Raw genomic sequence first — 56,032 nt, 5'->3', positions numbered from 1 at the left:
ATCCCCGCGCTGCGGGAGAGATCAGCGGCATCGCAGTTCCCGTATGGAGCATGCAAGATCTTCGCAGCGGTTGATCTTCCATGGGTCGTCATCGTTGCGGTGATGCGACGGGAGTGGGCGGCGAAGATGGAGCAGCAGCAGGGTGCTGGCCCGCCTCGCCACCTGATGCCTAATCAACTTCAGGTGACCCGAACTTGGATGGCGCTGTGGCGGTCTCGAGCTGTTCGTGCAGCGGTTCGACCCGCTGTAGCGTCTGAAGACCATTGTTCAGCGGTGAAGAGCGGAGCGGTCCCATGGACAGCGCAGGCGATCGGATAGACACCTCGACCGCACATTCAGCGCGGGTGTACGACTACATCCTGGGAGGCAAGGACCACTACCCTGTCGACGCCGAGGCAGGCGACGTCATGTGCCAGCACTGGCCAGCTCTGCCTGTGCACATGGTGGAGAACCGGCGGTTCATGCACCGTGCCGGGCGATTCCTCGCCCAGAAGCAGGGTGTCCGGCAGTTCCTCGACATCGGCACCGGCCTGCCCACAGCCCCCAACCTGCACGAGGTGGTGCAGGAGGTGGCACCGGAGTCCCGAGTGGTCTACGTCGACAACGACCCCATCGTCCTGGCTCACGCCCGCGCCCTCCTGCAGAGCTCGTCCGAGGGGGCGACCGCCTACATTGACGCTGACATGCACGCCCCGGACGCCATTCTGGACAGTCCCGAATTCCGTGCGCTGATCGACGTGAACGAGCCGGTCGGCCTGATGATCATAGGGATACTGCACTTCATCTTGCCCCCGGACGACCGGCGGTTGGTGCAGCGACTGCTCGATCCGCTGCCGTCGGGCAGCTTCCTGGCGATGACCATCGGAACCGCCGACTTCGCGCCCGAGGAAGTCGGCCGGGTGGCTGAGGAGTACGCCCAGCAGGGCATGCCCATGGCGCTGCGCGACCTGCCGACCGCCACCTCCCTCTTCGACGGGCTGGACCTGGTCGGCCCCGGAATCACCCAGGTACACAAGTGGCGGCCGGGCCCTGAGCAGGACGGCATCGACGACCGGGCCATCGCCATGTACGGAGCGGTGGCACGTAAGCCCTGACAAGTTGCCTCACCCGGGGCAGTCTCACCACCGGGCGACCCGACTCCTGAGTTGAGCGCTCCTCACAGCGATTCGGCTTCTTTCCGCGTATCCACAGAATGCCGCTCGCCCAAAGTGTTCCCTGCGCGGTCCTGAATCACCTGCCAGACCTGCGGCACACTCAACCCTCGTGGAGCGGCATGCGCGAATCGCCCTGTATTTATGGGGCGAAGGGGTTCAGGATGGTAGGTGAGATTCGCTAGAGCAATGAGTTTTGGTCCCGTGTTGACGTGTCGACACGGGGCCCGGATCGAGGTGGATGGAGCGGGGGACGCAGGGGGGTGGAAACGGGGTCCAATGTCCGATCCCCCAGCGTTTTCGCAGGTGAGACGGGTCACTTGAATGGGTTCGAGTCCCACCCGCCCCACCGAAGCGCTGGGCGCAGGAACGATTCCACCTGCGTCAACAGCGCAGACCTCCCGGCCCTTCTCTTTGCGGGGACATGCGGGCCCAGGGAGACAGCGGTGGCCCCGGCCGGATCGGCGCGGGGTGCCACCGCCTTCCACGTTCCGGCGGGCCGGACCTCAGACGCGCTCCAGAACCACGATCGGGATCGCCCGGTCCGTCTTCTGCTGGTACTCGTCGTACGCGGGCCACGTCGCGGCCATCGTCCGCCACATCCCCGGCTTCTCCTCCGCGGTCGCGGTACGCGCACGGGCGCTGAAGCGGTCGCCCTTCACCTGTACCTGGACCTCGGGGTCCGCCTCCAGGTTGCGGAACCAGAGGGGCGGCGTGTCGGCGCCGCCGTTCGAGGCCACCACGAGCACCGCGTCGCCGTGCGGCCGGTAGATCAGCGGAGTGCTGCGCTGCTCACCGCTCTTGCGGCCGGTCGTGGTGAGGATCAACACCGTGGTGCCCTGCCAGTCGTGGCCCTCCTCGCCGTCGGTCTCCACGTAACGCTTGACATGCTCCTTGCCGAACAGCATCTGCCGTCTCTCCTTCGTCTCCTCGCGCGTTCGCGCGCCGTGCCGACCCGATGTCATGGCCACCCTGCGTCTTCCCACCTGCCCGGCGTCGAATCGACGCGCTCGATCGTGGAGTCAGCTTCAGTCCCGGGATCCTGGGCAGCAGGACTCCATGAAGATATTGATCGTCCTGGTGGTCATCGGCCTTGCCGCAGCCTGGTACCTGCAATCGCGGAAGCGCCCGTGAGCGCGCACCACGGAGACATGGCCACCGCGCCGGTGGTCGTGCATCCGCCGCTCGGCACGGGCGGCCGGCGGGTGACGGTCCGCGGGGAGATCCTCGGCCTCGCGCATTCGGACGCCGACGTCGTCGAGTTCCTGCGTCAGGCCGGTCTTTCGGACGCGGAGGGGCTGCTCGACGACATGGCCTGGGTGAAGTGGCGCGGCGGGAGCGCACACCACTACGAAGCGGCGTGAGTCAGGCGCTGCTCAGAGCGGCGCTGCTCACAGAGGCGCTGCTCAGAGCGGTGCCTGCCATGTGATCGTCGTGCCCGGGCCCATCTCGTCCGTCGTGCCGTCGTCGTACACCGTCAGGCGCACCCCCGTCCGCCCGTCCGCCAGCGTCGCCCGCGCGTCCACCGCCACCTCGATGCGCGTCACGTCGGGGCGGCGCGACGCCGTGGCCAGGGCGCGGCGCAGGGCGGCCAGGAGGTGGCCCGCAGCGGGGTCCGTGATGCGGGTGTCGACGGCTCCGGTGAAGTGCACGGACGGCTGTACGCCGACGACGGCGGCCGCGCCCGCCGTCTCGCGGAGCACCTTGCCGCGGAACGTGGTCGGGGCGTCGGCGGGCGGCTGCTGGAGCGCGAAGATCGCCGTACGGACCTCCTGGATCGTGGACTCCAGCTCGTCCACGGCCTGGTCAAGGGTGGACTCGACCTGGGGCGAGCGGTCCCTGCGCCGGGTCGACTCCAGCATCATGCCGGTGGCGAAGAGCCGCTGGACGACGAGGTCGTGCAGGTCGCGGGCGATGCGGTCGCGGTCCTCGAACACCGCGAGGCGCTGCCGCCGCTGCTGGGCGTCCGCCAGGACGAGGGCAAGGGCGGCCTGCGAGGCGAACTGGGTGGCGAGGAGCCGCTCCACGGAGGTGTAGGCCCGCTCGCCCCTGCGGCGGGGCAGCGCGAGCGTCCCGATGAGCCGGCCGCCCGCCTGGAGCGGCAGCATCAGGCTCGGCCCGAAGTTGGACCGCACGTGGGTGGTCATCCGGGGGTCGGTCGCGGAGTCCTCGATGAACACCGGCTCGCCCCCGAGCAGTTGCTCAAGGACTGCGCTGCCGGGCTCGATGGTGGTGCCGATGAGGTCGTTCTGGAGGTCGTGGGGGTGGGCTCGGGCCTCATCCGGGGGCTCGGCGGCGTCCTGTGCCGCCGTCGCCGTCGCCGCCGCGACGATCCGCATGCCGCCCTGGTCCGTGGGCTGCAGGATCACCCCCGCGGAGGCGTTCGCGAGGATCCTGGCCCGCTCGGCGACCGTCATCAGCGCGTCGGCCGCCGGTTCGCCGGTGAGCAGCGCCGTGGTGACCGCGGCCGCCCCGTCGATCCACCGCTCGCGCTGCCTGGCCGCCTCGTACAGACGTGCGTTGCCGATCGCGATGCCCGCCTGGCTCGCGAGGACGCGGAGCAGTTGCAGGTCATCGTCGGTGAAGCGGCCCCCGTGCTTCTCGTGCTTCTCGGTGAGGTAGAGATTGCCGAACGCCTCGTCGTGGACGTGCACGGGAACGCCGAGGAAGCTGTGCATCTCCGGGTGCCCCGGCGGCACGCCGCACGAGCGCGGATCGGCCGTCAGGTCGTCGAGGAGGAGCGGCCGTGGCTCGCGGAGAAGGGTGCCGATGAGGCCCGAGTGGCCGTCGGGCAGGCGGCCGATGCGGTCCCGCTCGGCCGCGGTCAGGCCCGCCGTGAACAGGTCGGTCAGCCTGCCGTGCCCGGGGTCGATGACGCCGAGCGCGCCGTACCGGGCGCCGGTCAGCTCGGCCGCGCTCTCCACGATGTGCTGGAGCGTGGTGTGCAGTTCCAGGTCCGAGCCGACGCCGAGCACCGCGTCCAGGAGGGGCACGAGGGGCAGGGGCAGGTCGTGGCCGCTCATCGCGCGGCGCCTGCTGGGCCTCCGCCGGTCCCGCCGCCCCGCGCCTTCTTGACCAGGCTCAGCAACGAGACCACCATCCACGCCCCCTCCAGAAGCAGAAAACCCCACTGCCGTTCATAGAGAGCATCGCCCGCCGTGAGCCCCGACCCGGCGAAGTTGAGCCAGAGGTAGGACCAGGTGCCCGTGCCGAGCCTGCCCGCCTGGGCCAGGACGAAGGCGAGCAGGATCAGCGCGGAGCCGATCAGCTGCACGGTCATCGAAATCGACATACGGGCACTCTTCCGCGGGGAGCCGAGATCAGCGGGGAGCGCCGCGATCAGCCGGAGAGCGGGTTGAGGACCAGCGGCTGGATCTTGCCCTCCAGCATCGCCCCGAGCCCCATCACGGCGCACACGTCGGGCCGCTCGGCGATCGCCACCGGCATCCCCGTCGCGTCCCGCAGCATCTGGTCCAGCCCCGGGAGCAGCGCGCTGCCGCCGACCATCATGATCCCGCGATCGGCCAGGTCGGCCACCAGGTCCGGCGGGCAGTCCCGCAGCACCTTGCCGATGCCGTCGAGCACGGCGGTGAGCGGGGTGTGGATCGCGTTGCGGACGGCGGCGGTGTCGACGTGCACCGAGCGGGCGAGTCCCGTGGCGACGTCGCGGCCGTGGATCTCCGTCGACTCGGGCCCCTGCGAGGTGAGGCCGTTGCCGCTCAGGGCGAGCTGAAGGGGACGTACGGACTGACTGGGCAGCATCAACTCGTGATGGTGGCGCAGGTGCTGGACGATCGCCTCGTCGATCACCTCACCACCGACCGGGATCCGCTGAGCGGTGACGATCGACCCCATCGACAACACCGCGACCTGCGTGGTCGCGGCCCCGCAGACCAGGATCATGGTCGCTTCGGGCCGCTCGACGGGCAGCCCGCAGCCGACCGCGGCGGCGATGAGCGTGTCCACGAGCTCGACCCTGCGCGCCCCGAGCCCGACCATCGTCTCCACGGCGGCGCGCCGCGCCAGCGGGTCCGCGTCGTGCGGCGTGCAGGCGGCGGCGCGCAGGCGGGGCTTGCGGCGCAGGGTGCGCCTGAGCTTCTCGCCGATGAGGTGCCGCAACATGCGCTGGGCCATCTCGATGTCGACGACGGTGCCGCCGGAGACCGGCCGTACGACCCGGATGTACCCCGGCGTACGTCCCGTCATCTGCTCGGCGAACCGGCCGACCGCGATGAGCGCGCCCGTCCGTGTGTTCACGGCGGCGGCGCTCGGTTCGTCCACGACGAGACCCGCGCCCTTCACGAACACCCGGGTCCTCGCGGCACCCATGTCGACGGCGATGTGGCAGCGGCGCAACTGCTCCAGACTGACGGTCATGGCAGATCCTCCCGAGAGCGCAGACCGTACGGACCGTCGGACGACGGTCCTGTCTCGCATCGTGCGATGGCCGCGGGCGGCGCGCGCGTTGGGCTGAGCCGGGCGGGGTGCCGCCGCACGGGTGGTCTTGATCGCGTCGCTGGCGGCGCAGTTAGCATCCCGTGTGACGCATACGCCCCCGGAAGAAGACGAAGCCGACGGCTCCCCCATATCCGGAGCCGACAACAACCCCCCGCTGTCCCCGCTACCAGTGGAGCCCCACGGGCCCGTCACGAAAAGGCGGATACTCGCCGATCTGACGCCTTTGCGTACGTCCGTCGACTACCGCCGTCTCTGGGCCGGCAACACGATCTCCTGGATCGGCCAGGCGATGACCGCCCTCGCGGTCTCCCTCCAGGTCTACGACATCACGCACTCCAGCTTCTCGGTCGGCCTCGTGGGGCTCTTCGCGCTCGTCCCCCTCGTGGTGTTCGGCCTGTACGGGGGCGCGATCGCGGACACGGTGGACCGGCGGAAGCTGGGCCTCTACTCGTCGCTCGGCTCGTGCGGCCTCTCGGTCGCCCTCGCGGCGGGCGCCTTCGCGGACTTCCACCACGTGTGGTTCCTGTACTCCGTGGTCGCGCTGCAGGCCGTCTGCGGGGCGCTGAACTCTCCGGCACGCGCGTCGATGATTCCGCGTCTCCTGCCGCCCGAGCAGCTGCCCGCGGCCAACGCCCTGTCGTCGATGACGGTGACGTCGGGCACGATGCTCGGCCCCATGCTGGGCGGACTCATCGTCGGCCTGTGGGGCTATCAGGCGGCGTACGCGATCGACGCGGTGGCGTTCAGCGCGGCGCTGTACGCGATGTGGCGGCTGCCTGCGATGCGGCCCCCAGGGGCTGAGGAGGGCGCCCGAGAGGGGGTCCGCAGGAAGCGGGCCTCGGTACTCGACGGGCTGCGGTTCCTGGCCACGCGGCCGAACCTGCGGATGACCTTCTTCACGGACATGTGCGCGATGGTGCTCGCGCATCCGCGGGCGCTGTTCCCCGCGGTGGCGGTGGTGTGGTTCGGGGGCGACGCGAAGACGGTGGGCCTGCTGATCGCGGCGCCCGCGGTGGGAGCGCTGCTCGGCGGGGTGTTCTCCGGGTGGCTCGGGCGGATCCGGCGGCACGGTCTCGTGGTTCTGCTCGCGGTGGCCGGGTGGGGCACGGCGATCGCCGTCTTCGGCCTTACGCGCAACCTGTGGCTCGGGCTGTTCTTCCTCGCGGTGGCGGGCTGCACGGACACCATCTCGATGGTGCTGAGGAACACGATGCTCCAGGCGGCCGTGCCGGACGAGATGCGGGGTCGGTTGCAGGGGGTCTTCATCGTGGTGGTGGCGGGCGGGCCCCGCCTCGGGGACTTCGTCGCGGGGTCGGTGGGGGATGTGGCCTCGCCCGGCGTTGCGCTGGTGGGGGGTGGGGTCGCGTGTGTCGTCGCCGTGGGGCTGCTGGGTCTCAAGTGGCGGGGGTTCGCCCGGTACGACGCGCGGGCGCCGGAGGCGTAGGGCGCGGGAGGCGTAGGGCGCGGGAGTTCACCGGTCGTGGAGCAGGTCGACGAGGCGCGACAGATCACTCACCGTCGTACGCACTCCGGCGGCGGCGAGGCGTTCGCGGGCCGTGCGGCCCGTCGCGTACCCGATGAAGGCGATGCGCAGGCTCTCGGCGGCGGCCGCCTCCGCCGGTGAGGAACCGACCATGACGCAGCGGTCCGCCGGGGTGCCCAGCTGCTCCAGCGCTCGGCGTGGGCAGTCGGGGTCGGGCATGAGGAGGGTGAGATCCGGGGTGCGGCCGTGGATCCCGGCACCGGGGAGGTAAAGCCCCTTGGCGCCCAGGTAGGCCGTCACGGCGCGCGGCGACGTGTCGGTGACGATGGCCAGGCGGAGGGTCTCAGCGGGCCGGGCCAGGGTGTGCAGGAGGCTCGCGACGTGGGGCGACGGCCTCGCGGTGAGCGCGGCCTGCAGCTCGATCTCCTCCAGGCGCGTGTGCAGCTCCTGGGCGAGCGTGCGGCGCCGGGCGAAGGCACGGAGCACGTCCATGGGGTGGATCCGGTCTGCCGTGCCGCCGACCGGGCGGGGCTCGGACAGGAGGGGAGTGCCGGCCAGGGCGGCCTCGGGATCGCGCCGCTCGGCGATCAGTGAGGTGAGGGCGCTGGCGGCATGGCGGGCGGACTGTGCCGAGTAGAGCTGGGCGAGAGTTCCGTCGAAGCAGAGGATGACGGATTCGATGGCGCCGGGCACCGGGGCGGGGGACGGCTCGGTGGTGACCTCGCAGTACCAGTCGTCGGACTGTGGCACCGCCCGGAACCGCTGTTGCAGGCGGCCCGAGCGGTTGAGACGCTCGTGCAGGTCGCTGGAGACGATCACGACGGCACGCCTGCTCTCGCGCCCGAGCAGATGACGCAGCCCGGAGGGGAACGTGGGCGCCGAGACCGTAGGGTCCGGCTCGTGGGTGAGGGTGACCCCGAGCCCGAGTACGGGGAAGACGTCCAGTGCGGCCGGGAGTTCGTTGACCGTCGCGGTCAAAGCCTGCAGGACGTGAACCTCCGGGGCCACGATCACCTCCCAGCCACGCGGCCTTGCCCGCATCTCGAACCGGTCGGGGCCGATGCCGCCCCGGACGAGGAGGCGGGAGATCTCCCGGCCCAGGTTCTCCCGGACGCTCTCCTGCCGTCCTGCCGGGCGGGCCAGGTACTCGAAGGTGAGGGTGGTCACGGGGGGCGTGGGCTGGTCGTCCGGCAGCTCACGGCTGACGCCGAGGTCGTCGAGCTGGACACTGGGGAGCTCCTCGTGGGGGGCGAGTACCTCGTCCTCGGTGTGAGGGAACTCCTGGAGCAGTTCGTCGAGTTCGGCCTGCTCCTGCTCCTGCTCCTGCTGCTGCTCTTGCTCCTGCTCGGTTGCGCCCAGTTCGCGGTTCAGCTCCAGTCGCGTCTGGAGGAGGGACTGCCGCAGGCGGCTGATCTCGGCGCGGGTGGCGTGGGCCGCCGGGCCGGGGACGCCGTCGAGGGGGGTGCCGCGCCACAGGTCCAGGGCGGTGCGGACCAGGTCCTGGGCGCGGGTGAAGTCTCCTGCGAAACGGGCGTCCCTGGCGTCGTCGTGGAGCCGCTGGAAGCGGAACAGGTCGACGGCGTCGGGGCCCGTCGGGAGGGCCAGCGCATAGGTGCCGTTCCCGGTCACCACAGAGTCGGGGCCGAGCGCGTTGCGCAGCCGGGACGCGTAAGTGCCCAGGAGACGCGCGGCGTCGGCGGGCACGGCACCCGAACCCCACATGCCGTCGATCATGTCGTCGAGGGGTACGTCCCGGCCGCGCCGGAGCAGCAGCATGCAGAGCATGGCCTGCTCCCTGGCGGTTCCGGTGGCGAGCGGGTGGCCGTTGCGGGTGACACGAAGAGGGCCCAGCAGGAAGTACGTGCGCTCGCGCGACGCGGGCGTGGAGAGCTGCGTGAGCTGGTGGAGGCCTTGGCGCTGACGGCTCGCGTCGGGGGAGTCGAGGTCCCGGACGGCCGATCGCAGCGCGCCCGGGACGCCGGCGAACTCAGATGCCAGGTCAAAGACCGACGGGTCTGCTTCCGCGGCAACTTCACTTCCCGCGTACATCTCGCACACGAGGCGGCCGAGCGAGCGGAGGTCGGCCGCCTCGCTCTGCTCGTCGTGGGGGACGAGGGCGAAGCCGCACAGCGCAGGGCCCCCTCGCGGAGGCATCCTCACATAGGCAGGGGAGAGGGCGCCGTGGGCCAGGCCTTCGGCGTGCAGGGCCGTGACCGCGTGGCCGAGAGGCGGGACCAGGTCCATGAGCTGGTCGGCAGGCAGCCCTTCCGGGTGGTCCGCCAGTAGCTCCGCGAGATTGGGGCCCTCGATGAATTCCATGACGATGTACGGGACTTCACCGTTGGCGTACTCCTGTACGGCGGCCACGTGCGCGTGTCGGAACCGTGAGAGCTGCCGAGCGGTCCCCGTGAAGCCGAGACGGAGCCACTGCGGTGCCAGTGGGTAGCGCTGCACCACCACGGGCCTTCCGCCCTGGCGCAGGTCCTCCGCGAGCCACACCTTGCCGCTCTGCCCGATCTGCCGCACCATCCGGTAGCGATCGCCGAGAAGCTCCGTGTTCCTGTTACGCCCCACGCCCAGCTGCCGCGCACTCTCCGGAGTGACCGTCGCGAACGGCTCGCCCACCGGAGTCTCCGGTCCGGTGCCCCCGCCGGAGGCGGCCACCGCCCGCAGCACCCCCGGCGCCGTCCCCGCCCGCTCGTCGATCAGCCCGCCCACTCGGGCGAGCAGCTCCCGCGTACGCCCCCGCGCGGTACGTGGCAACGTGCGCAGGAGCAACTCCCTCACACCGTCACGGAACTCGTAGACCCCGGCGGCCCCGTTCGACCCGCCGGTCATCATCCCGCTCAGGATCACCTCCGCCAGATGCTGCGGGCGCGGACGCTCCTCCACCGCGGCCTGCACGAGCCGCATGACCGGCAACTGAGGCTCGCCCACCGCCAGATGGCCCGCCAGACGGAAGGCCTCGGGGGAGGCCGTGGAGCGGAAACGGAGTACGAGGTCCTCGGGGGTGGGATCCGCGATGTCCGACCTTGCGGCGTCGGCGTCGGCATCGGGGGCCGGTGACGGTGGGCTGCGGTCCAGCCACCCCACCGCCCCCGGGAGCTGCGCCCCGCCCGCGTCCGCCACCAGTGCCGCCCAGTGCGACAGCCACGTCCCGGCGGGTTCGATGACCGGGATCGGCATCGCCCCGGCCGGTGACGGCACATCGACGGCATACGGCGTGAAGGCGAGAGCCGCGGAGGGCGCCCCCGGATGCGGCGATGAGAGGGTTCCCGGGGTCGTGGGCAGAGCCGTGGTGCGCCAGAGGCGTTCCGGGAGTGGCTGAATCACGGCCGTCGGCATCTGGGCCGCCCAGCGGCGCAGCGTGCGGTACCAGCGGGTGCCCGCCTCGCCGTGGCGCCACTGCGGGCCCATGCAGTCGCTGATCACGAGGGTGACCGTGCGGCCGGTGGCGGGTGCGTGGGCGGCCTGCGGCGGGACGGTGCCGTCCGCCTCCGCCCGATGCAGTTCCACCGTGCGGAAGATGCCGGACTGGGCGAGCGCCGTGTGGAGTTCGTGGACCAGGGGGCGCCAGATCGGCATGGTCGGTCCCGCGTCGTACACCAGACACAGGCGCAGCCAGCGTTCGTCGGCGGGGCGCAGGACCGGCAGCCAACCGCGCGGGTGGCCGCCCAGGCGGGCGATGCGGTCGGCCGTGGCCTCCTCGTCGATGACCTGGCCCACCGGGGAAGGGACGCGGCGCTTGAGGGGGCGCAGGGCGCGTTGCAGGGTGAGGGGGTGCGTCACCATCGGGGGGACGGGGACTCGGACCGGGGTGCCGGGAGCCTGGCCGGTCGTGGCCCCCGGATCAGACGCCCTCGATGCGCCTCCCGATCCGGCGGGCGCCGCCGCAGCAGAACCGCCCGCCGGAACAGGCAGTCGCAGCGGCACCCGGTCGTCCGGCGAAGGAGGAGGAACGGGGGTGGCGGGCTCCGGCGGCGACGAGCTCACCGGCGGTGACGGTGTGGACGGCGTCAACGGTACGTCGGTGGAGGCGTCCTGCGATGCAGGTGCGCCACCGTCCATCTGCCCCGCGAGCCACAGCAGTTCGGCCAGCTCGGTCGACGTGGGCCGGGAGCCGTCCGCCGCCTCCGCGAGAAGATCGGCGAGGCGCGCTACGGGCCCCCGGGGCAGCGGCGCGTCAGAGTGCATCGGGGCCCGGATCCGCCGCCTGCGTCAGGTACGGCATCAACTGCCGCGCCAGTTCGTCGCGCGAGCCCGCGTCGACCCCTGCCGCCCCCGTCAGATAGATGGCGTTCAGGAGCTGGTCGGTGGCGAGTTCGCCGCCCGTGCCGCGTTCCAGGAAGCGGGCGATGAGGGTGCGTGCGTAGGCGTCGGGCTCGCCGAGGTGGGCCCTGACGATCTCCTCCAGGTGCTCGTCACGCGGCTGGCGGAGGCGCAGCGTGACGCAGCGGCGCAGGAACGCGGGCGGGAACTCGCGCTCGCCGTTGCTGGTGAGGACGACGAAGGGGAAGGCCCGGCAGCGCACGCGGCCGCGCTCGACCGTCACCGGGTCGTCGGAGCCGTCGGTCAGGAGGCCCGCCCGCGGGGTGTGCTTGGCGATCCGTACCAGCTCGGGGATCTCGTACTGGCCCTCCTCCAGGATGTTCAGGAGGTCGTTGGGCAGGTCGAGGTCGCTCTTGTCGATCTCGTCGATGAGGAGGGCGCGGGGGCGGGCGTAGGGGAGGAGCGCGGTGCCGAGCGGGCCGAGGCGGAGATGGTCCTCGACGCCCGCGCCGTGCCGCGGTGCCCGCGCCCTCGGGGCGCGTCCGGCCGCGTAGAGCCGTGACAGCGGGTCGTACTGGTAGAGGCCGTCGTGCAGGGCGCTGCGGCTTGTGATGTTCCAGCGCAGGACCGGGCCGAGACCCAACTCCCGTGCCACCGCGTACGCGAGGCTCGACTTGCCGCTACCCGGAGGGCCCGTCACCAGGAGCGGGCGCCGCAGGTACAGGGCGGCGTTGACCAGTTGGACGCAGGTCTCCGTCGCCCGGTATGTGTGCGCCCGGTGCACACGGTCGGGGGAGGACGCCGAGCCGTCGTCCGTGGGCGTTTCGAGGACCGGGCCGCCGTCGAAGGCGCGCCAGGGCGGGGGCGGCGGCAGCTGGGTGATCCCGTCGTGGGGCTCGTTCGTGCCGGTGTAGACGGGCCACAGAGACATGATCGGGGTTCTCCGTATTCGTACGGCGGTCAGGATTCGTACGGTGGGTCAGGCGACTGGCGAGTGTCGGTGGGCGGCGGGTGCGTCGGGGAAACAGCGCGGGTCGTCCCAGAGGAGCTGCACGTCCCTCGCCCAGTGCTTCTCCGGCTCGTCCGACGCCTCCGCGCTCTCGCGCAACGTCAGGATGGTGCGCGGGAGTTCGGCGGGCGGATGGCCGTCGACATGGGCCGCGATGCGGTCGAGGAAGTCGGATCCCGTGCAGCCCATGTCGCTCCCGTGGTCGGTGTCCTCGCAGCCCGTGCGCGACCACAGGAGCACCGGCACCGGCGCGGTGAGCGAGACGTCGAAGTGCGTCACGTCGGCGTCGGGCCCGGCGCGCTCGGCGCTCGGCGGCGACGCGAACCCCGCGAGATCCGCGCCGTCGTGCCGCAGCCGGAACCGCAGCTTGTTCGGCTTCTCCTGGGTGCCGCACTCGATGCGGTGCAGGGTGGTCGTGGGGCGGTCGCGGTCGTCCAAGTGCTCCCACTTCCGCGTAAGACGGTGGCGCAGGCCGCCCTTGTGGCGGGACCGGTCCGTCACGACCAGGGGGTACGAGCAGCCGAGCGGCGTCGGGTCGTCGGCGCCGCACTCCCACTGGGCCACCGGCCAGTTGAGCAGCGCGCGAGGCAGTACGAAGGCAAGCAACTCGTCCGTACCGGGGGTGAGATGGGAGAAGGCGTCGTCGACGCGCTCCTGGACGTAACGGCGTACGTGTCCGGCGGCGAGGGTGTGCGAGCCGACGGGGTGGCGCAGGCCCTCGCGGTACGCGGACACCTCGACCAGGAGCTGGTCGTCGCCCGCGCCGCTGTGGTCGATCTCGATGAGGATGGGGGACCAGGCCGGTGAAGCGCCGGGCGTCGGCGGTGCGGGGTCCGGGGGGTCCGGGGCTTCGAGCAGGCCCGAGAGGCGGTCGGCGAGGCGCGTCACCGCGTCGGGATCGTCCACCTCCGAGAGGACGTACCAAGCCGCCGACCACAGTGAGCCGAAACCCCCGCGCGGCACGGGCGGGTCGAACGGGCCCACCGCGTCGCGGTAGAGACGCTCCGGGTCGCGGGCGACGCCGGTGACCGCCGCCCGTTCCACCAGGGCGCGCAGCCGTTCCTTGGCCGCCCGCTGATGGCCGGGGGTGGGGACCAGGTCGCCGAGCGGGGGCCAGTAGCGGGCCATGACGGAGGTGGGCAGCATCCGTCCGTTGCGTACGCCGCTCGATGCGCGGGTGGCGGCCGACACCATGCCCACGACGCGGTTGCTGTCCGCGAGGGTCACCGCCGCGCCGCTGAACCCCGGCGCGAGGGGCTGACCGTGCGCGCTCCACGCCTCGAGTTGGACCCACTCGTCGGCGATCCGCTGGGCGGCGGTGGCGCGGTACTCGGCGATGGTGCCCTCCCGGTAGCCCTTGGGGAACCCGTACACGAGGAGCCGGGGGCGGGGTTCGGCGTAAGCGTCCTCGGGCGCCGCGAACTCGGCGGGCCGCACCGGCACCGCGTGCTCGAGCTCCAGGACGGCGAGGTCACCGAGGTCGTCACTCCGCCCGTCCCAGCCGCCGTGCGCGCCGACGGCGGCGGTCACCTCACCGAGGTCGTCGCGGTGCGGGAAGGAGACGGTGACGGGGGCGTCGCCGCTGCCCCGGACGACGTGCGCACAGGTCAGCACGTGCCGCTCGGACACGAGAAAGCCGGCCCCGGTCTCGCTCCCGCACACGATGCGGGCATGCCACGATGCGCTGCTCATGGGGTGGCAGTGGCCTCCGGCGGGTTGGCGGGCCGGGGCGGCGCGGTCGGCGCGGCGGGGGGCCCGCCCTGCGCTGCGGCGGCTACTTCCGGAGCCACTGTGCCGACTGCTTCCGGGGTGACCGCGGTGGTTGTTCCCGGAGTCACAGTGCCGGCCGCTTCCGGAGCCACCGCGGTGGCTGTTCCGGGAGCCACGGTGACTGCTGCTTCCGGAGCCACCGCGGCGGCTGCGTCCCGCCTCGCCCCTCCCCGTGTCCCGGCGGGCCCGTCCGGTGCCCACACGAGGCGGACCACCAAGTGGCCCTCCGCGGTGCCCTTCACGATCACCGCGCCGGCCTCCGCCGACATCCGCACACCGAACTCGATCTCCACCGAGTCCGGGCGCAAGGTGCCGTCACGGAACACCCGCAGCGCGGACTCCGCGGCCGCGCGTGCCCCGGCGAGCGACTGCTCGAAGGTGTGGACCGCACGGGAGGGGCCGTCGCCGCCGCGGGAGACGAGGTGCGAGCCGTGCGTGTCGTCCACGTCGGCCATGACGACGGGCGTGCCGTCGTCGGTCGCGAACTCCACCAGATCGTCCATCAACGCCCCCGTCGAACCCTCGCCGCACACTTGCCAACCGCATTGTTGCGGAAGGTCCGTGCGGCTGTCATCCAGGTCACAAGCAACGGCACGGGCAACGCGGGCGCACGGGCGAGGCTGACCGATGCGGACGGGTGCGACTGGCGGGAAGGTGCCCTGGCGGCTTCCCGCCAGCACCGGTCAACACCCCTGCAACACAGGCCCCCTGACACTCTTCGCAGCACCCGGGGACCACCCCCGCCCGGGTCCGACGAAGAGAGGGCACCCATGACCCGATCACCCGCCCGGCGAAGAACGAGGCTGCTGCCGGCCGTCGGCCTCGCGTTCGCGCTGCTCCCGGCAGGGCAGAGCGCCACCGCCGCCCCCGTGGACGCACCGCAGGGGCGGGCCACCCCCGCCGCCCGCGCCGCCCACACGGTCACCCTGGTGACCGGCGACAAGGTCACCGTCACGGAGCTCGGCGGCGGCAAGAAGACCGTCACCGTCGACCGGCCCGCCGGGGCCACCGGAGCCGTCCGGAGCGAGATAGCTGGCGACCGCATCACCGTCGTACCGGACGAGGCTCGGCCCTATCTGCGCGCGGGCACCCTCGACGAGCGGCTCTTCGACGTGACGGAGCTGATACGCCAGGGGCTCGGGGACGAGAAGGGCGGCGCGCTTCCGCTCATCGTCACGTACGACGCGTACGAGAAGAGCGCGCGACGTGACGCGGGCCCGGCGACACCGCGTGGAGCCGACAAGGTGCGCGCGCTGCCGAGCGTGGGCGGCGTGGCGGTGAAGGCGGACAGGCCCGGCACGTTCTGGCGGGATGTCGCGCCCAGTTCCCCCAAGACCAAGACCAAGACCAAGTCCAAGCGCAATACGGCCGGTTCAGATGGCGGATTCGCCGACGGCATCGACAAGATCTGGCTCGACGGCCGTGTCGAGGCCGACATGGCGCAGAGCAACGAGCAGATCGGCACCCCCAAGGCCTGGGAGGCCGGGCTCACCGGCAAGGGCGTGAAGGTCGCCGTCCTCGACACGGGTGTCGACATCGGACATCCCGGTCTCAAGGACCGTGTGGACGCCACCAAGAGCTTCATCCCGGGCGAGGAGGTCGCCGACCGCAACGGCCACGGCACCCATGTGACCTCGACGGTCGGAGGCAGCGGCGCCGAGTCCGACGGCAACAAGGAGAAGGGTGTGGCGCCCGGCGCCGCCCTCTCCGTCGGCAAGGTGCTCAGCGACGAGGGCTCGGGCAGCGAATCGCAGATCATCGCCGGAATGGAGTGGGCGGCCAAGGACGTCGGCGCCAAGGTCGTCTCGATGAGTCTGGGTTCGCAGGAGGCGAGTGACGGCACCGACCCGATGGCCGCCGCCGTGAACACCCTCTCCAAGGACACCGGAGCCCTCTTCGTCATCGCCGCGGGCAACACCGGCGCCCCTTCCTCGATCGGCTCTCCCGGCGCCGCCGACTCCGCGCTGACCATCGGCGCGGTCGACTCCGCCGACAAGGCCGCGTACTTCACCAGCCAGGGCCCCCGCCACGGCGACAACGCCCTCAAGCCCGACCTGTCGGCGCCGGGCGTCGACATCCTCGCCGCCCGCTCCCAACTCGTCGACGGTGAGGGCTACTACACCGAGATGAGCGGTACGTCGATGGCGACCCCGCACATCGCGGGCGTCGCCGCCCTCCTCGCCGAGAAGCACCCGGACTGGAGCGGCGCGCGCCTCAAGGACGCGCTGATGTCGACGTCCGAGCAACTGGACGCCTCGGCCTATGAGTTGGGTGCGGGGCGCGTCAGTGTGCCCCATGCCGTCGACGCGCAGATCACCGCGAGCGGGAGCGCCGACCTCGGCTTCTACTCCTGGCCGTACGGGGACAACAAGCCCGTCACGAAGACGGTGACGTACACCAATTCGTCCGACGCGCCTGTGGAGTTGGCTCTCGCCGCCGAAGGTGCGGCACAGGGCGTGGCGACCCTCGCCGACAAGACGCTCACCGTTCCCGCGCACGGCACCGCGTCGACCACGGTGACGGGGGACGGCGCGAAGGCGCCCGTCGGCAACACCAGCGGACGTATCGTCGCCAGCGCCGCCGGGAAGCCGGTCGCACACACCGCGTTCGGCCTGGTCAAGGAGGAGGAGCGGTACACGCTCACCGTCCACGTCAAGGGCCGTGACGGCGCCGCGACAGGCGCCGGTCTGGTGCTCCAGCGGCTCGCAGAGCAGGTCGACCCCGTCCAGGCGGAGGTCGGCGACTCCGGCACTCTTGAGCTGCGCCTGAAGCCAGGAACGTACGCCCTCTCCTCGTTCCTCGACGTACGCGGCGGCAAGGGCAAGGACTCCCTCGGCCTCGGCTTCCTCGCCGCGCCCGAGATCGTCCTCGACCAAGACCGTGAAGTTACCCTGGACGGGCGGAAGTTGCGCGAGATCGGCGTGGACGTCGGCAAGCGGACCGAGACCCGCCAGCTCCTGATGGAGTACGACCGGAAGGCGAACGGCGCCGATCTGATGGGCGCGGTGCAGGTGCCGGTCAAGTACGACAGCATCTTCGCGGCGCCCACCGCCGAGGTCGCCGACGGAAGCTTCGAGTACCGCACCGTCTGGCGCCTCGGGAAGCCCACCCTGGACGTCAAGGGCCTCGGCCAGGTGGTCGCGCAGCCCGGCGGCACGGTGACCGACGGCCGGAGCAAGCTGCGGATCGTGGATGTGGGCGGCGGTACGGCAGCCGAGTACGCGGGCAAGGACGTGAAGGGCAAGGCCGTCGTCGTGCGGCGCTCCTCAGGCTCGGATGTGACGCCTGCTCAGATCGCGCAGACGGCCCAGGACGCGGGCGTGAAGGCGCTGTACGTGACGGACGATGTGCCGGGGCGGCTCAACGCGTGGTTCGGTACGGACGACAACGCGGACCGGCCGTTGCAGATCGGCACGGTCGACGCGGCGGACGGAGCGCGGCTGCTCGCGGCGGCGAAGGCGGGCCGGACCGTGGAGACGACGGCGACATCCCGCACCCCCTATGTCTACGACGTGTCGGAGGGCCACAAGGGAGCTGTGCCCCGGGATCTGACGTACGAGCCCTCGAAGCGCGACCTTGCCGTCCTGGACACGAAGTTCCATGCGGTGAAGCCGGTGGCGGGCGGAGAGTTCCGCTACTCCCTCACGGACACCTTCGCCGTCGGGATCGGCTTCCAGGAGAAGATCGACTATCCGGTCGAGCGGACGGACTACGCGTCCACGGGCGCAGGGCAGCTGTGGCACGAGTCGGTGTCGGTCGGGCCCGGCGCCCTGGAGGAGCGCAGCGGTCTGGTGAGCTACCGGGGCGGCAAGCACGGCGAGCTGAACTGGTTCAAGCCCGTGTGGCACCCGTGGCTGGGCACTGGTCTCGGCTGGGGGCAGCAGCGGTACGGGAACACGCTGGAATTCAATGTGCCCGGGTGGGGTGATTCCGGTCCCGATCACACGGGATTCGGTGATGTGTGGAACGACGACTCGATGACGCAGACCAGCGAGGTGTACGCGGACGGGGAGCTGGTCGACCGGCGCAAGAGTTCGGGCGTGTACGTGTGGGACGCGAATCCGGCGCTGACGACGTACAAGGTCGTGACGGACACGACGCTGGATCCCGAGAAGTGGCGGCTTTCCACGAAGGGCCACTCGGAGTGGACCTTCAAGTCGAAGGAGACGCCGGGTGACCGGAAGGCTTTCCTGCCCCTGCTGAACCTCGGCTTCGACGTGGACACGGATCTCGCGGGGAATGTCCGGGGCAGGCGTTCCGTGGACGTCGGGATCTTCTCCGAGTACGTGAAGGGAGCTGTGGACACCGGCGCCATCGGAGGCGGAAAGCTGGAGGTCTCCTATGACGAGGGGAAGAGCTGGAAGGGCGTCGACCTGGACCGGGACGGCAGCAAGGCCGCGTGGGACGGCAAGCTGAAGGTGTCTGGTTCCGCCGAGTTCATTTCGCTGCGGGCTTCGGCCAAGGACGACCGGGGCGGCTCCGTCACGCAGGAGATCGTGCGGGCGGTGGGGGTGAAGTAGGGACGGCCCTGCGGGGCGTCCCTACTCCGGGCAACGTGACCAGCAGCCCCGCCAAGCTCCCGACTCGGGGGTGCGGCGGGGCTGTCTTGAACGCTGCTCTACTCGACTTGTCAGACGGCCCCGAACTCTCCAGCTTTGACGCTCGCCACGAAGGAAGCGAACGATCCGGCGGGGAAGCCCAGAATCGGACCGGACGGATTCTTGGAGTCACGGACGGGGACCACGCCGCAGGAAGCGACGAGGTTTCCGGCGACCGCTATGCAGTCGCCGCCGTTGCTGCTGTACGAGGACGTGAACCACTGCGGGTCTTCGGTCGTCACGGGGCGCCCTTTCGAAGCTGTTCGACCATGGCCACGGAAGCCGCCTGGGGCATCGCTTCGGCCTGTAGCTGATGGTAGGCCGTCAGCATGGGCAGAACGAGCCCGGTATTCCGGTCTAGGTGACCCCGCACTGCGGACTCTGCGTACGCGACCATTGAACGGTCGGCGAGAGTGGAGTTCATGAAGGCGCGAGCTCAACGTCTCTCGCCCGTCGTGCACTCCGACTACGTGAGCGGCAGCGTGGCCGGCCGTGACAAGTCGTCCACCACCATCACGGAGGGCGAATTCATGGGAGAGCAGTTCAGTCCCCAGCGGTTCGCCGTGGGGCTTCGGCTCCGTGACTGCGTTCACGTCATGGCGGAGTAGGGCGAGGGGGCACGGCCCGTGTGGTTATACGGTCTCACTGACCACTCATGGGCGTGCGTGATGTTCCGCGACGGCGAACCAGCGCAGGTGTGGCAATCCGGCGCCCGCCAACTATGGGATGAAGCCGAATCGGCTTACCGGTGGTGGGTGGACAAAGGAAAACCCGGATACGACCGCTTCGGGCTCACCGTTACGGCGGAAGGGCAAAGCGTGTGGGTGGACGACCCGGCTGATTCCTGGACGGTCTGAGACCACGACCATACGGCCCCGTCCGTGTGCTGCCTCTGTGGCACATGGGCGGGGCTCTCTCAGCTTGAGTTTTAACCTCACGTGAGCCACTACTGAGCTTGAATGGGTATTCTCGGGGGCAAAGTGAGCGTGGTGGTACCCCGACCCGCTCCGTGTATGGCTGGCCCTTCAGGATGACGGCGTGACCGAGAGTGAAGCGGATCTGCTGGCGTTGCTGCGCGAGCTCGATGATCCGGAGTGGCTGGAATGGCCGCAGCGTTACAACCGCATTGAGACCGCAGCCCTGTTCGGGGGGCTGGTGACCCGGCTCGAAGATGACTTCGCAGCTCGCTGCGCGGCTGAGCGTGACACTCAAGACTCCAGCGAATACGGACGCATCGTCGTCCCTGGGGATGCGACCGTATGCGGAACCCGGATCGTCGTCTCTGTCAGCAAGTTCGGCTCACTGGCTCTGGTCTGCGCGGACAACCCCGGCGCCTTCCTCGGGACGGGGGACGCCCAGGATGAGGGCGAGCTGGATGACGCTGACCTTGCCAAGGTCAATCGAGCATTGGTCGAGCTCGGATATGTAGTGGTTGCTGAGGAACTCCTGGAACTCAACTACGACGGGCCGAGCCAGCTACCCTGGCACGTTGAGAGGCCTAGCTGGTGGCATCGCTTTTTCGGCACGTTCTGACGATCAAGCCGACAGGGGCAGACTGGTGCCCACCAGACAGTTGTTGATTGCCTCCGGCCGATACACCAGCATCAAGGTCAGAGCCTGTCTTTGAACCTCTGATCAGATCACCCGGCCGACCGTCCAGCCCAACGCAGCTAACCCTCGATCATCTGGGACCGTCCAAGCTGCTTGAAGTGTCACGGAGGCGGCGGGCACAACGTCGTGATGAATGTTCTGATGTCGCGCTATCGCCGATGTGGCTGATCGCGGGCGGGTTCTGATCACGGCAGGTCGAACCAGGACTGCGGACGAAGGGGTGGCGCACTGTCATCGGCCGTGACGACTCCGGCGGCAGCGGCATCGAAACCAGCAGGCCAGACCGTTGTGGCGTCGCCGACAGCCCCTGCGAGGCTGACGCGAGAGGCTTCGGTGCCGGTCAGGTCGGCGCCGCGCAGGTCAGCCTGATCGAGTCGAGTGCCGTTAAGGATCGCACCGGTCAAGTCGGCACCGGTCAAGTCTGTTGCCCTCAGGTCGGCGCCTTGAAGCCGGGTGTGCCACAAAATCGCGGACCGCAGGTCGGCCTGGTGCAGTCGGGCGCCACCCAGGAAGGCCCCAGCCAGCCAGGTGCCGGTGAGATCCGCACCTCGCAGGTCTGCGCTCTCCAGATTCGCACCCGAGAGGTCGCTGTAGTGCAGATCGGCATCTGCGAGGTCAGCGAAGGCCAGCTTCGCACCTCGCAGATCAGTTCGGTCCAGTTCCAGCACGTGTCGGTACCGTGCCCTCGTCCGACGGCCGAGGACTGTCATGGCCGCCTGACGATCAGCGAAGCGGGCGGGCAGAGGGTCTTCACGGCCGGGAAGAGAGGCCAGTTCACGCTTGTGAGCCGCGTCCCGCGGCTCCGGCCGCGCAGCGATCGGATCGGCCGGTCCGCTGCGCTTGACGAAGGCGCACAACACCTCCGCAATGGTCACGCGGTCATATTGCGAGTCGTCGGAAATGCGTTCCAGGGCGAAGATCGCGCCTAGCCGTACTTCTGGGCTGGGGCTGCCGAGTTGGTCCACAGCTGCAGTGAAGCGCTGGGTGATCTGGCTTTGGCTGCTGACCTGCAACTGCCGCCAGGCGAAGAACGCACCAATCAGCAAGGCAAGACCGGCCAGGCCCTGCAGCAACGTGGCTCGGATGTCATTGATCGCCTTCGCCCGGTCTGAAACAGGTATGGCCGGGGCGTCCCACCTCAGCAGATAACGGGGGGCCACCACGGTGACGAAGACGACCAGGAGCAGGCTGCCGCACACCACAACCACGCTGACAGCCCACGACCGGACGGTGAGACGCGTACCTTGGCGTTCCTGCTGGCGCTTGGGGTGGCCGGGCAGGGCGCGCCGCTGTCTCGTGGGCCTGGCCATCCCCTCACCGCCTCCACGTCGACCGCTGGCGATGCACGCAGGATACGCCGCGGCATGCTGCCTCAAACGGGTGCGCCAACAGACCGCATCGGTCCCCATCCGCTGGCACCCGCGAGGATTAGAGACGGGTTCTCACGCCGATGTGCCGTCCGGCGTTTGAGGACGAACTCGGCGGAGCCGGTGATGGCAGTGCGCAAGGCTCCGGGGCCTGCTCACTCCCTGCACGCAGACGTAATGCAGGCGTTACGCCCCTGAAGGTGCGGTGTCACAGTGATCGTTGAGGCTGATGGGGCCGATTGGCCCGCGTTTCAGGGCTAGTTGGCGGCTCAACGAAATCCATATCTGCATCAAAATCAGAATCCAAGCGGTCCTCCCCCCCACAATCCGAACAGGATGGGACCCCATAGATGTCTCTTTCACCGCCCGCCGGGCGTGTTCGCGCGCGCCCCAAAAGTCATTCACCCCTGCCCACGCCCGCGCCTGCTCGCGCCCCCGGAGGCCACGTCCTGGCCGTCGGCGCACCGGGCCCCAGCCGTGAACTGCTCACCCGGACCCTGAGGCTCACCGGGTACGAGGTCACCCACGCCGTCCCCGGCGACGTACACCGCCAGGTCAGGCAGGCGCCACCGGACGTGATCGTGGCCCTCGACGACGGCCCTGACGGGCAGCGCCAAGGTCTGGACGTCATACGCGAGGTCCGCGCCGATCCCGCCGGGCAGGCGCTCCCGCTGCTCATGGTCACCGCCGCCCGGACCCACGCCCCCGCCACCGTCGCCGATCTGCTGAGCCACGGCGCCGACGACTGCCTGCCGGAGGCATCCGATCCGCGCGAGCTCTCGGCGCGGATAGCGGCCAAGCTGCACCGCGTCCCGGTCCCGGTGGAGAACCTGCTGCGCGATCCGCGTACCGGCCTCTACTCGGGGCCGCACTTCATGGACGAACTCGACCGCGAGCTCAGCAGGCCGTCCGCCGCCCGGCGCGGCGGTGTACTCGCCGTGGTCGGGGTCGCCGAGATGGCGGCCCTGGAGACACGCCTCGGGCCGCGTGTACGGCGGGAGGTCGCCGAGCGGCTCGCCGGTGTGGCGGAACGACTCGGGGGTGTCTGCGACCGGCTCGGCTGGGACGAGGACGGGCAGCTCCTCGTGCTCATGCCCGGTGTCGACGAGGAGACGGCAACGCGGAGCCTGCGCGAGTTCGCCGTGTCCGTGGCCGGGACGCGCTTCGTCGTCGCCGACGAGAACGTCCGGCTCACCCCGGCCGTCGGCTGGACACCGCTCGCCGAGTACGCCGATCACACCCGGGCTGCCGAGCACGCGCGGGACGCCGTCTCCGAGGCCGTACGCCACCGGGACCTGCGCCCGGTGCGCTACGAACCGTGGATGCGGACGAGCGCCCCGCACCCCCACCGCCGGGCCCGCGCCGGACTCAGGTTGCTGCTCACCTGGGCCACCCGGCTGCTGTCCCCGGTGCTTCCGCTGGTGCTCGGCGTGGGCGTGCCGTTCGTGCTCTACCAGCAGGCGTACGAACTGGGCTGGGACGCCGCCGGGTTCGCGTACTGGGTGGTGGTGGCCGGGCTCGTGCTCTCCGCCCTGCTCATCATGCTGGAGTGCCTGTTCTCCCTCGACGCGACGTCCAGGCCCGAACGCCCTGGCCAGCCCTATCCGTCCGCCAGCGCCGTCATCGCCGCGTACCTGCCGAACGAGGCCGCGACCATCGTCGACACCGTCGAGTCGTTCCTGCGCCTCGACTACCCCGGCGACCTGGAGATCGTCCTCGCGTACAACACCCCGCACCCGCTGCCCGTCGAGGAGACCCTGCGCGAGATGGCGGCCCGCGATCCGCGCCTCGTGCTGCTCGCGGTGGCCGGGAGCACCTCCAAGGCGCAGAACATCAACGCGGCGGTGACGCGGGTGCACGGCGAGTTCGTCGGCATCTTCGACGCCGACCACCACCCCGCCCCGAACGCCTTCCGGCACGCGTGGGACTGGCTGTCCAACGGCTACGACGTCGTCCAGGGCCACTGCGTGGTCCGTAACGGCGACAGCTCCTGGGTCGCGAGGACGGTCGGCGTCGAGTTCGAGACGATCTACGCGGTCAGCCATCCAGGACGGACCAGGATGTACGGCTTCGGGGTCTTCGGCGGGTCGAACGGCTTCTGGCGTACGGATCTGCTCGCAAGGACCCGGATGCACGGCTCGATGCTGACCGAGGACATCGACTCCACGATGCGCGCCCTGAACGAAGGCGCGCGCATCGCCATGGACCGGACGCTGATCTCGCGCGAACTCGCGCCCACGATGCTGCGCCCGCTGTGGAACCAGCGCTCGCGCTGGGCACAGGGCTGGCTCCAGGTCTCGCTGCGGCACCTGTGGGGCGCGCTGCGTTCGCCGGTGTACTCGCGGCGCCAGAAGGCGGGCCTGTTCGCGCTGCTCGGCTGGCGTGAGGTCCAGCCGTGGCTGACGCTCCAGATCCTGCCGATCCTGGTGCACGCGGCGTGGCGCGCGGGCGGCGCCGACCGTCTCGACTGGGCGGTGCCCGTCTGCCTGATGGCGGCGGCGTTCACCATGTCGGCCGGGGTGGTGCAGGCGGCCTTCGCGTGGCGGCTCGCGGTGCCCGAACTGCGCCGCCGCAAGGCGTGGTTCTGGCACTACCTGTTCGTGTCGACGTTCTTCTACACCCACTTCAAGAACATGGTGGCGCGCCAGGCGCATCTGAAGGAGGCGCTCGGCGACCGGCAGTGGCGGGTGACGCCGCGCGCGGCTGTCGCCGTACCCGAGACCGTGGCGGTCGCGGAGACGGCGGTGCGTACATGAGCGCGCTGACGGCGGTGCGGCCCACCGAGGTGACTGGGGCGGCTCCCGTCGAGCCGCCCGCGTCCCGCGGGCGCGCCCTCGAACTCCAGGGGTATCGCGGCCTCGCCGCCCTGAGCACGATCCTCTTCCACGTGTGGCAGGAGTACTACACGTACGACGCGGCCGGTTCGCACCCGCCGATCGAAAGTCCCTGGGTCGGCGCGCTGATCTCGCTTGAGGTGATCGACCTCTTCTTCGTGATGTCCGCGTACCTGCTCACGCTGTCGTACGCGCGCGCCGCCATCGACGGAGGCTCGATCCGCACGGGGAAGACCTTTCTCTTCCGGCGGGCGATCCGCATTCTGCCGCTGTACTTCCTGGCGGTGCTCGTCGTCTGGGCCGGCCGCAATCCGACGCTGCCGGGCGACTGGCGCGACCTGGTCGGGCACCTCACGTTCACGCACATCTTCGACCAGGAGCGGATCTTCTACACCCTGGGGCCCACCTGGTCGCTGTCCCTGGAGGTCGCCTTCTACCTGGCGCTCGTCGCACTCGGACCGCTCGCGGTACGGGTCTGCCGGAGACTTGAGACGCGGCGGGCGCGGGTCGCCGTATGCCTGACGGGGTGTGCGGCGCTCTTCGCGCTGCCGCTGGTCTGGATCTCCGTCGCGCACTACGTCGTCGGGGTGCCGCACACCAACTGGCCGGTGTACTTCGGCCCGCAGGCCCGCTTCGGGGGCTTCGCCGCAGGCATGGCGCTCGCGGTGCTGCTCGTGGCGCTCGGCGAGCGGGGCAGGATGAGCGCGCGGGCGACGGTGCCGCTCTCGGTGGCGGCGCTCGCGGGGCTCTACGCCCTGTCGTACCTCTCCGAGGCGGAGAACTTCGCCCACACCTTCTACCACCCGATCGCGGCCCTGCTCTGGTGCGCGCTGCTCTACGCGACACTGCATGTCCGCCCGCGTGAACAGGTGCGCTGGCACGGCCTGTTGAGGGCACGCTGGGTGACGGCGGTCGGGCTGATCAGCTACAGCGTCTACATCTGGCACGAGCCGGTCATGCTGCAGCTCATCAAGTCCGGTCTCGTGCCGACCGGCCAGGCGGGATTTCCGGTCGCCGCGCTGATCGTCTTCGCGGTCGCGCTTGCGGTCGGGGCGGCGAGCTACTGGCTCGTGGAGTATCCGGCGGGCCTGCTCGGCAAGGCGAAGGACGCCAGCGGCGCGGCGCGGGACTTCTATCCGGACCCGACGCGCTGACCTGGTCTTCCCTGGTCTTCCCTGGCTTTCTCTGATCTGCACTCTGATCTGTACCGACGCGGCGACGCCGCCTCCCCGTGGGACGGGGGAGGCGGCGTCGCTGCGAGAACTGCCGGGTGACGTCAGATCAGCCAGCCGAGGAAGTGGGCGATACCGGCGACGACGTCAGTGATGATGTTCATGGTGGTGCTTCTCCTTGTGGGACGTGCTCAGGATCTTGCAACTCCCGGCCCTCGTATGGGACATGGACCGGATACGCGGCAACTACGGTCTGCAGCCCGTTGCTTGCGTTCCGTAATCATCGTCAATCACATGCGTCACATGCAATCCCTGACGCAACGATCACCTGTTCCAGGGAACAACTGCTCCCCTGTTCGTATTTTCGAGATGCGGCGGGTGCGGTGGGGCGCGACGATGGGCGTATGGATGACGGGCGTATGAAGGCCGCCGAGACGTTCCCCGTGCGCCGCGTGTATGACCCGCCCGGCGAGGCGGACGGCGTGCGCGTCCTGGTCGACAGGCTCTGGCCGCGAGGCGTCTCCAAGGAGCGGGCGGCCGTCGACGAATGGCTCAAGGAGGTCACGCCCTCCAGCGGGCTGCGTACCTGGTTCCACCAGCACCGTGACCAGTGCGAGGAGTTCGAGCGCCGCTACCGCGCCGAGCTGGCGGGCCCGGAGCAGCGCGAAGGCATCGAACACCTGCGGGAACTGGCGGCCGCCGGAACGGTCACGTTGGTCACCGCGGTGAAGGACGTGGAGCACGGCCATCTGCCGGTGCTGCGGGGCGCGTTGATGGACAGGCCGGCCTGAGGGAGTCTCCCCCTTGCCGTCAGCCCGCCCGCGTGAAGGACCGGTGCGCCTCGATGAAGTGGCGTTCGCCCGCGGCGGCCTGGCCTGCGGGTGCGGAGACCCACAGGTCGTACATCTTGCCGCCCTCGTCCCAGCTCAGGTCGAAGGTGCGGCGCGGCCCGCCGTCGCCGGAGCCGCCGTCCCAGGTGAACTCCCAGACCGCGGCGGGGTGGCCGTTGTGCGTGGTCCGGCGGACCGATCCGTCGCGGTAGCCGGGGTAGTCCGACGGGCCGTCCTTGTGCGCCTGCCGCATCACCGCTTCGGGGCCATCGGGGTCCAGCGGCTGGGGGTGGACGCCGATGCGGAAGCGGTTGTCCGCCGAGTTGTAGAAGACGCGGGGCGGTTCGGACGAGCGGACGAAGCCGGTGGGAGTCGCCATCTTGAAGCCTGTCGGGTCGGAGACCGTGCGGTAGCCCGTGGGGGCCGGATCGTCGGCGGACCCGCCGCCCGGCTTGCCGGGGGCCTTCGTCCCGGCCGGGGTCTCCTTGCCGGTGCCTTCGGGGGACGGCTTGGGGGCGGCGGGGCTCTTCTTGCCCGGGCTCTTCGGCTTGTCGGCGATCTTGGACGGCTTCGTGGACGGTTCCTTGGTCTTGCGCTTCTCGCGGACCTCGTTCGCGGGGCCGCCGCTTCCCGTCGCCTGCGACTTCGTACCGGAGTCGTCGTCCCGCGTCATCAGCCAGGCGCCGGTGCCGCCCGCCGCGAGGGCGACGACCAGGGCGCCGGCCAGGAGGGCCGTGCGGATCCGGGGGCGTGCGGCCGGTGCGGGGGCCGAGCCGAGGACGATCGCGTCGTCGGGCGTGGGCGGCTGTGCGGGCCTGGGGGCCACCGGGGTGCGGGGCACGGTGGGCATCCGCTCCTCCATCAGGAAGCCGCGCAGGGCCTGTTCGGCCTCGTCCGCGCCGAGCCGCCGCTCGGGATCCCGCTCAAGAAGGCCGCGTACGACGGGAGTCAGCGGGCCTGCCGAATCCGGGATCCTGATCTCGTCCATGACGACGGCGTGCAGGACCCCCGCCACCGAGTCGCGGTGGAACGGGGACTCGCCCTCGACGGCGGCGCAGAGCAGCACCCCGAGCGACCACAGATCGGACTCCGGACCCGTGCGCTTCCCCGACATGCGCTCCGGGGCGGTGTACTCGGGGGAGCCGACGAACGCGCCCGTCTCCGTGAGTGTCGTCTGGCCGTCGACCTGCGCGATCCCGAAGTCGGAGAGCACCACGCGCTCCGTACCCGCCTCCAGGAGGACGTTCGCGGGCTTGAGGTCACGGTGAAGAACCCCGGCCGTGTGTGCGGCGCGCAGTGCGGCGAGCAGGGCGAGGCCGATCCGGGCCGCCTCGGCCGGCGGGACAGGCCCCTCCAGGGCCATCCGGTCGGCGAGCGAGCGGCCGTCGATCAGCTCCATCACGAGCCAGGGCTGCCCGTCGTGCTGGACGACGTCGTGCAGGACCAGGATGCCGGGGTGCTTCACCTGCGCGACCGTGCGCGCCTCGCGCAGCGTGCGTTCGCGCCTGCCCGCGGCGTCGGCGGCCGACTGCCCCGCGTCGACGTGCAGCTCCTTCACCGCGACGGCCCGGCCCAGTAGGTCGTCCTGTGCGCGCCAGACCGTGCCCATGCCGCCGCGCCCGAGCGGCGTCGTGATGCGGTAGCGCCCCGCTATGTGATCCCCGTGACTTGCCATGGCCGCATCATACGAACTCACGTTGCAAATGGCGCAGTTGGGCCGATTGGTGACCGTGGTGCGTAAGTGGCGTGACCGAGCGGTGAATGGAAGTGAAGGCGAGTGAGGGGAAGTGAACGGCGCACATGCTGGCGGCAAGCGCCTCCACGCGCCGGATACGTGGCGTGCCTGATCGCCTACCGTGGGTGACTTCAGCGTGGATCGCGTCGGGAGCGGTCCGCACGGTGGAGGGGATCTCAACATGATGCGACGACGCATGGCCGTGACCCTGGGGGCGCTCACGGCCGCCGCGACCCTGACGATCGCGGTGCCGGGATCGGCGTACGCGGCGGAAGGTGTCCTGATCGTCAACGGCAACGAGTACGGCGACCCGAGCGGCTGCTACCCCGTCGACTGGTACCCGTCCTCGGTGGCCAACCACACCGACGCCATCGCAGAGGTCCACTCGGGCCCCGACTGCAGTGGCCCGGTCGAGTGGCTCGTCTTCCCGGGCGAGACGTACTACACGGAGACGGCTCAGAGCGTCTTCATCCTCTGAGTCACCCGCCGTTCCGGGAGCCGCTCCGCGGGCCGTCCCGTAACGGATGCGGCACCGGCGCCTCGCTCCCCCGGGGCGCCGCGTGCGCAGAGCCGTGCGCCGGAGAGCGGCGCGGCGTCTTCATCGTGGTCTTACGCGGCGGCCGATAGGGAGGCCCCATGTCAACTCCCCGGCTCCTGCCTGTCTCCGGCCCCGAGGGCCCCATCCGCGCCGTCGCCCCCGCCCCGGTGACGCGCCCCAAGGCGGTGCTCTTCGACTTCTCCGGGACGCTGTTCCAGATCGAGCCGTACGAGGACCGCATCCGCGCCGCTCTGCCCGACCCGGTGGACGAGCCCACGATGGACGCCATCCTCACCTCCCTGGAGGCGGGCCTCTCGGACCCTGTCGTCGTGGAGGCCCAGCGCGCACGCGACGTCTCGTCCAAGGCCCACCGCCACGCTTTCACCACCTGGTACGCCTCCGCTCCGGTGCTCGCTCCCTTCGCCGACGTTCTCTACGACCAACTCCGCTCGCCGCAGCACTGGTTGCCGTACGCGGACACCGAGCGGACGCTGGCCGAACTCGACGCGCGCGGCATCGCGCTCGGGGTGGTCAGCGACGTCGGCTGGGATCTGCGGCCGACGTTCGCCCGCCGCGGCCTCGACCGCTGGTTCGGCAGCTGGGTCCACTCGTACGAACACAACACGGAGAAGCCCGACCCGCGGCTCTTCGGCCACGCGTGCGCGGAGCTGGGCGTGGCCCCCGCGGACACCCTGATGGTCGGCGACCACCCCGCCAAGGACGGCGGGGCCGCGGGCGCGGGTCTGCGGTCCTATGTGCTGCCGGGTGGCGCGGCGCCGGGGGCGGTGCGGGGGTTGCGGGCCGTACTCCGTCTCGTCGACGGGCCTCACTGATCACGGCGCCGCACTGCCGTCGGTGAGGACGACGGGGAGCAGGAGGAGCAGGAGGGGCAGGAGGAGCGCCGCGAAGAGGGCGACCATGGTCGACCACGGGTGTACAGCCACGGTCCGATGACCTCCCTGGTCCGCGTCGTTACGCTCGGCGCATGCCCGCCACGCCACGACTTCCCCTGCTCAAGCGCATACCCCTGGGCGTCTGGACGGCGGTGACGTGGTGCGGGGTGACGGTCTACCCACTCGTCCAGTACGTGCTGATGCCGCCCCGGCAGGGGGTCTCCTACTCCTATCCGCGGCACGGCATGGACGGCCACGCGGCCCAACTGTTCCTCCTCCTTGCCACCGCACTGGCCCTCGCGGGCTGCGCGGTGCTGAGCCGTCGGCCGCTGACCGCGATGGCCCTGCTCGTCGCGGGCACGGGCGCCTCGATGGTGGCGTGGCACCAGACGGAGACAGTGCCGACGGTGTACCTGCCGGTCACGGTCGCCCTCGGCTTCATCACGGCCCACAACTCCCGGCGGACCTCGCTGCTCGCGTGCGCCCTGGCCTTCGGTGCGCTGTTCGCCCTCTGGGCCCCACGGGAGGTGATCGGCTTCGGACGGGACGACGGCATCGCGGCGGAGCCGTACATCGCGCTGACCGCCGTCGTCGCCTGGCTCATCGGAAACTCCGTGCATCAGGCCCGCGTGTACGCGGAGAATCTGCGCTCCCGGGCCGCTGTCCAGGCCGTCACCGCCGAACGTCTCCGCATCGCAAGGGAGTTGCACGACATGGTCGCCCACAGCATCGGCGTCATCGCCCTCCAGGCGGGTGCCGCGCGCCGGGTCATCGACACCCAACCGGCGGGAGCGCGCGAGGCGTTGACCGCCATCGAGTCCACAGGGAGGGAGACGCTGGCCGGCCTGCGCCGCATGCTCGGCGCCCTGCGCGAGGCGGAGCCGGGAAGGGCGGAGGAGGCGCCCCTCGGCCCGGAGCCCGGCCTCGCAGCCGTCGCCCGCCTCGCCGAAACGACGACCACCGCCGGGGTCCACGTCGACGTACGGTGGCTCGGCGAACTCCGGCCGCTGCCACCGGAGGTCGACATCTCCGCGTACCGCATCATCCAGGAGGCGCTCACCAATGTCGTACGTCATGCGAGTGCCGATTCGTGCCGGGTGTCCGTCGACTGCCGCGGCGAGGAACTGTCCATCGAGGTGATCGACGGCGGACGCGGCCACGGAGGCACCCCGGACAGCGGCTACGGCCTCCTCGGCATGCGCGAACGGGTCGGCCTGCTGCACGGCGAGTTCTCCGCCGAGCCACGCCCCGAGGGCGGCTTCCGGGTCGCGGCGCGGCTGCCCGTACCGGCGGAGGTCCGATGAGTGAGCAGAGCCAGCCACCCGGCGGGGGTCCGATGAGCGTGCAGAGCCACCCGACGGTGGCCCCGGCGCCTTTCCGTGTCGTACTCGTCGACGATCAGCCCCTCGTACGCGCCGCCCTGCGCATGGTCATCACCGAGGCCCCCGACATCGAGGTCGCGGGTGAGGCGGGCACCGGTGCCGAAGCCGTCCGGCTGGCCGAGGAACTGCGGCCGGACGTCGTGGTGATGGACATCCGCATGCCCGGCATGGACGGCATCGAGGCCACCCGCCTGATCACCGATGGCCCCAGCGGGAACACCCATGTCATCGTCCTGACCACCTTCGACGACGACGATTACGTCTACGGGGCGCTGCGCGCCGGCGCGGCCGGGTTCCTGGTCAAGGACATGGCGCTCGACGACATCCTCGCCGCGATCCGCGTGGTCGCCGCGGGGGACGGCCTGATCGCCCCGAGCGTCACCCGCCGCCTGATCAAGGAGTTCGCGGACCGACCGCGGCCCAACTCCCGTACGCAGAACACGATCACGGGCATCACCGACCGCGAACGCGAGGTTCTGAGCCTCGTCGGCAGGGGCCTCTCCAACACGGAGATCGCCGCCGAACTCTTCATCAGCGTCGCCACCGCCAAGACCTATCTCACCCGCCTGCTCGCCAAGCTGGGTGCGCGCGACCGTGTGCAGCTGGTGATCATCGCGTACGAGGCTGGTCTGGTGGGGGCGGTCCGCTGAACTCCACCGGGCTGCGGCGGACTCAGCCGGACTCCGCTGACCTGGGTAAGGGCGTTGTCGGGGACACGTCGAACTAGTGGTTAGCCTGTGGGGCGTACAACCGAACCCAGGAGGCCTCCGTGTCACCAGACCGCCCCACGATTGCCCTGGTCACCAGCAGGCCTCAGCTGGAGACCGGCCTCGACCGTGACCTCCCCGAGCTGGCACGCTCGCTAGGCGCGGCGGGTGCCGAAGTCGCCACCGTGTCCTGGGACGACCCGCGGGTCGACTGGGAGCGGTTCGACCTCGTCGTCATCCGGTCCGCCTGGGACTACAGCGAACGCGTCGCCGAGTTCGTGGCCTGGGCGGGGCGGGTCGCGCGGCTCACCGTCCTGGCCAACCCGGCGTCCGTGGTGCGGTGGAACACCGACAAGCGGTACCTGGAGGAACTGGCAGCGGCGGGAGTGCCCGTCGTGCCGACCCGCTATTTGGCGCCGGGTGACCCGCTGGAGATCCCGGACGACGGCGAGTTCGTCCTCAAGCCCGCGTCCGGGGCGGGCGCGCGCTTGGCCGCCCGGTACGAGAAGGGCGCGTACGAGGCTGCCGTACGGCACATCGAGCGGATGCACGGCCAGGGGCTGACCGCGATGGTGCAGCCCTATATGCCGCGCATCGACGAGACCGGGGAGCGCGCGCTCGTCTACGTCGGCGGGCGCTTCCTGCACGCCATACAGAAGGGCTCGGTGCTTGCGCCGGGGGCGGCGTACTACGACGAGAAGATGCCGCATCCCGACCTCCGGGCCTGGCAGCCGACGTCCGCCGAACTCGACCTTGCCGAGCGGGCGTTGGCGGCCGTCCCGGGATCGCCCGAGCTGCTGTATGCGCGTGTTGACCTCGTCGATGGGGCGGATGACGGCGCGCCCTGCGTCATGGAGCTGGAACTCGTCGAGCCGAATCTCTTTCTCGACCTGCACCGGGCCTCGCTGGCAGCCGTGACGGAGGAGATTCTGACCGCTGCGAGTTAATCGGGTGGACGTGTTGTGTGCGGCCTGATTAGCCTGCCGCCATGTCCAGTCCCGAGTCCGACAGACTCTAGCCACCGGCCCGGCATGTCCGGTGGCCGAGTAGTTCCCCGCGCCCCTTCAGGGCGCTGTCGTGCGGACTGACTTTCCCCTTCCTGGCCATCGGCCACCTGCGGAGCACCTTCATGCCATTTTCCCTCTACATGCTCGGACTTGCCGTCTTCGCGCAAGGCACCTCCGAGTTCATGCTCTCCGGTCTCGGCCCCGACATCGCCGCCGACCTCGACGTATCCCTCTCGACAGCGGGCACCCTGACCTCGGCCTTCGCCGTAGGGATGATCATCGGTGCCCCGGTGATGGCCGTCCTCAGCCGTCGCCGGCCGCGCAGGACCGCGCTGCTCGCCTTCCTTGTCACTTTCCTGCTCGTCCATGTCGTCGGCGCTCTGACCAGCAGCTTCGCCGTGCTGCTCGTGACCCGCGTCGTCGGTGCGCTCGCCAACGCCGGGTTCCTCGCGGTGGCCCTGGTCACCGCCATCGGCATGGTCGAGCCGAACGCCAAGGGGCGGGCCACGTCCGTGCTGCTCGGCGGCGTCACCCTCGCCTGTGTCGCGGGCGTTCCCGGCGGCGCACTGCTCGGGCAGTTCTGGGGGTGGCGGTCCGCGTTCTGGGCGGTTGCTTTGGTGTCGGTGCCCGCCGTCCTCGCGATTCTGCGGTCCGTGCCCGCCGGTGCGCCCGCCGGGCAGGGGACGGGCGCGCTCCGTGAGCTGCGGTCGCTGCGCGCGCCGCGGCTCGTCGTGACCCTGCTCCTCGGGGCGCTGGTAAACGGCGCGACCTTCTGTACGTTCACTTACCTCTCACCGGTCATCACCGACGTCACCGGCTTCTCGGAGAGCTGGGTGCCCGCGCTGCTCGCGCTCTTCGGCGCGGGATCGTTCATCGGGGTCACGGTCGCGGGGAGGTACGCGGACGCGCGACCGGTGCCGTTCCTCCTCACGGGCGCGGTGGCGCTGCTCGCCGGGTGGGTGCTCTTCGCGCTGACCGCCGGGAACCCGGTGGCTGCGGTCGTGCTCGTCCTCGTCCAGGGCGCGCTGTCCTTCGGCGTCGGCTCCGCGCTGATCACCCAGGCGCTGTACGCGGCGAGCGGCGCCCCCACGCTCGGGGGCGGCTTCGCCACGGCCGCGCTGAACGTGGGCGCCGCGATCGGGCCTGTGGGCGGAGGCCTCGCCCTGGTGGCGGGGCTCGGCCACCGGTCGCCCCTGTGGGTCAGTGCGCTGCTCGTGGCGCTGGCCCTCGTGACCGGGACGGTCGCACTGCGCCGACGCCAGCCGCCGCGACGCAACACGGCGACTGACCGCGGGCGGCCCCTGGACGCCTAGCCGGCCCCGGCGGCCTTGCTCACCGCCGCCGAGGCCTCGGAGAGGTGTGCGAAGTTGAGTTGGCTAGGGCGGGGCGGGGGCTTCGAGTGACCCGGCGCTGCATTCGTACCGGGGCCGTCCGGTTGTCCCGAGATTGGCGGTTACGGGCCGGGCGTAAAGGGCGCTCCTACGTCGCGTCGGCTGCGCCGATTCCGCTGCGCTCCACCCTTGACACCCGTCCCTCCACCACGCGAGGGAAGACGACCGGACGGCCCAGGGGCGGGACTCTCGGGACAGCTACCTGCGGTCTTCGGTTTCACTGCCGGGTGCGGACTGGTTCGTTGGGGGCGGCGGGGAGTGGGTGAGGTGCGCGCGTTCGGTTCGGGGAGGGGTCCCGGTCCCGTCAAGCGGCTGTCGACCGGATCTTCTGGGGGACCGTCCGGGGGAGGGGTGCGCGGTCGCCCCGGGGCGGGCTCGGTCTCGTCAGCGGCTGCCAACCGGCCCGTCGCGTGTGGCCGTCGCGGGGCGGGATGCGTCACCGCCTGTTGCTGGGTGCGGGGTTCGTCAGGTGGTTGGCGACTGGAGGCTAGCGGTGCGCAGCTTGCTGCTGTCGATGGCCGGTTGTTCCGGCGGGGGGTCCGGCACCTAATTTCGAGAAGGCGCGTTGCGCAACGCGTGCGCCCCCCTTCTGTCAGAACGCAACTTTGCCAAAGTAGGTGCGGCGCGGCGCATGGGCCGAGCGTGGATGCAGGAAAGTCCCACCGATCTCGCTCCCTACTCGGCGTGTCGTGGGACTTTCCTGCAATCCGCGCTGCAATCCACTTCGGTCCGTCTGCGGATGGCCCTTCGCAGCGCCGGGCTACTGATCGCGAGGCGCCTCCCGCCGCCATGGGCTGCCGCTACCGGCGCCCTGCCCGTGACGGCCCCCCGGAAGATCCGGTCGGCAGCCGCTTGACGAGACCGGGACCCAATGCCGGAGCAATCGCGCGCCCCTGACCCTGACGGCCACCCCCGACGAACCAGTCCGCACCCGCTTGACGAGACCGGGCCCCCTCCCCGGAGCGGCCGCGCACCTCACCCACTCCCCGCCACCCCAAACGAACCAGTCCGCACCCGGCAGGCATACCGGATGGCCCGCCGTGAGTGGTCGAGAGTCCCGCCCCTGGGCCGTCCGGTCGTCTTCCCTCGCGCGGTGGAGGGACGGGTGTCAAGGGTGGCCCGAAGGGTCATCGGCGTAGCCGACGCGACGTAGGAGCGCCCTTTACGCCCGGCCCGTAACCGCCAATCTCGGGACAACCGGACGGCCCCGGTGCCAACCCCAACGCAGGTACAGCAAAGCCCTGGCTAGAGCAGGTGGTCCGCCTTGCCTGCCTTGATCTCGTGGATCAGGGTGCGGAGGGCTTCGTCGGTGTCGGTGAGGTAGTTGTCCTCCTGTCCGGCGACCGCGATGTAGGCGTTGCCTTCGCCGTCGGTGCCGAGGCGGAAGCAGTTGTTTCCCTCGCCGCAGTACGGGTCTTCCCAGTTGATGCTCGGCACGGTGTCTCCCCTAGTGTTCGCGTGCGACCTTGCGGATGAGCTCGCGTGATGCCGGTGCGGGCAGCGAGGCTTCCTCCATCCAGTCCAGGTGGGCACGGTACTTCGTGAGCTGAGCCGCGGCGTGGGTGAATTCGGGCCCATGTGCGGAGTCCAGCTGCACGGTGTCGAGTTGGGGCACCGCCCCATCCGCGTACAGGAGCGCGTGGCCCGCTCCAGGGAACCCGCCCGCCGTGTTGGGGACGATGCGTACGTCGATGGAGTCGTGCTCGGACCTGGCGGCCAGGTGTAGCAGTGGTGTACGTCAGCCTGCGATACCGCGACGGCGCCCTGAGGGTGATTCTCTACGACGGTCACCCTCGCCATACCAACCCCCGCCTCGCGGCGGCCTGCGACACCCGCCGCCGCGCGGCCCTGCGCGTACTGGCCTGCGTCGTGCGGGCCTGCGGTGGCGAGTGGGGCTTCGGGGACGCGAGGGAGCCAGGCGGCGGCACCCGGATGTGGGCGGTCCTGCCGAGGCAGGGCGCGCGGGAGTACGGGCAGCCGCCCGGTTCCTGACTCGGTCCCGCGGTCCTTCGACGCAGGCGTCAGCCCTCGGCGGGGGACTCCGGGAACGACAGTCGCTGGAGCAGCCCCCACGTGAACTCCGCGACGCAGCGCCGCGGCTGACCCGCCCCGTCCGGTGCCGTGAAGGCGAGCCGCCAGCGCGTGGGTGCCGTGCCCTCCATGGGGCGGGCCGGGGCGAACGCGCGGGCGGCCTCGTCGACCGTGCACGACCAGGGGGTGAGGTCGTCCACCGTGTGGAGTGCGGGGCCCGGGGTGCCGGGCGTGCGGATCAGCCACTCGTTCCACACCGCGCCGTTCGGTGCGCGCAGGACCTCGAAGCGCAGGGTCGGCCAGAGCGGCACCGGCCACAGCAGGGCCTCGCACTCCAGGTCGCCGATCTGCCGGGCCACGGTGGCTTCGGGCGCGCCGAGCACCGAGCGGTAGCGGGAGACCGTGCCGCGCGAGCGGGCGGAGCGGGTCATCGCCTGCCAGCGGCGGTTGGCCTCGCGCATGTCCGCGATGGAGACGCCGAGCTCGTGGCGGGCCGCCTCCACCAGGTCCGGGTTGTGGTCGGCCATGCGGCGCAACAGGACCAGCTGGAAGTCCAGCGGGGTGAACGGGCCGGAAGGCTTGGGTGCGGAGCTAGCGGACATGCGCTCCATGGTCGCGCACCGCCGCCGCTCCCGGGCGGCGCCCGCCGGGAAGGAAGAGTACCGAGTTGACGTACCGGGGGCTGCGCGGTGTGAGCACTCTGCGCAGCAGCCCCTGCGAGACGACGTACGACGTGTCGTTCTGGTGTGCTTCCAGGTCGAAGTCCGCGAGCGGCAGCCAGGTGTGGTGGGGCAGGACCCAGCCCTGGTAGCCGTGGTGGCGGGTGAGCAGCTCGATGATCGGCTTGATCGGCTGGATACGGGACTCCAGCTCGATGAAGAGTGCGGGCCGGTCACGGGTGAGCAGATCGTGGGCGCCGTGCAGGACCGGGAGTTCGTTGCCGTCCACGTCGATCTTGATGAAGTCGACGTCGCGCAGGCCGAGCCCGTCCAGGGTGAGACAGGGCACGTCGACCGCCTCGGCGTGGATGTCCCTGCGGATGAGCGAGGAGACGCCGCGGTCCCCGCGGTCGCCCTGCGGCAGCCAGAGCCGTGCCGTGCCGGGGCGGTCCGTGGCCGCGGCCTGGATCACCCGGACGTTGCCGGGCGTGGAGGTCTCCAGGAGCCGGGCCAGATGCGGGACGGGCTCCACGGTCACCACGCGGCGCGCCCGCGAGGCCAGGCGGCGCGACCAGGGGCCGTACCAGCCGCCGACGTCCACCGCCGTGCCGCAGCCGCGCGGGCAGAGGTCGGCGAGGCGGGCGAGCTCCGGTTCGAAGCGGGGGTAGACGAGCCGGGCCAGGGCGCCGACAAGCCGGGCGGGGAGGTGCGGGGCGAGGCGGGCGGCCACGGTCTTGTGGGGGCTCGCCTCGGTCCTAGGGGGGCCCGTCACGTGGATATCCGCTTCAGGAGCTGCTCGTGCTCGTCCTCCGACAGCTGCTCACCCGAGGAGGGCAGGAGCTGCGGTATGCCGTCGATGATGGGGTAGCGGCGGCGCAGGCGCGGGTTGTAGAGGACCTCCTGCGGTACGAGGGGGTCCGCGGGCTCCAGGAGATGCAGCGGCCCCTTGTCCAGCGGACAGGCGAGGATCTTCAGCAACGGATCTTCGGGGTTCATCAGCTCGTCAACTCCTTGGTGGGGGGCGTTGGTTGAGGCGGCGGCGCGTCATGCTTGGGCATGGCGAGGAGCACGGACACCGCGAGCGCCGTGCCCGCGATCCGCAGGGCGAGCCGCAGCGGTTCGTCGGGCAGCGGCTCGCCGAACGCCAGCGTCCCGAGTACCGCGGTGAAGAGCGCGGTAACCGTCGTGCATACGGGAACGATGAGCGAGGCCCGGCAGCGTTGCAGTGCCGCCTGGGACATGACCAGGCCGAACGCGCCGGTGAACAGCAGGAGATACGGATACGGAGATGCGAGGAGGTGGAGCAGTGCCGAGCCGAGGCCCTGCGTGGTCAGGTAGCTGGACACGCCCTTGATGGCGAGCGAGCTGACTCCGTAGAGGAGCCCGACGGCGACCCCGTACTCGACGCCCGTCGTCGGAAGGCGGTGCCGGTGCTTCGAGCGGCGCTCGGCGGACCCGTAGAGCAGGACGCCCGCGGCGAGCGAGGGCAGGCAGACCATGAGGACGAGCGGCACGGGCGCGCTGCGGCTGACGGTGTCCGACTCCTCGCTGAGCGAGAGGACCACCATGAGCAGCGCGAGGAGAATGGCCCCGACGGCGTACCGCTCGCGGCCTGACGTCTGTTCCCCGAGCAGCACGGAGGAGAGCAGCAGCAGGAGCACGAGCCCGGATACGAAGATGCCCTGCGCGGCGGCGATGGGCAGCGTCCGGTAGACGGCGAGCTGCGCGCCGAACCCGGCGGCGAGCGCGAGCGATCCGCCGATCCACAGAGGGCTCGAGATGACCTGCCTGAGCAGCCGTGCCGGGCTGCGCACGCTGACGGACGGCATGGCGGTGAGGGCACGTTTCTCCAGGACGAACCCGGTGCTGTAGAGGACGTTCGCAAGGAGGGCGGCGGTCACACCCCACCACATGGCGTCACGCCTTTCGGGCGTGCAGCAGCAGGATCGACGAGGCGCTCGGCACGGCGCAGGCGAGCCGGTCCAAGGCGCGCAGTGGACGCGGTACGCCGTGGAAGGGCGCACCGGCTACACGCACCACCTCGAAGCCGGACGCGGCGACGAACTCCCTTAGCGCGCGGGCGGTGTAGAGCCGCAGGTGCCCGACGACCTCGCTCCCCGGGCGCCCGTGGATGCCGCGCAGGCTGACCTCCGAGAAGACGGGCTGCACCCCCGCGAGCAGGAGCCCGCGGTTGTACCAGGCGGCGAGGTTGGGCGTGGACAGCATGAGATGCCCTCCTGGCCTGAGTACTCTCCGCAGCTCGTCGAGCGCGCTGTCGGGATCGACGAGGTGCTCGATGACCTCGCTGAACAGGACGGCGTCGGCCGACCCGTCGGCGAACGGGAGCCCGCCGTCGGTGAGTTCACCGCGTACGACGTACGGCAGATGCGCGTGCGCCCGCTTGAGGGCGTCCTGCGACCAGTCGACGCCGATCAGGCGATGCCCCGCGAGGAGCGGGGCCGCGGTCGCCGCGGCGGTGCCGTCGCCGCAGCCGATGTCCAGGACGACGGCGGTACGCGCGGTGGCGGGGCCGATGGCGTCGGCGAGCATCCGGGCCTGGCGCAGGCTGCGGGCGTCGCCGGACGCGACGGGGACGGAGGGGTCCTCGTAGAAGTCCCGCAGGTCGCGGGGCGCGGTACTGGTGTTGGTGGTGGTGTTGGGGCTCGTACTCGTCGTCATGGTGTCGTCCCCTCCTCCGTGTGCTCCGTGTGCTCCGTGGCGTGGAGGTAGTGCTCGAAGAGGTCGCGCAGGTGGGCCCCGTCGCCGCTGCTGAGCAGGGTCTTCGACCAGCGCAGGGCGACGTGCAGACGGCCCGCGGTGGACGCCGTGGTCACGGTCAGCCCGCGGGGCAGGCGTGCGGGCGCGGAGAACCAGACGGCGTGCGCGCGTCCGGCGTCGCCGAAGTCGAGGGAGTACGGAACGCGCCCGATGTTGCTGAGCAGCGTGGTGGAGGTCCAGGGCGCGGCCGCTCTGCGCAGGCCGCGCGTGACGGCTGCTCTGAGGGTTACGGGCAGGACGGGCGAGGTCAGGAGGGCTGCTCCGCGGCCGAGTTGGGGCCGGGGGAGCGCCTTGAGGGCCCGGGTGCGGTCGGCTGTGCGCCGCAGCAGTGCCCCGATGTCCTGCGGGCCCCAGTCCTCGGAGGTCAACTCGGCTGCGGTGAACGGTACTTCGACGAGCCGGGTACCGTTCCCGATGGGCATGTCCATACTGCGGGGCCGGTCGTCGACGGGCATGGTGATCCGGAACGGCCTGGGTCGCGCCCCGTGCTCCCGGTTCCAGTGCGCGATCATCAGCGCGGTCGCCACCATGAGCTGATCGTTCACGGTGAACGGCGCACCCTTGGGCCGCCGCGGCACGGGCAACTCGACGACGAGCATGCCGTTGCCGGGAGAGGGCTCGGGGGTGCCACGGGAGACTCGGGCGGGGGGCGCCCAGCCGGAGCCCGCGTCCCCGACCGCCTCCGCGCTGTCGGGCACGGCGGCGGAGGGGGCCGCGCGCAGGGGAGGAGCGGCGGGGGAGTTGTCCTGCCCGCCGTACAACTCGGCGGCGGTGGCGAGAACACGGAGGCAGGCGGGGCCGTCGAGGGCGGTGTGATTGATGGTGAGAAAGAGGACGCTGCCTTTGCTGGCGGGGTGCCTTGGACTGCTGGGGGCGGTGCCCGTGCCGGGGGCGTTGGCGTCGCCCGGGGTGAGCGGGGTGTCTCCGAGGTTCTCGGGGCCGGAGAGGGTGGCGTCCCCACCGGTGCTTGCGGCATGAGCCGCGCCGCCGAGCTCGGGGGCACCAGTCTCACCGTCCACGGCAGCCGCGCCGTTGGAGCCGACGCCTTCGCCCGCACCGGTGTCCGCCCGGCCGTTCTCCGGGGCGAGCGCGCCGCCCGATGTGGCCGCGTCACCCGAACCGCCACCCCCGCCGGAGGCCACCGTGTCGCCGTCGCCGTCCGAGGCGATCACCTCAAGGCGGATCGGCGGCGACGCCGACAAGGGCGGGGCCTGGGAGAGGGAGCGGGTGCGCGCCTTCTTCAGGGCGTCCCGTTCCGGCGCGGGGAACGTCACCACCTCCACGTCAGGACCCGGCGTCAGTTCCCACTCGTAGCGGCGGCGGTACCAGGGCCCCCGCGCCTCCCGCATCAGGATGCGCGGGTGGCGGCGCAGGGCCTCGGTGAACGCGGCCTTCAGGCGGGCCGGGTCCGGTGTGCCGGGCAGGTGGACCTCGATGTGTACCGTCTCCGGCTCCTCCTCCTGGAGGCAGTGCCGGGAGACCTCGTCGACGACGGGGAACGGCACGCGCTCCGGGGGCCGTTCGGGTCCGTCCGCGTGACGTGCCGGGTGATCGAGTGCGGTCATCGGTCGGTGTCCTCCCCGGAGGCGGTCGGCGCCGTGGCTCCCGCGAGCCCGTCCGCCGCCCTTGGCCTGCGCCGCCTGAAGCGCGTGGTCCGCGTGGTCCGCGCGCCCGGCGGCGGAAGCTCCGCCTGTGCGGACGCGGGGCCCCTGGCGGAGATGGTCGAGCTGGCGGCCTGCGGCGCGCCACCGACATCCTGGCCGGTACTGGCGCTGCTGCCGTCGGGGCCCGCACCCGCACCCGGCCCGTTCTCCCCCCGCTTCCGGCGCGGCAACGGCTTCGTACCCGGGTCCTGGTCAGAACCCAGCGGTGGCGTGCCCCCGCTAGCCGGGTGAGGCGTCACCGGGGGAGCCGCGGGCGGAGGCTGCTGCGGAGGCGGCCCCCACGGAGCGGCCTCGCCCCCTTCACCACCGGTGTCCCCGGCGCTGGCCGAAGCCCCCGCAGTAGCCCCCCGCACACTCACAAGGGCCGCGAACAGCGCGATAAGAGCGAGGAGTTGAGCGGCCGGGCTGAACGCACCCGCGTCCGACGTGGTCGGCTCACCCGCCCCCACCGCCGCCACGATCCCCGCCCCGGCCATCGCCACGAAGGCGAGCGGGACGAGCAGCGCGTGACGGCGCCACGCGAGCAGGGCGAGCGCGGGCACAAGGAGCGCGAACCAGCCCGCGATCACCACGGCCACCAGCGTCAGCGCCACCGTGCCGAGGACAAGACCCGGCGCGGGCGGTGCCACGTCAGGCCCGTCAGGGTTCGGCTCGCGGCGCCGGATGAGGACCAGGGCGATCAGGGCGAGGATGCCGACGCCGCCGCCGATCAGGCCGATCTCGTAGATCCGCGAAGGCTCGTACGACAGCTTGACCGTGCCGCCCTCACCCTTCGGGATCAGGAAGCCCTGCTGCCAGCCGTCGAGGCGTACGGACGACAGCTCCTTGCCGTTCAGCGTGGCCTTCCAGCCGTCGTTGATGTTCTCGTACGTCGAGAGGTACGAGGACGAGCCCGCGCCCACCGACAGCTCGCGGCGGTCGCCGAGCCAGTCCTTGATGTTCAGGGAGCGCGACTCCTTGTCGATCTCACCCGGCGTCCCCTGCGTCAGCGAGACGTCCATGAGGGCGAGCGGGCCCGCGTCCCCGGCCTCGACGGTGTGCTCGCCGGAGCCGAGCGACACGGTCGTGTTCTCCGAGCCCCGCGAGCAGAGCGTCACCTCGATGGGCCGCCGCTCGACCAGATCCCGTACCGAACCCTTCGCGCTCGTCGCGTGCAGCTTGCCGTCGACGGCGAGCATCGGGCCCTCGCCGCAGGCGAGTTCGAAGGTCGCCGACGCTGGGGGCTGCTCGGTGCGGTACTTGTCCAGGGCCGGGACGTAGACCTCGGTGAGGCCGACCGGAAGCTCCAACTGGGCGTCCGCCACCGGGTTGTGGACCGTGAGGGGCGCGGTCTGCGTGACCGTGATGGTCAGCTCGTCCGTCGTGATCGGGTTGAACCGCGCGTTGCCGTTCTCGTCGACACCGGCGATCGCCGCGCCGTCCGGCGAGCTGATCTCGATCTTCTCGGGGCGCGTCGAGAGTCCGCCCGCCGCCGGCAGGACGATCTCGTCGATCTCCTGCTTGCCCTTCCACTTCAGGTTGATCACCGGGCTGTCACCGGCGATCCAGGCCGTCGTCAGATCGCCGTCCGTGAGATTGCGCGGCGAGAGACTGCCGCCGAGCTTCGACGTGGAGTTCGCGGTCGCGACGATCTGGTCCTTCTGCTTCGGCGCCACCTTGTAGAGCAGCTTGTCCAGTTCGGCACCCTGCACGGCGACCGCGCTGGCCTTCACCTGGTACTCGGCCTCGGCCGGAGTCGTGAAGCGGCGGTGGAGCCCCGACTCGGCGTTCACCGGCGACAGCGCGCTCGGGTCCGACGAACGGTGCATCGAGTACGTCGTCGCGTCGGCGCCCTCGGCGGGCACCCGGGCGGAGGCCCCGGTGTCCTGGGGCATCTGGAGCAGCTTCGTCACCCGAACGCCCGGAACGGTGATCTCCGAGAACCCGGCGCCCGTCAGGCCTTCGTGGCCGATGTGCGCGTCCAGGATGGTGACCTTCAGCCAACTCGACTCACCGGCGGGCGCCTTGATGCTCTGCCGCATGCCGTTGGGCTGCAGCGGGCTGGTGCGGCTGCCCTGCTCCGTCTCCACCCGCACCCGCGTGGCCGCGGCCCGCACGCCGTCCTGCGGCAGCGGCGTGACCTTGATCGAGGACGGAATCGACTCCTTGGAGCGGAACTCCGCCTTGATCCAGGCGCCCTTCGGCTTTCCGGGGCTGCCCTCGGCCCACGCCGTGTCCGGGTTGCCGTCGAAGGCGTTCACGGGGTCGTACTGCGGCAGATGGAAGAGCCAGTTGCCGTAGCTCGACGCCGTCACGGACTTCGCGCCGCGCAGCTCGGCCGTCGTCTGGTGCTCGATGCCCTTGGTGGGCAGGATCTGGTGCGGCTTCTTGCCCGCGTCCTGGAGGGCCCCGCTCGCGTTGCGTTCGCCAGGTGTGTACGTATAGGACGTGTTGGAGCTGACAAGGCCGAAGCGTGTGTCGGCGCGGCGCAGACCGTCACCGACCGCCTGCAGGCCGGGAGTTCCGACGCCCGGGTGATTGTCGCCCGTCAGGACGGAGGGGCGGTCCCGCATCGAGGGGTCGGCGGACAGCTGGAGCAGCGACTCGGGGCCGCCGCTCACCACGGCCGTGTTCGAGACCGGCTTGATCCCGGCCTGCCCTGGCCTCTCGCCGCCGGACCCCGGGGCGTAGATCTCCACCGCGCGCTGGCGCGGGTAGAGGCCCTCGACCTGGAGGGGCGTGTCGTTGGGGATGATGCCGCCGGTCTCCGTCGGACCGAAGCCGGTGACCCGCTTGTAGCCCGACTCCTCCAGGGTCCGCTTGACGGTCGCGGTCGGTACGTTCCCGATCTGGTCGGGGTCGAGGTCATTGCGTACGACGACGTAGTACATGCCCGCGCGCGACAAGTAGTCGTGCAGGCCCGGGACTTCACCGCCCGTCGCGAGCGCCTGCTCCACCGCGTCCATCGCGCGCCGGTTGCCGGGCGTGCCGAACGGCACATAGTCCCGCTGTGCCCAGCGGGAGTCGGCGAGCACGTCGAGGGGCTGGTCGATGGGCGAGCCCCAGGTGTAGATGCCGTGCGCGGTGGCAGGCACCACGAGCGCGCGCGAGTCGGGGGAGTACTTCTTCAGCCAGTCGGACGTCGTCTGCCAGTACGTCGGCAGCTTCTTGAACGAACCGGGCTGGAGGATCGAGCCGTTGAGGTAGGGGAAGGCGAGCCCCGGAAGGACGAGCACGGCGGCGATCAGCGGGGCGTAGCGCCGCCCGCGCACCGGCCGCGCCCCGCGCGACTGCGCGGCCACGCCCACGAGATGCATCAGGCCGAAGACCAGGGCGAGCGCGAGGCCCGTCTGGAACTTGTAGATGTTGCGGAAGGGGACGAGCCAGCCGTTCAGCCACGACTGCATGGTCTCGTGGAAGGGCGCGCCGAACGCGCCGCCGTACCCGGCGAGCGTGACGAGGACGACCGAGAGCACGGTCAGGACGAGCCAGCGCCGCTCGGGCATGTCGCGCCGCGCGAGCCCGGCCAGACCCAGAGCGGCGGCGAGCGCCGAGCAGACCACGACGATCACGGACGTCGCGACCGTCCACCCGGCGGGCAGCCATGCCTCGCCGAAGTGCAGATACGCGACCCAGTTGCCCGCGCCGCGCAGCGCTTCCGTGGCCGACATCGTGCCGGTGGTCGTGGCCGAAGTCTCCACGTACGGAAGGAAGTTCTCGCCGTAGATGCCCAGCATCAACAACGGCACCACCCACCAGGCGGTGGCGAGGATGACGCCGGGCACCCACCAGGTGATCAGCTTCCGTTTGCGCGGACCGTTCGGCCTCGACAGGAGATACAGGCCCACGGGAAGGAGGGACGCCAGCGTCGCCGCCGCGTTCACACCGCCCATGAAGGGGATGACAAGGGCGGACCGCAGAGCGGCCGACCGCGCGCTGATGCGGTCGTTCGTCAGCGGGAGCAGCACCCACGGCAGCAGGGCGCCGGGCAGGGCCGCCGCCGACGTCGACCCGACGACGATCGTGAACGTGGGCCACAGGGCGTACGCCACCGCGCCGAGCAGCCGGCTCGCGCCGTTGCCGATCCGCATCCTCTCGGCGAGCCGAAGCACACCCCAGAACGCGGTGGCCACGATCAGCGAGAGCCAGAGCCGCTCCGCGAGCCACACCGGGAGCTGGACGAGCTTGGCCAGGCCGTAGAACGGCAGCATCGGCCACGTGTAACCGACGTACTGGTCCTGGATCCCGCCGAACCCGCCCCGGTCGTGCCAGAGCTGGCCCAGGTCGGAGAGGAACTGCCAGGGGTCGACGGCCACACCCAGCTTGGTGTCGAACGTCATCCGCCCCGGCTTCACGGCCAGGAAGAGGACGAACACCACGGCCCAGAACCCGAGCAGCCAGCGCCACGAGCGTGGGCCTCCGCCGGGTTCGGGGGCGTCAGCCGTGGGCCGGACTGCCGCCGGGGGTGGGGCCTGGACCGTGGTCATGGACACCGCCTGAGGATGAGGAGGAGATTCCAGGTGGCGAACTCGCGTACACCCGGCACTTTGGTGATGCCACCGGCCAGGAACGGCCAGTAGCGGGACCGTGCGGACACGACGGACACGTCGTCCCTCGCCCGCACCTGGCGCAGGGTCGGTCCGACGTGGTGGGCGAAGAGGTTCTCGCCGAGCGTGTGTTTGGCTGTTTTGCCGGTACGCCGTTCATAGCGGGCCCGCGCGCGGGCGCCGCCCAAGTAGTGCCAGGGCGCCCACTCGTGGCCGCCCCACGGCGAGTACCAGTTGGTGAAGGAGACGTAGATCAGGCCGCCGGGCCTTGTCACCCGCACCATCTCGCTGAGGAACGTCTGCGGATCGTCCACGTGCTCGAGGACGTTGGAGGAGAAGGTGACGTCGGCGACGCCGTCCGCCAGGGGGAGCAGGTAGCCGTCGGCGACGACCGCGCCCTGCGGAGGCTTGGCGCCCAGCTCGGCCGGGTCCGGCTCGAAGAGGAAACTCTGCGCGCCGCGCCGCCGGAACTCCTCGGTGAAATAACCGCCGCCGCCGCCGACATCGACGACGACGCGGTCCCTGACCGGTCCATAGGCCTCGACCTGGTCGGCGGCGTCACGGGCGAGCAGGGTGTAACACCGCTCGGGCTCTTGCTGCTCGCGCAGGAAGGCCCGGAAGAGGGTGAAGGAACGGCGCAGGGACGGGTCCTTCACACGGACCCCTGGTGCGCGGTCTGTGGTGCGGCCTGACGCGTGGCCTGATGCGTGGCGACCGCCTCGGCGGCCACCGCCTGGAACTCGCGCACGGAGTTGGCCCACCGGAAGCTGGTGGCCCGCTCACCGGCGGCCTTGCCGAAGGCCCTGCGCCGCTCGGCGCTCAGCGCCAGCGTGCACCAGGCGGCGGCGAAGGAACTCTCGCCCCGGGCGAGCAGCCCCGTCACACCGTCCTCGATGGAGTCACGTACGCCCGGTACGTCGAACCCGATGGCCGGCGTCGAACGGGTCGCCGCCTCGGTGATCACCAGGCCCCAGCCTTCCACGGCGGACGGGTGGAGCAGCATCCACGCCTCGCAGAGCAGCCGGTGCTTCTCCGCCTCGGAGACATGCCCCTTGAACTCCACGCCGGGCCCTGCGATCTGCTGGAGCCGCGCGAGCTCGGGCCCGTCGCCCACGATCACCAGACGTCCACCGGTGACGGGCCTGACGCGCTCCCAGAGCCGAAGCAGCAGATCGATGCGCTTGTACTCGACGAGCCGTCCCATCGCCAGGAACAGCGGCTCGTCCGAGCGGGGGTGGAGCGGGCCGGGCTCCTCGACCCCGTTGTGGACTATGCGTATGCGCTCACGCTCGACGCCTATCGCACGCAGGGCGTCGGACGTCGACGGCGAGACGGCCACCAGGAGATTGCCGCGCTGGGCGCCCGAGAGTGACCAGTGCTCGAGTCTTCGGCCCAGCCGGGCCGCGGGGGCGAGCGCACCTTGGAAGCGCATCCCCCACAGATCGGTGTGGACGTGGTTGACCAGGCACAATGTGGGCCCGCTGTGCCACAGCGGCGCCAGGTACGGCATGCCGTTGCAGACCTCGACGAGCAGATCACAGTCGCCGACCTGCCGGGTGAAGGCGGACCGCGAGCGCAGATAGTGCCCGAGGTCACCGCCCGCCGACACGACGCGGTAGTCACGGAACGCGGCCGGGCCCCCGCACAGCAGGGTGACCTGATGGCCGAGCTTGCTCAGCCCGTCGGCAAGACGGTCGACGAGCAGTTCGGAGCCGCCCGCCGCCGGGTTGGCGAGATCGCGGCGGGCGAGAAAAACGATCCGGCGCGGCTGCGGAGGAAGTGCCGGAAGCCGTTGCGCGACCCGGGGGGTGGCGGCGCGCAGCGGAGAAGGCACGTGCTGGGGCATGCGTGCTCCAACTCGTCAGGGTGCGGAACCGTGAGGGCGCTATGGGGGGTTGCAGGTTGCACCGTTCGGGGGTCGCTTGCGGAGGCGCTGTGCTCGGACTGTGCCAGGGCGGTGCGGGGGCGGTGCGGGGACTGTGCTGGGGTGGGGTCGTTAGTTTTCGCCGCCGTGTTCGACGCGGCTACTCACCGAAGTGACAATTTCTCGGCTTTCAACAGCTGACGTCTCATCACATCGTGCTCGGCTGCAGGGTGGTTGGGGACGTATCGCCATTCGGACGGTCCGGCTCCGCCGCTGAACCCGGCCCGTCCGGCCCTTGCGCCCCACTGTCGGACCGTCGTCCCCGTACGACGAGAACGCCTCCCACGATCACAAGGAGCCCACCCAGCGCACCCGTCCCGACGGGCAGCGTCTCGCCCACGAGCTCGAGCCGGCTGCTGTCGTCATCGGCGAGCTTGACCTGCGCCTTCTGCGTCTTGGGTGTGAACGCGATGCGCTCGCTGTCGAGCAGCACCGTCGCGTCCTTGTCCGATCCTGGCGCGCGCAGCGTCTTGCGGGGGCCGATCGCCGCGTAGATGATCCGGCCCGTGCGCTTGTCGGCGACCAGCTCGACGCCGTGGTTGGCGTACCACTCCTCGGCGAGCACATTGCTCTGCTTGGGCCGGCCCACCAGGCGGCCCGGCACAAGGCGGGTTCCGGTCTTCGCGGGCTTCACCTTCGCGGTGAAGCGGTAGCCCTCGTAGCCCTGGATCTTCTTCGTGCCCCTGAAGGTCAGCGGGACGGTCGCGCCGAGGGTGTTGTCCCACCAGGTGTATGAGCGTTTCTGCACGTCGAAGGGGAACTTGAGGTACGCCTCACCCTCGAAGTAGGGCTTCTCGTCGCAGCAGTGCACCGGCCGATTCGTCTTGCGGTCGGTGACCCAGCGCTCCGTCGTCCACTGGAGCGAATCGTGCGGATCCGCGGCCGGAAGCGAGCTGTCCGGATCGACCGACGTGGACACGTCCCAGACCGCGTGGTCGTCGTTGCTGTCGTCCACGTCGCCGCGCACCTGACGCGTGATCGTGAGGTTCTTGTCGTGCACCGTCTTGATCTTCTCGGTGTCGAAATAGCTGCCTTTGCCCTTGAAGACCGTCGTGATGTCGACGTCGACGGGCGTGCGTTTCGCGCGTGGCTCGACGTACCACGCGAGCATCGGGGCCAGGACGAGCAGAAAGACGCCGAGTCCGAGGAGGATCAGCGAGAGGGGCGAGGCTGTGCGGCGCATCCGGCACTCCTGGGGGCGGGTGAGAAGTGTTACCGAGCCGTATGGGGCCGGAACGCTAGGCGGACCCTTGACGAAGTGTCAATGCGTTGATGAGACTGGGCACTTGCCGGGCGGGGCCGGTTAGGGGCTGTACGAACGACATCCGTGCGACCTGTGCGGCCTGGGTGGGGACGACCTCCAGCAGAGAGGCTGACCCTGACATGCACCGACTGCTCGCCGCCGGTCTGACCGCCGCAGCCGCCGCTGTTCTCGCCGTGGCCGCCGCGTTCGGCATCGTCGCCGCCCTGAACGCGACGCCGGAACAGCCCAATACGCCCCTTGTGCACTTCGAGGCTCCCCCACAGGGGCAGTGAGTGACCGTGCCCGTGACCGAGAGCCAGGGGCTTTCCACCCGCTCGGCCTGGCGCGACGTACCGCCCGTGCTGGTACGGCAGTTCGCCGAGCTCGCCCTGGACGAAGTGCCCGCTCTGGCCCAGGACATACTGCGGGAGATCCGCGCCGAGTACCCCGGCCTGCCCGTCGTCCTCGACGAATCGGGCGAGCCCATGGCGCTCATCGGCATCCGCCGTGCCCTTGAGGGGTTCGTCCAGCAAATCGCGTCCGCCGAAGGGCGGCCGTGCTACCCCCTTGAGGTCTTCCAGGAGTTCGGCAGGGGCGAGGGCCTGCACGGCCGCAGCCTCGACTCGCTCCAGGCGATCTACCGTCTCGGCGTACGGCTCGCCTGGCGCCGTCTGGCCGAGATCGGCCAGCAGATCGAGATCCCGCCACCGGCCATGTACGAACTCGCCGAGTCGGGCTTCGAGTACCTGGACGGTCTGGTCGACCAGTCCGTACGCGGATACGCCGAGGCCGCTGCCCGGCAGGCGGGTGAACGTCTGCGGCTGCAAAGGAAGTTGATGGAGCTGCTGCTCGCCGAGCGGCGCGGTGACTCCGGGTCGGGGACGTCGGCCGACTCCGACTCCGGTTCCGGAGCCGGAGCCGGCTCGCACTCCGCGTCGAGGCGGCCAGGCGCCCGCAGCGCGCTCGACGAACGGGCCGCCCGCGTCGGCTGGCAGCTGCCCGAGCGGGTCGCCGTGGGCGTACTCCTGCGCCCGGCGAGGGAGGCAGTGGCGCCCGCTGTGGGACAGGGCGTCCTGCTCGACATGGAGACCGAACAGCCCCGCATGGTCGTCCCCGACCCGGAAGCGGCGGGCCGCCCCGAACTGCTCCGGCGCACCATGGCGGGGTGGTCCGGCGCGATCGGCCCGCCCGTGCCGCTCGCCGACGCCGCGAAGTCACTGCGCTGGGCGGAGGCCGCGGTCCGCCTGATGGAACGCGGCCTCCTGCCGTCCGGCGAGGTCCTGCACTGCACCGAGCACACCGAGGCCCTGGTCCTGCTCCAACCCGAGGAACTCATCGAGGACTTGGCCCGCCGCTGCCTCGCCCCGCTCGCCCACTGCGGCCCCGCGCACGGCCGCCGGCTCGCCGAGACGCTGCTCGCCTGGCTGGAGACACGGGGCGGCGCACCGGAGGTCGCGGCCCGCCTCGGGGTGCATCCGCAGACGGTGCGCTACCGCCTGCGGCAGATCAGGGAACTGTGGGGCGACGAGGTCGACGACCCGGACCGCCGCTTCGAGCTGGAACTTGTCCTCAGGGCGCGGCGGTTGCGAGGAGAGCTAGGGCGGGCGGTCTGAGGTGAGCAGGATGAGGTGGGCCGGGCGGGGGGTGCGGGTAGCCTGCCGCAATGGACATAGCGGTACGCGCGCAGGCAGCACTCGGCGAGGGCCCCACCTGGGACCACACCGCCCGGCGGCTGATCTGGGTCGACATCCTGAGCTCACGCGTCCACACGTACGACCCGTCGACCGGGCACCGCTCGGTCATGGTCACCGAGCAGCACGTCGGCGCCGCGAAGCCGCGCGCGGGCGGCGGCCTGGTGGTCAACCTCCGGGACGGCGTGGGCCTCTACGACTCCATGGCCGACGGCGGCGCGTTCCGCTGGCTGCACCGCGAGGTCGTACCGGGCCGCCGCGGCAACGACGCGGCGGTCGCCCCCGACGGCGCGCTCTGGGCGGGCACGATGCGCTACGACGAGGGGGCGGGCGCCGGCAACCTGATCCGGCTGACCGGCGACGGCACGGCGACCGAGGTCCTCTCCCGCATCTCCGTCAGCAACGGCATCGGCTGGAGCCCGGACGGCAGGCTCATGTACTACATCGACACCCCGACGCGCCGCATCGACGTGGTGGAATTGCGCGACGACCAACTCCCGCGCTCCAGGCACCCTTTCGTCACCGTCGAAGCCGACGCCGGATACCCCGACGGCCTCACCGTCGACGCCGACGGCTGTGTCTGGGTCGCCCTGTGGGACGGCGCCGCCGTCCGCCGCTACACCCCGTCCGGCGAGCTTGACCGGGTGATCGAACTTCCGGTGGCCCGCCCGACCGCGTGCGCGTTCGGCGGCGCGGGGCTGCGCGACCTGTACATCACATCCGCCAGTACGGGACTTGCGGCGCCGCACCCCTTGTCCGGGTCCGTGCTCGTGGTGCCGGACGCCGGGCAGGGCGTGGAACAGGCGGCGTTCGCGGGTTAGGTCCGCGGGTTGACTGCGAGGGTTGGCTGCGTTGGCTTCGCCGGTCAGGGGCCCATATCGGGCGCGGGAGAGGCGGTTTGCCCCATAGGGGAAGTCGATACCGCTGGAACATTCGATTCCGCACACAACCTTCACGGCAGCGGCTTCCTCTGTTACCCGCGCCTCACTTAGCCTCCATGCCTCATGGACTATTGCCACCCGTGCCACAGGCACCTCAACGGCGCCCTGGCCTGCCCGGGGTGCGGAACCCCGGCCGAAGCCTGCCGTGAGTACGCGGAGGCGGTCGCCGCGCAGGACGAGCCGGACGGTTCCGAGCGCGCGTACGACGACGACGCGCCGCGCGGCAGGGGCCGCCGCAGGGAGCGCGGACGCAGGGCGCACCGGCGCAGACGCCGCAAGGTTCTGTTGATCACCGCAGGGCTCGCGCTCGCGGCCGGTGGCCTGAGCCTGGCCGAGCTCGGCATAGAGGGACCTTCGGACGAACCGACGGCGGCGTCATCGCCGGACGGGGGAGCGGGCGGGTCCGCGTCAGGGACGCCGGGGGACCCTGAAAGCGGCGCTGCGACGGGCGCCGAGTCCACCGCGGCCGCGCCTTCGGCGTCGGAGTCGGCGTCGGCGTCCGCGAAGGACAAGAAGTCCAAGGAGTCCAAGGAGGCGAAGGAGTCCAAGGACGCCGGGAAGTCGGAGGAGGCCGGGAAGGACCCTGATTCCGCCGCTCCGGGCACGACGTCCGCGCCCGGCACCCCGGACTCGCCGGATGCTCCGGACAACCCCGGAACCACGCGTCCCACGCCCCCGCCGACCACACAGCAGCCGGATCCGACGCCCGAGCCCGAGCCCTCGGAGACGTGCGACCGCTTCCTGTGGTGGTGCAGGTAGCGGTTGGTGGTGCACGTAGCGGTCGACCGCTACGAGGCGATATACGAGGCGATAAAGGGTCAGCCCGCGTCCTCGCCGACCATCCTCCGCAGCAGCCCGCGCAGCGAGAGCCGCTCCTCGCGGGAGAGCTCTGCCAGGGGCTCCCGCGCGAAGTCCAGCGAATCGCGCAGGCTGCGGGCGACCGTCAGGCCCTCCTCCGTCGGCGCCGCAAGCTTCACCCGGCGGTCGGCCGGGTCGGGCCGCCGCTCGACGAGTCCGCGCGCCTCGAGCCGGTCGATGATCCCCGTGATGTTCGACGGCTCACACTTCAGCTTCTTGGCTATGCGACGCATGGGCAGGGGCTCGAGGGACAGCAGTCCGAGAACGCGCGCCTGCGCCCCGGTGAGGGCGTGCTTGCCCGCCGCGGCGTCGTACTCCTCGTAGTAGCGCGCGACGACCGTGCCGATGAGCTCGACGACTTCGAGCGTCAGGGGGTCGGTGCGCGGGGTGCGGGAGCTGGTGGTGGCCATGTACTCCAGGCTACCCCGATACTTGACATCATGAAATATGTAGGAGCATGGTTGTTTCACAACCTGAAGCATTTCCATCACCGCAGTCTGCTGGAAACGGCAGCCTGAGCAGCAGCAGGAGGACGCCCGCATGTCCGTCACCCCCGAGGCCCCCGGGTCCGAGCTCCCCGCCGTCAGCCGCGAATGGCACCTCGTGCGCCGCCCGCACGGCTGGCCGGTCCCGGAGGACTTCGCCCTGCGCGAGGCCCCTGTCTCCGCCCCGGCCGACGGTCAGATCCTGGTCCGCAACCTGCACTTCTCCGTGGACCCGTACATGCGCGGCCGGATGAACGACGTGAAGTCGTACACCCCGCCGTTCCAGCTCGACCAGCCCATGCAGGGCGGTGCGGTAGGCGAGATCATCGCGTCGAACGCCGAGGGCTTCGCGGTGGGCGACAACGTCCTGCACTTCGCGGGCTGGCGCGAGTACGCGACCGTCCCGGCCAAGAACGCCGTCAAGGTGGACGCGCAGGCCGCGCCGCTGTCGGCGTACCTCGGCGTGCTCGGCATGCCGGGCCTGACCGCGTACGCGGGACTCTTCGAGGTCGCCTCCTTCAAGGAGGGCGACGCGGTGTTCGTCTCCGGCGCCGCGGGTGCCGTCGGCTCGCAGGTCGGCCAGATGGCCAAGCTCAAGGGCGCGTCGCGCGTCATCGGCTCGGCGGGCTCGGACGAGAAGGTGAAGAAGCTCGTGGAGGAGTACGGCTTCGACGCCGCGTTCAACTACAAGGACCCGCGTCCGGTCGTGGAGCAGCTGAAGGAGGCGGCCCCCGACGGCATCGACGTCTACTTCGACAACGTCGGCGGCGAGCACCTCGAAGCGGCCATCAGCCGCCTGAACGTGCATGGCCGCGCCACCATCTGCGGCATGATCGCGGCCTACAACGACACCGAGCCGACGCCGGGCCCGCGCAACATGGCCATGATCATCGGCAAGCGCCTGCGTCTGCAGGGCGTGCTCGTCGGGGACCACGAGGCGCTGCAGCCGCAGTTCGTGTCCGAGGTCGGCGCGTGGATCCGCTCCGGCGAGCTCAAGTACGACGAGACCTTCGTCGAGGGTGTCGAGAACGGCGTGGAGGCGTTCCTCGGCATGCTGCGCGGCGAGAACACCGGCAAGATGGTCGTTTCCCTGGCCTGAGTCGCGGGCACGCGAGGTGCATCGCCGGAACTCATTTTCCGGCATCCGATAAAGTGATTCCACATTGTCGCGACTGTGGGCGCGCATCGCGGAACATCTCAGGAGGAACCGGCACTTATGTCCATCCAGCAGATCGACGTCAAGTACACCGCCGTCGCCACCGCCGAGAACGGCCGTGACGGCCGCGTCGCCACCGATGACGGCAAGCTCGACGTCGTCGTCAACCCGCCGAAGGAGATGGGCGGAAGCGGCGCGGGCACCAACCCCGAGCAGCTCTTCGCGGCGGGCTACAGCGCCTGCTTCCAGGGTGCGCTCGGCGTGGTCGCCCGCAAGGAGAACGCCGACATCTCCGGCTCGACCGTGACCGCCAAGGTCGGCATCGGTTCGACCGAGGCCGGCGGCTTCGGCCTGGAGGTCGCGATCATCGCCTCCATCCCGAACGTGGACACGGCCACCGCGCAGTCCCTGATCGAGAAGGCGCACCAGGTGTGCCCGTACTCGAACGCCACGCGCGGCAACATCAAGGTGGAGCTCGCGGTCGCCTGATCATCGCGTTCCGTACGTCTCGCGTACGCGGCGGAGGGCCGCACCCCGGAGAAGGGGTGCGGCCCTCCGTCATGTCGCTCGGCCGGTCAGCCGCTGAGGGCGGCCGTGTGGATCGCCCGCACGAGACGCTCGTTCTCCGCGGCCGGGCCGCCCGGGAAGGCGAACCGGCGCCGCGTGTACCCGTAGGTGAGCCCGCTGTACGGATCGGCGAACGCCTGCGAACCGCCCGCACCGCTGTGCCCGATGGCCCCCGCGCCGAGGAACGGGTACTTGAACTCGGAGGTGCTCTGGAACCCGAGCCCGAACGACCTGTGGGCGCGCACCACCAGGTCGTGTCCGGTGGAGTGGATCTGCCCGAAAGCGGCCACGGTGTCCGCCTTCAGGAGGGGCTCCCGGCCGTCGATCCCGGTGACCGCCGCCGCGTACATCCCGGCGAGACCGCGCGCGGAGGCGACACCGCCGGCTGACGCGTTCCCCTTGGCCCGCACCAGGCGGGAGTTGGGGAACGCCTCCAGGTCGGTGGGGTGTGCGCCGTTGCGGTTGAAGGCGATGGACGGCAGGCTGCCCGGCTGCGGCGGCTGGGCGTCGATGACGGCCTGCTCGGCGGGGGAGGGGGCCATCGGAAGGACGGACCGGAACCGGGGCTCCAGTGCTTCCGGGAGCCCGAGGTGGAAGTCGAGCCCGTGCGGGGCGCGGACACGCTCCTCGTACACCTCTTGCAGCGTCTGCCCGGTGGCCCGGAAGACGACCTCGCCGGTCAGCGCGCCGATGGAGAGCGCGTGGTAGCCGAAGGCGGTTCCCGGGCGCCAGAAGGGGCGCTGCGACGCGAGGCGCGCGGCGATGGCGCGGTCGTCGGCGATCTCCTCCGGAGTGAACCCGGTGTCGGCGCCGACGATGCCCACGCGGTGCGCGAGAAGCTCCCGAAGGGTGACGTCTCCCTTGCCCTCTGCGGCGAACTCCGGCCAGTAGTAGGCCACATGGCGGTCAACCTCCAGGGTGCCGTCCTGGACGAGCAGGGCCACGACGAGGTGGGCCGCGCCCTTCGTGGACGAGTAGACGCCGAACAGCGTCCCGGGCCCGGTGTCCGGCCCCACCCACAGGTCGACGACCTGCTTTCCCTTCACGTACGCGGAGAGCTGCGCGGCATGATCGGGCTTCTCCGCGGCCAACACGGCGGTGAACTCATCCCGAACGGCTTCGTATCCGGCTGCGGTGGTGCCTTGCACTTTGATTTCACGGGTCATGTGGTTTCGGTGCCTCCCTGTCGGCTGCGACTGCGTGAGAACCCAGGAAGATTCCCCAACCCCGCCCCTTCCCGAAAACCGTGCCTGCGCCCCGGACCTACCTGGGGCTCCGCCCCAGACCCCGTACAAGATGTCCTC

General features: G+C 70.9%; 47 protein-coding genes and 2 pseudogenes. 23 read left to right on the top strand and 26 right to left on the bottom strand.

Annotated elements, in window-relative coordinates; all coding sequences use genetic code 11:
- Positions 1-293: 293 nt before the first annotated feature.
- Positions 294-1,094, top strand: coding sequence for an SAM-dependent methyltransferase (locus ACFQ7F_RS06235; RefSeq protein ID WP_383266862.1), 801 nt, complete (start codon positions 294-296; stop codon positions 1,092-1,094).
- Positions 1,095-1,657: 563 nt separating this feature from the next.
- Here the strand turns inward: ACFQ7F_RS06235 and ACFQ7F_RS06230 are convergent.
- The gene (locus ACFQ7F_RS06230) at positions 1,658-2,059 is read right to left on the bottom strand and encodes a nitroreductase family deazaflavin-dependent oxidoreductase (protein ID WP_383266859.1); all 402 of its coding nucleotides are present in this window, start codon (positions 2,057-2,059) and stop codon (positions 1,658-1,660) included.
- Between the two features lie 243 nt (positions 2,060-2,302).
- Here ACFQ7F_RS06230 and ACFQ7F_RS06225 point away from each other — a divergent pair, with 243 nt between their 5' ends.
- The gene (locus ACFQ7F_RS06225; RefSeq protein ID WP_383267000.1) at positions 2,303-2,515 is read left to right on the top strand and encodes a hypothetical protein; all 213 of its coding nucleotides are present in this window, start codon (positions 2,303-2,305) and stop codon (positions 2,513-2,515) included.
- Between the two features lie 42 nt (positions 2,516-2,557).
- Here ACFQ7F_RS06225 and ACFQ7F_RS06220 read toward each other — a convergent pair whose 3' ends face one another.
- From ACFQ7F_RS06220 to ACFQ7F_RS06210, 3 genes are read right to left on the bottom strand one after another with little or no spacing between them, the layout of a single operon-like run.
- A complete protein-coding gene (locus ACFQ7F_RS06220; RefSeq protein ID WP_383266856.1) occupies positions 2,558-4,174 on the bottom strand; it encodes a GAF domain-containing protein in 1,617 nt (538 codons plus the stop codon).
- Positions 4,171-4,443: a hypothetical protein gene (locus tag ACFQ7F_RS06215; RefSeq protein WP_383266853.1), complete on the bottom strand. Its 273-nt coding sequence runs from the start codon at positions 4,441-4,443 to the stop codon at positions 4,171-4,173. Before ACFQ7F_RS06215 ends, ACFQ7F_RS06220 begins: the two co-directional genes overlap by 4 nt.
- 47 nt (positions 4,444-4,490) lie before the next feature.
- Positions 4,491-5,528: a rod shape-determining protein gene (locus ACFQ7F_RS06210; protein WP_383266850.1), complete on the bottom strand. Its 1,038-nt coding sequence runs from the start codon at positions 5,526-5,528 to the stop codon at positions 4,491-4,493.
- Positions 5,529-5,763: 235 nt separating this feature from the next.
- On the opposite strand from ACFQ7F_RS06210, the gene ACFQ7F_RS06205 reads away from it, so the two are divergent.
- The gene (locus ACFQ7F_RS06205) at positions 5,764-7,053 is read left to right on the top strand and encodes an MFS transporter (protein ID WP_383266997.1); all 1,290 of its coding nucleotides are present in this window, start codon (positions 5,764-5,766) and stop codon (positions 7,051-7,053) included.
- A 27-nt stretch (positions 7,054-7,080) separates the two neighbouring features.
- On the opposite strand, the gene ACFQ7F_RS06200 is transcribed toward ACFQ7F_RS06205, so the two are convergent.
- Genes ACFQ7F_RS06200 through ACFQ7F_RS06185 form a run of 4 tightly spaced genes read right to left on the bottom strand, consistent with a single transcriptional unit; the run spans position 7,081 to position 14,643 of the window.
- Positions 7,081-11,286, bottom strand: a complete 4,206-nt coding sequence (locus ACFQ7F_RS06200; RefSeq protein ID WP_383266847.1) for an SAV_2336 N-terminal domain-related protein — start codon at positions 11,284-11,286, stop codon at positions 7,081-7,083.
- Positions 11,276-12,292, bottom strand: coding sequence for an AAA family ATPase (locus ACFQ7F_RS06195; protein WP_383266844.1), 1,017 nt, complete (start codon positions 12,290-12,292; stop codon positions 11,276-11,278). The genes ACFQ7F_RS06200 and ACFQ7F_RS06195 overlap by 11 nt, the downstream gene beginning before the upstream one ends.
- 48 nt (positions 12,293-12,340) lie before the next feature.
- Positions 12,341-14,062, bottom strand: a complete 1,722-nt coding sequence (locus ACFQ7F_RS06190) for a trypsin-like peptidase domain-containing protein (RefSeq protein ID WP_383266841.1) — start codon at positions 14,060-14,062, stop codon at positions 12,341-12,343.
- Positions 14,059-14,643, bottom strand: a complete 585-nt coding sequence (locus ACFQ7F_RS06185; RefSeq protein ID WP_383266838.1) for a CU044_2847 family protein — start codon at positions 14,641-14,643, stop codon at positions 14,059-14,061. Before ACFQ7F_RS06185 ends, ACFQ7F_RS06190 begins: the two co-directional genes overlap by 4 nt.
- Before the next feature lie 267 nt (positions 14,644-14,910).
- On the opposite strand from ACFQ7F_RS06185, the gene ACFQ7F_RS06180 reads away from it, so the two are divergent.
- Positions 14,911-18,660 (top strand): S8 family serine peptidase, encoded by a 3,750-nt coding sequence (locus ACFQ7F_RS06180; protein WP_383266835.1) that lies wholly within the window; start codon positions 14,911-14,913, stop codon positions 18,658-18,660.
- A gap of 110 nt (positions 18,661-18,770) precedes the next feature.
- Here ACFQ7F_RS06180 and ACFQ7F_RS06175 read toward each other — a convergent pair whose 3' ends face one another.
- Both ACFQ7F_RS06175 and ACFQ7F_RS06170 read right to left on the bottom strand, forming a co-directional pair.
- On the bottom strand, positions 18,771-18,980 hold the full coding sequence (locus ACFQ7F_RS06175; RefSeq protein ID WP_383266831.1) for a DUF397 domain-containing protein: 210 nt from the start codon (positions 18,978-18,980) through the stop codon (positions 18,771-18,773).
- Positions 18,977-19,153, bottom strand: a pseudogene (locus ACFQ7F_RS06170) (DNA-binding protein); the annotation flags it as partial. The pseudogene ACFQ7F_RS06170 and the gene ACFQ7F_RS06175, both read right to left, overlap by 4 nt.
- A 7-nt stretch (positions 19,154-19,160) precedes the next feature.
- On the opposite strand from ACFQ7F_RS06170, the gene ACFQ7F_RS06165 reads away from it, so the two are divergent.
- The 3 genes from ACFQ7F_RS06165 (at position 19,161) to ACFQ7F_RS06155 (ending at position 20,271) form a co-directional block, all read left to right on the top strand.
- Entirely contained in the window at positions 19,161-19,346 is a 186-nt protein-coding gene (locus ACFQ7F_RS06165; protein ID WP_383266828.1) for a hypothetical protein, read from the top strand.
- A gap of 57 nt (positions 19,347-19,403) precedes the next feature.
- Positions 19,404-19,595, top strand: coding sequence for a hypothetical protein (locus tag ACFQ7F_RS06160; protein ID WP_383266825.1), 192 nt, complete (start codon positions 19,404-19,406; stop codon positions 19,593-19,595).
- Between the two features lie 181 nt (positions 19,596-19,776).
- Positions 19,777-20,271, top strand: a complete 495-nt coding sequence (locus ACFQ7F_RS06155; RefSeq protein WP_383266822.1) for a hypothetical protein — start codon at positions 19,777-19,779, stop codon at positions 20,269-20,271.
- Positions 20,272-20,534: 263 nt separating this feature from the next.
- Here ACFQ7F_RS06155 and ACFQ7F_RS06150 read toward each other — a convergent pair whose 3' ends face one another.
- Complete coding sequence (locus tag ACFQ7F_RS06150) at positions 20,535-21,659, bottom strand: pentapeptide repeat-containing protein (RefSeq protein ID WP_383266819.1); 1,125 nt, start codon at positions 21,657-21,659, stop codon at positions 20,535-20,537.
- A gap of 407 nt (positions 21,660-22,066) precedes the next feature.
- Here ACFQ7F_RS06150 and ACFQ7F_RS06145 point away from each other — a divergent pair, with 407 nt between their 5' ends.
- The 3 genes from ACFQ7F_RS06145 (at position 22,067) to ACFQ7F_RS06135 (ending at position 26,513) form a co-directional block, all read left to right on the top strand.
- Positions 22,067-24,472 carry a glycosyltransferase gene (locus tag ACFQ7F_RS06145; RefSeq protein ID WP_383266817.1) on the top strand — a complete coding sequence of 802 codons (2,406 nt, stop codon included), beginning with the start codon at positions 22,067-22,069 and terminating at the stop codon, positions 24,470-24,472.
- Positions 24,469-25,704 (top strand): acyltransferase family protein, encoded by a 1,236-nt coding sequence (locus tag ACFQ7F_RS06140; RefSeq protein ID WP_383266814.1) that lies wholly within the window; start codon positions 24,469-24,471, stop codon positions 25,702-25,704. Before ACFQ7F_RS06145 ends, ACFQ7F_RS06140 begins: the two co-directional genes overlap by 4 nt.
- A 437-nt stretch (positions 25,705-26,141) precedes the next feature.
- The gene (locus ACFQ7F_RS06135) at positions 26,142-26,513 is read left to right on the top strand and encodes a DUF488 domain-containing protein (RefSeq protein ID WP_383266994.1); all 372 of its coding nucleotides are present in this window, start codon (positions 26,142-26,144) and stop codon (positions 26,511-26,513) included.
- A 19-nt stretch (positions 26,514-26,532) separates the two neighbouring features.
- Here ACFQ7F_RS06135 and ACFQ7F_RS06130 read toward each other — a convergent pair whose 3' ends face one another.
- Positions 26,533-28,227, bottom strand: coding sequence for a protein kinase (locus ACFQ7F_RS06130; RefSeq protein WP_383266811.1), 1,695 nt, complete (start codon positions 28,225-28,227; stop codon positions 26,533-26,535).
- A 241-nt stretch (positions 28,228-28,468) separates the two neighbouring features.
- Here ACFQ7F_RS06130 and ACFQ7F_RS06125 point away from each other — a divergent pair, with 241 nt between their 5' ends.
- From ACFQ7F_RS06125 to ACFQ7F_RS06100, 6 genes are all read left to right on the top strand, one after another.
- Complete coding sequence (locus tag ACFQ7F_RS06125; RefSeq protein WP_383266808.1) at positions 28,469-28,765, top strand: hypothetical protein; 297 nt, start codon at positions 28,469-28,471, stop codon at positions 28,763-28,765.
- A 158-nt stretch (positions 28,766-28,923) separates the two neighbouring features.
- Positions 28,924-29,658, top strand: coding sequence for an HAD family hydrolase (locus ACFQ7F_RS06120; protein ID WP_383266805.1), 735 nt, complete (start codon positions 28,924-28,926; stop codon positions 29,656-29,658).
- A gap of 152 nt (positions 29,659-29,810) precedes the next feature.
- Positions 29,811-31,022: a sensor histidine kinase gene (locus ACFQ7F_RS06115; RefSeq protein WP_383266803.1), complete on the top strand. Its 1,212-nt coding sequence runs from the start codon at positions 29,811-29,813 to the stop codon at positions 31,020-31,022.
- A gap of 32 nt (positions 31,023-31,054) precedes the next feature.
- Positions 31,055-31,750 (top strand): response regulator, encoded by a 696-nt coding sequence (locus ACFQ7F_RS06110; protein ID WP_383266991.1) that lies wholly within the window; start codon positions 31,055-31,057, stop codon positions 31,748-31,750.
- A gap of 119 nt (positions 31,751-31,869) precedes the next feature.
- On the top strand, positions 31,870-32,754 hold the full coding sequence (locus tag ACFQ7F_RS06105; RefSeq protein ID WP_383266800.1) for a RimK family alpha-L-glutamate ligase: 885 nt from the start codon (positions 31,870-31,872) through the stop codon (positions 32,752-32,754).
- Positions 32,755-32,936: 182 nt separating this feature from the next.
- Positions 32,937-34,127 carry a Cmx/CmrA family chloramphenicol efflux MFS transporter gene (locus ACFQ7F_RS06100; protein WP_383266798.1) on the top strand — a complete coding sequence of 397 codons (1,191 nt, stop codon included), beginning with the start codon at positions 32,937-32,939 and terminating at the stop codon, positions 34,125-34,127.
- A gap of 1,323 nt (positions 34,128-35,450) precedes the next feature.
- Here ACFQ7F_RS06100 and ACFQ7F_RS06095 read toward each other — a convergent pair.
- Together ACFQ7F_RS06095 and ACFQ7F_RS06090 are read right to left on the bottom strand one after the other, a co-directional pair.
- A complete protein-coding gene (locus ACFQ7F_RS06095) occupies positions 35,451-35,642 on the bottom strand; it encodes a hypothetical protein (protein WP_383266795.1) in 192 nt (63 codons plus the stop codon).
- 10 nt (positions 35,643-35,652) lie between these two features.
- Entirely contained in the window at positions 35,653-35,886 is a 234-nt protein-coding gene (locus tag ACFQ7F_RS06090) for a Scr1 family TA system antitoxin-like transcriptional regulator (protein ID WP_383266989.1), read from the bottom strand.
- A gap of 53 nt (positions 35,887-35,939) precedes the next feature.
- On the opposite strand from ACFQ7F_RS06090, the pseudogene ACFQ7F_RS06085 reads away from it, so the two are divergent.
- A pseudogene (locus ACFQ7F_RS06085) lies at positions 35,940-36,197 on the top strand (ATP-binding protein); the annotation flags it as partial.
- 29 nt (positions 36,198-36,226) lie between these two features.
- On the opposite strand, the gene ACFQ7F_RS06080 reads toward ACFQ7F_RS06085, so the two are convergent.
- The 10 genes from ACFQ7F_RS06080 to ACFQ7F_RS06035 form a co-directional block, all read right to left on the bottom strand.
- Entirely contained in the window at positions 36,227-36,847 is a 621-nt protein-coding gene (locus ACFQ7F_RS06080) for a hypothetical protein (protein WP_383266792.1), read from the bottom strand.
- Positions 36,828-37,667, bottom strand: a complete 840-nt coding sequence (locus ACFQ7F_RS06075; protein ID WP_383266789.1) for an FkbM family methyltransferase — start codon at positions 37,665-37,667, stop codon at positions 36,828-36,830. The genes ACFQ7F_RS06080 and ACFQ7F_RS06075 overlap by 20 nt, the downstream gene beginning before the upstream one ends.
- Positions 37,664-37,891, bottom strand: coding sequence for a Trm112 family protein (locus ACFQ7F_RS06070; RefSeq protein ID WP_383266787.1), 228 nt, complete (start codon positions 37,889-37,891; stop codon positions 37,664-37,666). The genes ACFQ7F_RS06075 and ACFQ7F_RS06070 overlap by 4 nt, the downstream gene beginning before the upstream one ends.
- Positions 37,891-38,796, bottom strand: coding sequence for a hypothetical protein (locus tag ACFQ7F_RS06065; RefSeq protein WP_383266986.1), 906 nt, complete (start codon positions 38,794-38,796; stop codon positions 37,891-37,893). The genes ACFQ7F_RS06070 and ACFQ7F_RS06065 overlap by 1 nt, the downstream gene beginning before the upstream one ends.
- 16 nt (positions 38,797-38,812) lie before the next feature.
- The gene (locus ACFQ7F_RS06060; protein ID WP_383266784.1) at positions 38,813-39,574 is read right to left on the bottom strand and encodes a class I SAM-dependent methyltransferase; all 762 of its coding nucleotides are present in this window, start codon (positions 39,572-39,574) and stop codon (positions 38,813-38,815) included.
- Positions 39,571-41,238, bottom strand: coding sequence for a condensation protein (locus tag ACFQ7F_RS06055; RefSeq protein WP_383266782.1), 1,668 nt, complete (start codon positions 41,236-41,238; stop codon positions 39,571-39,573). The genes ACFQ7F_RS06060 and ACFQ7F_RS06055 overlap by 4 nt, the downstream gene beginning before the upstream one ends.
- Positions 41,235-45,803 (bottom strand): alpha-(1->3)-arabinofuranosyltransferase family protein, encoded by a 4,569-nt coding sequence (locus tag ACFQ7F_RS06050; RefSeq protein ID WP_383266780.1) that lies wholly within the window; start codon positions 45,801-45,803, stop codon positions 41,235-41,237. Before ACFQ7F_RS06050 ends, ACFQ7F_RS06055 begins: the two co-directional genes overlap by 4 nt.
- Complete coding sequence (locus ACFQ7F_RS06045) at positions 45,800-46,519, bottom strand: class I SAM-dependent methyltransferase (protein ID WP_383266777.1); 720 nt, start codon at positions 46,517-46,519, stop codon at positions 45,800-45,802. The genes ACFQ7F_RS06050 and ACFQ7F_RS06045 overlap by 4 nt, the downstream gene beginning before the upstream one ends.
- Positions 46,516-47,709, bottom strand: a complete 1,194-nt coding sequence (locus tag ACFQ7F_RS06040) for a glycosyltransferase family 4 protein (RefSeq protein WP_383266774.1) — start codon at positions 47,707-47,709, stop codon at positions 46,516-46,518. The genes ACFQ7F_RS06045 and ACFQ7F_RS06040 overlap by 4 nt, the downstream gene beginning before the upstream one ends.
- 226 nt (positions 47,710-47,935) lie before the next feature.
- Positions 47,936-48,970 (bottom strand): DUF3068 domain-containing protein, encoded by a 1,035-nt coding sequence (locus ACFQ7F_RS06035; protein ID WP_383266771.1) that lies wholly within the window; start codon positions 48,968-48,970, stop codon positions 47,936-47,938.
- 200 nt (positions 48,971-49,170) lie between these two features.
- Between ACFQ7F_RS06035 and ACFQ7F_RS06030 the strand changes: the two genes are divergently transcribed.
- From ACFQ7F_RS06030 to ACFQ7F_RS06015, 4 genes are all read left to right on the top strand, one after another.
- Positions 49,171-49,323: a hypothetical protein gene (locus tag ACFQ7F_RS06030; protein ID WP_383266769.1), complete on the top strand. Its 153-nt coding sequence runs from the start codon at positions 49,171-49,173 to the stop codon at positions 49,321-49,323.
- 6 nt (positions 49,324-49,329) lie between these two features.
- On the top strand, positions 49,330-50,643 hold the full coding sequence (locus ACFQ7F_RS06025; protein ID WP_383266984.1) for a helix-turn-helix domain-containing protein: 1,314 nt from the start codon (positions 49,330-49,332) through the stop codon (positions 50,641-50,643).
- A gap of 50 nt (positions 50,644-50,693) precedes the next feature.
- Positions 50,694-51,542 (top strand): SMP-30/gluconolactonase/LRE family protein, encoded by an 849-nt coding sequence (locus ACFQ7F_RS06020; RefSeq protein ID WP_383266766.1) that lies wholly within the window; start codon positions 50,694-50,696, stop codon positions 51,540-51,542.
- 183 nt (positions 51,543-51,725) lie between these two features.
- Positions 51,726-52,421: a hypothetical protein gene (locus tag ACFQ7F_RS06015; RefSeq protein ID WP_383266764.1), complete on the top strand. Its 696-nt coding sequence runs from the start codon at positions 51,726-51,728 to the stop codon at positions 52,419-52,421.
- A 59-nt stretch (positions 52,422-52,480) separates the two neighbouring features.
- Here the strand turns inward: ACFQ7F_RS06015 and ACFQ7F_RS06010 are convergent, their stop codons facing one another.
- On the bottom strand, positions 52,481-52,930 hold the full coding sequence (locus tag ACFQ7F_RS06010; RefSeq protein ID WP_383266762.1) for a MarR family winged helix-turn-helix transcriptional regulator: 450 nt from the start codon (positions 52,928-52,930) through the stop codon (positions 52,481-52,483).
- A gap of 130 nt (positions 52,931-53,060) precedes the next feature.
- Here ACFQ7F_RS06010 and ACFQ7F_RS06005 point away from each other — a divergent pair, with 130 nt between their 5' ends.
- Positions 53,061-54,104 carry an NADP-dependent oxidoreductase gene (locus ACFQ7F_RS06005; RefSeq protein ID WP_383266759.1) on the top strand — a complete coding sequence of 348 codons (1,044 nt, stop codon included), beginning with the start codon at positions 53,061-53,063 and terminating at the stop codon, positions 54,102-54,104.
- 117 nt (positions 54,105-54,221) lie between these two features.
- Complete coding sequence (locus ACFQ7F_RS06000) at positions 54,222-54,650, top strand: organic hydroperoxide resistance protein (RefSeq protein ID WP_383266756.1); 429 nt, start codon at positions 54,222-54,224, stop codon at positions 54,648-54,650.
- Positions 54,651-54,736: 86 nt separating this feature from the next.
- Here ACFQ7F_RS06000 and ACFQ7F_RS05995 read toward each other — a convergent pair whose 3' ends face one another.
- The gene (locus ACFQ7F_RS05995) at positions 54,737-55,894 is read right to left on the bottom strand and encodes a serine hydrolase domain-containing protein (protein WP_383266753.1); all 1,158 of its coding nucleotides are present in this window, start codon (positions 55,892-55,894) and stop codon (positions 54,737-54,739) included.
- Positions 55,895-56,032 lie beyond the last annotated feature (138 nt).

The sequence above is a fragment of the Streptomyces sp. NPDC056486 genome (genome assembly GCF_042795295.1).
Taxonomy (GTDB): Bacteria; Actinomycetota; Actinomycetes; order Streptomycetales; family Streptomycetaceae; genus Streptomyces.
Note: the sequence above shows the minus strand (reverse complement) of the source record. Positions and strands in the feature narration are given on the sequence as shown.

Bases quoted from the DNA above. Each gene is read 5' to 3' on its own strand.
- ACFQ7F_RS06000 (WP_383266756.1), top strand. From the start codon at position 54,222: ATGTCCATCCAGCAGATCGACGTCAAGTACACCGCCGTCGCCACCGCC.
- ACFQ7F_RS06100 (WP_383266798.1), top strand. From the start codon at position 32,937: ATGCCATTTTCCCTCTACATGCTCGGACTTGCCGTCTTCGCGCAAGGC.
- ACFQ7F_RS06125 (WP_383266808.1), top strand. From the start codon at position 28,469: ATGATGCGACGACGCATGGCCGTGACCCTGGGGGCGCTCACGGCCGCC.
- ACFQ7F_RS06005 (WP_383266759.1), top strand. From the start codon at position 53,061: ATGTCCGTCACCCCCGAGGCCCCCGGGTCCGAGCTCCCCGCCGTCAGC.
- ACFQ7F_RS06150 (WP_383266819.1), bottom strand. From the start codon at position 21,659: ATGGCCAGGCCCACGAGACAGCGGCGCGCCCTGCCCGGCCACCCCAAG.
- ACFQ7F_RS06010 (WP_383266762.1), bottom strand. From the start codon at position 52,930: ATGGCCACCACCAGCTCCCGCACCCCGCGCACCGACCCCCTGACGCTC.
- ACFQ7F_RS06235 (WP_383266862.1), top strand. From the start codon at position 294: ATGGACAGCGCAGGCGATCGGATAGACACCTCGACCGCACATTCAGCG.
- ACFQ7F_RS06225 (WP_383267000.1), top strand. From the start codon at position 2,303: ATGGCCACCGCGCCGGTGGTCGTGCATCCGCCGCTCGGCACGGGCGGC.
- ACFQ7F_RS06165 (WP_383266828.1), top strand. From the start codon at position 19,161: ATGAAGGCGCGAGCTCAACGTCTCTCGCCCGTCGTGCACTCCGACTAC.
- ACFQ7F_RS06190 (WP_383266841.1), bottom strand. From the start codon at position 14,062: ATGAGCAGCGCATCGTGGCATGCCCGCATCGTGTGCGGGAGCGAGACC.
- ACFQ7F_RS06115 (WP_383266803.1), top strand. From the start codon at position 29,811: ATGCCCGCCACGCCACGACTTCCCCTGCTCAAGCGCATACCCCTGGGC.
- ACFQ7F_RS06040 (WP_383266774.1), bottom strand. From the start codon at position 47,709: ATGCCCCAGCACGTGCCTTCTCCGCTGCGCGCCGCCACCCCCCGGGTC.
- ACFQ7F_RS05995 (WP_383266753.1), bottom strand. From the start codon at position 55,894: ATGACCCGTGAAATCAAAGTGCAAGGCACCACCGCAGCCGGATACGAA.
- ACFQ7F_RS06200 (WP_383266847.1), bottom strand. From the start codon at position 11,286: ATGCACTCTGACGCGCCGCTGCCCCGGGGGCCCGTAGCGCGCCTCGCC.
- ACFQ7F_RS06080 (WP_383266792.1), bottom strand. From the start codon at position 36,847: ATGGAGCGCATGTCCGCTAGCTCCGCACCCAAGCCTTCCGGCCCGTTC.
- ACFQ7F_RS06130 (WP_383266811.1), bottom strand. From the start codon at position 28,227: ATGGCAAGTCACGGGGATCACATAGCGGGGCGCTACCGCATCACGACG.
- ACFQ7F_RS06210 (WP_383266850.1), bottom strand. From the start codon at position 5,528: ATGACCGTCAGTCTGGAGCAGTTGCGCCGCTGCCACATCGCCGTCGAC.
- ACFQ7F_RS06035 (WP_383266771.1), bottom strand. From the start codon at position 48,970: ATGCGCCGCACAGCCTCGCCCCTCTCGCTGATCCTCCTCGGACTCGGC.
- ACFQ7F_RS06070 (WP_383266787.1), bottom strand. From the start codon at position 37,891: ATGAACCCCGAAGATCCGTTGCTGAAGATCCTCGCCTGTCCGCTGGAC.
- ACFQ7F_RS06055 (WP_383266782.1), bottom strand. From the start codon at position 41,238: ATGACCGCACTCGATCACCCGGCACGTCACGCGGACGGACCCGAACGG.
- ACFQ7F_RS06230 (WP_383266859.1), bottom strand. From the start codon at position 2,059: ATGCTGTTCGGCAAGGAGCATGTCAAGCGTTACGTGGAGACCGACGGC.
- ACFQ7F_RS06120 (WP_383266805.1), top strand. From the start codon at position 28,924: ATGTCAACTCCCCGGCTCCTGCCTGTCTCCGGCCCCGAGGGCCCCATC.
- ACFQ7F_RS06020 (WP_383266766.1), top strand. From the start codon at position 50,694: ATGGACATAGCGGTACGCGCGCAGGCAGCACTCGGCGAGGGCCCCACC.
- ACFQ7F_RS06015 (WP_383266764.1), top strand. From the start codon at position 51,726: ATGGACTATTGCCACCCGTGCCACAGGCACCTCAACGGCGCCCTGGCC.
- ACFQ7F_RS06135 (WP_383266994.1), top strand. From the start codon at position 26,142: ATGAAGGCCGCCGAGACGTTCCCCGTGCGCCGCGTGTATGACCCGCCC.
- ACFQ7F_RS06185 (WP_383266838.1), bottom strand. From the start codon at position 14,643: ATGGACGATCTGGTGGAGTTCGCGACCGACGACGGCACGCCCGTCGTC.
- ACFQ7F_RS06180 (WP_383266835.1), top strand. From the start codon at position 14,911: ATGACCCGATCACCCGCCCGGCGAAGAACGAGGCTGCTGCCGGCCGTC.
- ACFQ7F_RS06050 (WP_383266780.1), bottom strand. From the start codon at position 45,803: ATGACCACGGTCCAGGCCCCACCCCCGGCGGCAGTCCGGCCCACGGCT.
- ACFQ7F_RS06220 (WP_383266856.1), bottom strand. From the start codon at position 4,174: ATGAGCGGCCACGACCTGCCCCTGCCCCTCGTGCCCCTCCTGGACGCG.
- ACFQ7F_RS06140 (WP_383266814.1), top strand. From the start codon at position 24,469: ATGAGCGCGCTGACGGCGGTGCGGCCCACCGAGGTGACTGGGGCGGCT.
- ACFQ7F_RS06195 (WP_383266844.1), bottom strand. From the start codon at position 12,292: ATGTCTCTGTGGCCCGTCTACACCGGCACGAACGAGCCCCACGACGGG.
- ACFQ7F_RS06060 (WP_383266784.1), bottom strand. From the start codon at position 39,574: ATGACGACGAGTACGAGCCCCAACACCACCACCAACACCAGTACCGCG.
- ACFQ7F_RS06110 (WP_383266991.1), top strand. From the start codon at position 31,055: ATGAGCGTGCAGAGCCACCCGACGGTGGCCCCGGCGCCTTTCCGTGTC.
- ACFQ7F_RS06145 (WP_383266817.1), top strand. From the start codon at position 22,067: ATGTCTCTTTCACCGCCCGCCGGGCGTGTTCGCGCGCGCCCCAAAAGT.
- ACFQ7F_RS06215 (WP_383266853.1), bottom strand. From the start codon at position 4,443: ATGTCGATTTCGATGACCGTGCAGCTGATCGGCTCCGCGCTGATCCTG.
- ACFQ7F_RS06030 (WP_383266769.1), top strand. From the start codon at position 49,171: ATGCACCGACTGCTCGCCGCCGGTCTGACCGCCGCAGCCGCCGCTGTT.